This window comes from Marinobacter daqiaonensis, from assembly GCF_900115285.1.
Taxonomy (GTDB): Bacteria; Pseudomonadota; Gammaproteobacteria; order Pseudomonadales; family Oleiphilaceae; genus Marinobacter; species Marinobacter daqiaonensis.
Map to the genome: position 1 here is coordinate 114644 of NZ_FOYW01000001.1, position 57671 is coordinate 172314.

The following is a 57671-nucleotide window of genomic DNA, read 5'->3' on the forward strand; positions in this document are numbered from 1 at the left end:
CGACGGTGTGGTGTGTTCGGCCCAGGAAGCGCCCACCCTGAAACTCGAGCAGGGGGCGGATTTTCGTCTGGTGACGCCCGGGATCCGGCCTGCTTCTTCCGAGCATGGCGATCAGCAGCGGGTTATGACGCCGGCTGCCGCCATTGAGGCTGGTAGTGACTACCTGGTTGTTGGCCGGCCTATTACTCAGGCGGCTGATCCCTTGGCTGCCTTGCGTTCGATCGTTTCCGAGATTTCCTGAGCTCTAGGTGTTTGGCCTGGTAGTCTTCCAGAGTAGTGGCGGAGGTCGCAGGTCGATATCCTTTTCTGGGGGACGCCCCGCAAGTACATCCCTGTAGGGCTTGTCGAGCGCCGTCCCTGGCGCTCGACACCCCCAGAAAAGAATCTCAACCTGCGCCCTCCCAGACTTTGGGTGGTAACGTTTTGGTGCAATAATGTTCAATTACCTGAATTAAAAATAAGGCTTCAACTGAGCGATACTAAGCTCCTCGTTCTTTTTATCAGGCAATTCTCCAAGGCGTTATCTCTGAAGTTGCGCAAGGGCCAGGTCGATAACACTTTCCGGGAGCGTCGGCAGCCAGGGATGGCTGCCGTCGAGCCCTACAGGGATGTACTTGCGGGGCGTCTCCCGGAAAGTGTTATCGACCTGGCCCTTCAGGCTCCCAAGTTCACAGTCTACAAGACAAACACCAGATCAGCAGGCTACAAGGTCAACCTCAGAAATAAAAACAGAAGACACAAAAAAGCCGCGTCTGAACAAACAGAGGCGGCTTTCCGGAATTAGTGGCTCCCCGACCTGGGCTCGAACCAGGGACAAACGGATTAACAGTCCGTTGCTCTACCAACTGAGCTATCGGGGAACAGTCAGTCTTGACGAGGGCGGTATATTAAAGAGCCGTTACCGCCTCGTCAAGCCCTGCATTCCGACTTTCTCAGGTATCTGAAACACTGTTCAGAAAACCTCCAGAACCCGGTCAGGTTACCTTATTAAGCACCTTGCTCATGCGAGCCACTGCGTCTTTGAGGACCTCCATACCGGTGGCAAAGCTCAGTCGCATGTGACCGGGTGCACCGAAAGCGGAGCCCGGGACCAGGGCAACGCCGGCACCCTTGAGCAGCACTTCGGCCATTTCCACGTCATCGAACACACCGTCGGTGGCTTCAATGGCGCCCTGGAAGCTCGGGAACACATAGAAAGTGCCGTCTCCCTCCAGGCATTCCACGCCGGGGAGCTCGTTCAGTGCCTTGACCAGGTAGTCGTGACGCTCCTTGAATGCCTTGACCATCTCGCCAACACAGGCCTGGTCGCCTTCCAGTGCCGCCAGGGCGGCGGCCTGGGAGATGGAAGCCGGGTTGGAGGTGCTCTGGGACTGAATCTTCTTCATGGCCCCGATGACCGCGGCAGGGCCCGCAGCGTAGCCGATCCGCCAGCCAGTCATGGAGTAGGCCTTGGATACGCCGTTCAGCACGAAAGTGCGCTCGTACAGCTCGGGGGTCGCATTGAGAATGTTGCAGAACGGCTTGCCGGTCCACAGGATCGGCTCATACATGTCGTCGGTGGCGATCATGATGTCCGGGTACTTCTTCAGAACCTCGCCAATGGCCTGCAGCTCTTCCATGGAATAGGCCATGCCGCTCGGGTTCGAGGGGCTGTTGATCACGAACAGGCGCGTGCGCTCGGTGATGGCCTCTTCCAGCTGCTCGGGTGTGATCTTGAAACGGGTGTCGGCATTCGTCTCGATGATGACCGGGATACCCTCCGCCACCAGTACCATGTCCGGGTAGGAAACCCAGTAGGGCGCCGGAATAATCACCTCGTCGCCGGCGTTCAGTGTGGCAAGTGCGAGGTTGAAAAAGCTCTGCTTGCCTCCACTGGATACCAGTATCTGGCTCGCATCGTAGTCCAGGCCATTATCCCGCTTGAACTTGGCAATGATCGCCTTTTTCAGGGCCGGCGTACCGTCCACGGGCGTGTATTTGGTCTGGCCGTTGCGAATAGCCAGAATGGCCGCTTCCTTGATGTGATCAGGGGTATCGAAATCCGGTTCCCCGGCGCCCAGGCCAATGATGTCCTGACCGGCTGCCCGCAGTTCCGCGGCTTTGCTGGTCACGGCAAGGGTAGGGGATGGCTTGATGGCCTGTACACGGGTGGAAAGTTTAAAGTCCAAACTTGCGCTCCTTAAAGATGCGTCTGAGAGGGCTGCAGCCGTTTGGTCCGGATCAGGACCAAACCGACGGGGCTGTTTAACTACCGGATGTTATCATGCCAGTGTGTTAACGATAAGTTTCCCGCAAGAGTGGAGGTAAATCAGTGCCCAGCTTCAAAGTGGATTCCCCCTACCAGCCGGCCGGTGACCAGCCCAAGGCTATTGAAGGGCTGGTGGACGGCATCGAATCCGGCCTCGCTCACCAGACTCTGTTGGGGGTTACCGGTTCGGGCAAGACCTTCACCATTGCCAACGTTGTCGAGAGAATCCAGCGTCCCACCATCGTCATGGCCCATAACAAGACACTGGCGGCCCAGTTGTACGGGGAGTTCCGGGAATTCTTCCCGGACAACGCCGTCGAGTATTTTGTGTCCTACTACGATTATTACCAGCCGGAAGCCTACGTGCCGTCCTCAGATACATTTATCGAGAAGGACGCCTCCGTCAACGAGCACATCGAACAGATGCGCCTGTCCGCCACCAAGGCCCTGCTGGAGCGGGACGACGCCATTATCGTGGCCACGGTCTCGTCGATCTACGGTCTCGGTGATCCCCAGTCCTACCTCAAGATGATGCTTCACCTGGACCGGGGGGACCATGTTGACCAGAGGACCATCCTGCGGCGGCTTGCGGAGCTCCAGTACACCCGCAACGACATGGAGTTCCACCGGGCCAACTACCGTGTCCGGGGGGATGTCATCGACGTGTTCCCGGCGGAATCGGAAAAAGAAGCCGTCCGCATCGAGCTGTTCGATGACGAGGTGGAGAATCTCAGCTATTTCGACCCCCTCACGGGCGAGGTGCTGCGCCGGGTGCCCCGGGTGACCATCTACCCCAAGACCCACTACGTGACCCCCCGGGAAACGGTCCTGGGGGCCATCGAGAACATCAAGGTGGAACTGGAGCAGCGTCTCAAGCAGCTTCGGGACAATAACCGCCTGGTGGAAGCCCAGAGGCTGGAGGAACGCACCCGCTACGACATCGAGATGATGCTGGAGCTGGGCTATTGCAACGGTATCGAGAACTACAGCCGCTACCTGTCCGGGCGGGCGCCGGGGGAGGCGCCGCCCACGCTGTTCGATTATATCCCGCCCGATGCGCTGCTGGTGGTGGATGAATCCCACGTCACCATTCCCCAGATCGGCGCCATGTACAAGGGTGACCGTTCCCGCAAGGAAACCCTGGTGGAGTACGGCTTCCGGCTGCCGTCGGCCCTGGATAACCGGCCCATGCGGTTTGACGAATGGGAGCGGATCGCGCCCCAGATGATCTTCGTGTCGGCGACTCCGGCCAAATACGAGGAAGAGCACGCCGGCCAGGTGATCGAACAGGTTGTCCGGCCCACCGGTCTGCTGGACCCGGAAATCGAGGTGCGGCCGGCCTCCAGTCAGGTGGATGACCTGCTGGGCCAGATCCGCGAACGGGTGGCCATCAATGAGCGGGTTCTGGTGACGACGCTCACCAAGCGCATGGCCGAGGACCTGACCGACTTCCTCATGGAGCATGATGTGCGGGTGCGGTACCTGCACTCGGATATCGACACCGTTGAGCGGGTCGAGATTATCCGAGATCTGCGCCGGGGGGAGTTCGACGTTCTGGTGGGGATCAACCTGCTGCGGGAGGGACTGGATATGCCGGAGGTGTCCCTGGTGACCATTCTCGACGCCGACAAGGAAGGTTTCCTGCGGTCCGAACGTTCGCTGATCCAGACCATCGGCCGGGCGGCCCGTAACGTCCATGGCAAGGCCATTCTATATGGCGACAATATCACCGGATCCATGCAGCGGGCCATCGATGAGACCGAGCGGCGCCGGGCCAAGCAGATGGCCCACAACGAGGCCCACGGTATCACCCCCCAGGGACTCAACAAGAAAATCGCCGACATCATGGAAGGTGCCCACGGCGGTGGCCGGGGCCGTCGCAAGCCGGAACGTCCCGGCCAGCAGGCGGCCGAGGAAGCCGAGGAGTATCGCATCAAGGCGAAGGGCAAGTCGCCCGAGCAACTGCTCAAGGACATCACCCGGCTGGAGGACGAAATGTACAAGGCCGCCGCCGACCTGGACTTCGAGCACGCCGCCCGTCTGCGGGATGAGATCTCGGAGCTGAAAGAGGCCGCGGTTCGCCTTGGTTAGTCCTTGCATTCATGCGGCTTGCTTGCCACAGTCTCTGGAGTGCAGGGCCCCGTGACCGCAGCGGCAATGACGGGGCTGAACCGCTCGACCCAAGGTGGCGTGGATGAATAACCCGAAGCATACCCTCTTCTGGATGACCCTGTTCCTGGCGGTTGTTCTGACCGTCTGCGTGCTGATCTACCGGCCGCTTCAGACCGCCTTCATGGCCAACTGGGTGTTCAACCTGCTGATTGTCTGCGTGCTGGTGGTAGGCATCATCCTGACATACCGCCAGGTCCTGGTGCTGTTTCCGGAAAGACGCTGGATTGCCCAGTTTCGCACCGGGCACTCGGGGCTGTCGGTGCTGCAGGAGCCACGCCTTCTCAAACCCCTGGCCCGCCAGCTTGGCGAGGACGCCAAGCGGGACCAGTTCACCCTGTCCACCCTGTCACTTCGTACGGTCCTGGACGGCATCCACAGCCGGATGGACGAACAGCGGGAGATAACCCGCTACTTCATCAGCCTTCTGGTCTTCCTGGGGCTGCTGGGTACCTTCTGGGGGCTGCTGGGAACCATCAACGCCGTGGGTTCGGTGATCACCGGACTGGACATGGATCAGGCGGACTTTGGCCGGGTCTTCTCGGATCTCCAGTCGGGCCTGCTGGAACCGCTGGAAGGAATGGGCACGGCGTTCAGCTCTTCACTGCTGGGCCTTGGCGGTTCACTGATCCTCGGGTTTCTCGATATCCAGGCGGGCCATGCCCAGAACCGTTTCTACGACGAGCTCGAGGAGTGGCTGACCGGGGTGACCAACCTGGTGGATGCCGTGGACGGTGGCAGTCCAGCGCCCCAGGACGGCTCGGAACTGCAGCGGCTGGCGGTGGAGAACCAACGTCTCAGGGACCAGCTGGCGGACCGGGAGTAAGCCCATGATGGCACCTAGGAGCAGCCGCCCATGATCGGCTACCGCCGTCGCAACCGCAGTGCCATCAACATCTGGCCCGGCTTCGTGGATGCCCTGTCCGCGCTGCTGATGCTGGTGATATTCATGCTGCTGGTCTACGTGGTCAGCCAGCTCTACCTGTCCCAGACCCTATCGGACCGGGAAACCCAGCTTGCCCGCCTCAACAGTCAGCTGGACGAGATTTCCAGTCTGCTCGGACTGGAGCGGGACCGCACCGAGGCCCTGGAGCAGGAAATGCAGCGGGTGCAGAACCAGCTGGGGGCATCCCTTGACCTGACCGATGAACTGGAGGCGGACCTTGAGCAGGCGCGGGAGGAAGCCCGCAGCACCCAGAATGAAATTGACGCCCAGAGGCTCCTGATCGGAGATCTGGAGGCAACCGCGGAGCAGGCGGAACAGGCGCTTTCCGAGGAACAGCTGCTTTCCGCCGCCCAGCGGGCCATGCTCCAGCAGCTGTCAGACCGGATCGGTGCGCTCCAGAGTCAGTTGCGCCAGATTTCGGAGGCGCTGAGACTGCAGAAGTCGCTGACGGCGGAGAAGGAAGCGGAGCTGGCGGAGGTGGGACGCCGTCTGAACACTCTGCTGGCTGAAAGAGTCAGTAAACTCGAGCAGTATCAGTCGGAGTTCTTTGGCCGGTTGCGGGAGATCCTGCGGGACAACGAGAATATCCGGGTGGTCGGGGACCGGTTCCTGTTGCCGTCGGAACTGTTGTTTGCCTCGGCCTCGGACGAGCTCGGCCCTGCCGGGCAGCGGGAGCTGGACAAACTGGCTCGGGTCCTGCTCGATGTTGCCAGGAGGATTCCGGAGGACATCGACTGGATACTCCGCATCGACGGTCATACCGACCGCATTCCCATCAATACCCCGGAATTTCCATCCAACTGGGAGCTATCCACGGCACGGGCGGTGTCCGTGGTCCGCTATCTGGCAAGCCAGGGGGTCCCTGAAGATCGCATGGCCGCAGCGGGGTTCGGTGAGCATTTCCCGGTAGCCGAGGGCCTTTCCGAAGAAGCACTGCGCAAGAACCGGCGTATCGAGATCAAGCTGACCTCCCGGTAGTCGCGGCCTGAGCCCCCCTATCGAACCGGCCCCACAATGACGGCCGCCTGCAACGGCTGATTGCGTCCGTAACGGGACATCCGGTCGAACACCTTGCGGTCCACCGGTAGGTACTGCTTGTCGGCGATGGTGTCTCCCTCCTTGACGTCCACTTCCGGATCATGGAGGTAGACAAACTGGTCATCCACCGCGCATACCGTTACCCAGTGGGGGACCCGGCTGCGGTGCAGTTGCCACATACTGATCAGGATCACCGGAACGCTGCCGTGGCGCAGAGCCGTTTCGATCTCCGCCAGGGTGAGCGGGTCGTGGTGCAGCTCTATTCCGGCCTGACCGATGTCATGGAGGAAACCCTCGTGGACCAACTCCAGCACACGCTTCTTGTCCTCGCTGCGCACGGTTTCCCGGAACAGGGGGCCTTCCTGGCTGATGTATACGGTGGCATTGAAGCCGCGCTGCCAGGCCGCCAGGGCGAGACCGTGGGGTCCGCATCCGCCATGCCCCGCCAGCATGAAAATGGTCGTGGCTTCCCGCCAGATCCGCAGCTCCTCCAGGGTGGTCATGGGCTGGCCGTGGTTGACCGCCGCCATGGCCATAAGCAGCGATGCGGGGCCGCAGGTGAACTCGGTGGTCTGGGGATAGTAGGGCACCTCGGGATAGGGACGGGTGGGTTCATAGAACAGGATGCGGCGTTCGAACCGCAGCGCGTCGCCATGATCCTCATAGTAATCACGCAAGGTACCGAATTCCTTGTAGCCAAGGCGTCGATAGAGCGCAATGGCGCCGTGATTGTCGGCGCGAACCTCCAGTCGCATTATAATGCGGTCTGCGTCCGCCGCCTGTCGCTCTGATTCCCGGACCAGGTCTTCGCCAAGACCGCGCCCACGCATTTCCGGCGCCACCGCGATGGAGTAGATGCGCGCCAGTCTTGTATTGGCGTGCATCAACACCAGGCTGTAGCCCACCAGGACCCCGTTCTCCATGGCGAGGATGACCCGGTCCCGGGGCATGTCGATAAAACGGCGAAAACTTCGCCGGGAGATCCGGTCCTCGGAAAAACACCGGTTCTCCAGGGCTACCAGGGCGTTGGTATCGCTGAGGGTTGCATTGCGGAAGGTCAGTTCGGGCATAACGGGTTACAACCGGGTCGATTCGTGAGCGGCTATTATGGGTGAGTGAGCCCCGTCGCGATAGCCGGTGAGTCATGCGTAAAATCACGCACCAGCGGGGGATTGCCGGAGGCACGGTCCCGGACTACTGTACGCGATGTTCGGGTGACGTCAGAATCGACTGTTATCTTCCTTTTTTCCAGCATGAGGCCTTCATGTCACGTCTGTTACTTGTTGTTGACCACGCCCGGGACTGGGCGCCGTACTATCCCAGCGAGGATGTATTGACGTTTGACCAGTACCTGCAGTTTTCGGCTCCCGCCCACAGCCGTGTCCGGGTCATCAACCTGTGCCAGAGCGGCCGCTACCTGAGCCAGGGCTATTACTGTTCGCTGCTGGCGGAGGCACGGGGTCATCACGTTGTACCGTCGGTAATGACCCTGAACGATCTGGGCCGAAAGGGATTGTTCTCCCTTCAGCTGGAGGAACTGGATCCCTCCGTGATCCAGTGGCTGGATCAGGCCGCGGCCGAGGTTCGGGGCGACAGCAGGAACGGTCGCAGCGTCAAGGTTCGCACCTACTTCGGCCAGGCGGAGCAGCCGGAACTCAAACCGGTGGCCCGGGTCCTGTTCGAGCGTCTGCCCTGTCCGATTCTGGAAGTGGAATTCCGCCACCGCAAGGGCAAGGGGTGGCAGATAGAAACCATGAAGCCCGCTTCACCCTCGGACCTGGCCGAGAAGCAGCAGGATGTCTTCGCGGCGGCCCTCGACCGGTTCAGCAGCATTGTCTGGCGCAAGCCCCGGACCCGCCGCAGGTACCGGTTCGACCTGGCCATGCTGGTCAACCCTGAGGACCCGCTGCCGCCAAGCGATGAGGAGGCCCTGACCAAATTCGAAAAGGCGGGCCGGAAGCTGGGCATCAACGTGGAACGGATAACCCGCCGGGACTATATGCGATTGCCGGAGTACGACGGCCTTTTCATTCGTGAAACCACGGCGATCGATCATCACACCTATCGGTTTGCCCGCAAGGCGGAAGCGGAGGGCCTGGTGGTGATCGACGACCCGGTCTCGATCCTCCGTTGCACCAACAAGGTCTTTCTCGCCGACCTGCTGCGAACCAACAAGGTGCCCACGCCGAAGACCCTGATTCTGTCCCGGGACCAGAAAGATGCGGCGGCCAAGGTGATCGAGCATCTTGGCTTTCCGGTGGTGGTGAAGATTCCGGACGGCGCCTTCTCCAAGGGTGTTCTCAAGGCGAAGGATGAAAAAGAACTGGCGGAGGCCCTCAAGACCCTGTTCCGCCAGTCCGCCCTGGTGCTGGCCCAGGAATACTTTCCCACTGATTACGACTGGCGCATCGGTGTTCTGGGCGGGCGGGCCATCTACGCCTGCAAGTACTTCATGGTGAAAGGCCACTGGCAGATCTACCAGCACGGCGAAGCCAAGCAGGTGGAAAGTGGCGACTATGACACCCTGCCCACCTATGAAGTGCCCCGCAACGTGGTGCAGGCCGCCCTTAACGCCACCCGTCTTATTGGCGATGGCCTCTATGGGGTCGACATCAAGCAGGCGGGCAACCGGGTGGCAGTGATTGAAGTGAATGACAACCCCAGTATCGACTCCGATGTCGAGGACCGTTTCCTGGGGGGCGAGCTCTACACCCTGATCATGCAGGAATTTCTTTCCCGCATGGAGGCCAAGAGGCGCTGAACGTCGGGCCTTCAGTCCCGTGGCTGCCAGACCTTCACGCTGGCCAGCCCCGGGAGGCCGTCCATCCGCGACTGGATTTCGCCGGTGGCGGGCAGCGCCACAACGGCCTGGTCCAGGAAAAGCTCGACGTGGACTTCATTGTTCAGGTAGTGGAGGCGGAGGTGATGCGGTACCGCCTCCAGCTCCGGAACCTGCGTCCGCAGGTAATTCCGGATTTCCCCGCGGCCAGGAAGCTCCGGCGTCGTCGGTGTACCGGACTGGTCGTTCTCGGCATCGATATGAAAGTTGATGTCGCGGATATTCGGCAGTGTTGCCCGCATCCGCCGCAACACCTGCATGCCCACCTGGTGACCTTCCGATACGCTGATCTCCGCCTTTACCACCAGATGAATATCCACCAGGATATCGCTTCCCATCCGCCGGCTGCGAAGGTCGTGTACGTCACGCACCCCTTCTGTTCCGGCCGCGACCGCCTTGAGTCGCCGGATATCCTCCTGCGACAGACCCGTATCCACCAGCTCCCGGACACTGCTCCAGGTAAAGTTCCAGCCCACATGGGCAATGATCACGGCTATGACGATGGCCGCCACCGCATCCAGCCAGTGGAACCCGGCCATGGCGCCAGCAGCGCCGACCAATACCACAACGGAAGACAGGGCATCGGTACGGCTGTGCCAGGCATTGGCGACAATGAGGTCGGAGCGGATCTTCTCGCCGACACGGCGGGTATAGCGGAATATCCACTCCTTGCCCGCCACCGAGACAAGCGCCACCACTAACACGGGCCATCCCGGTGCCGTCAGGGTTTCCGTGCTGATCAGCCGCCAAAGATTGTCCCAGGCCAGTGCCCCACCGATGGCAATGAGGAAACTGCCCAGGATCATGGTGCCGAGGGTTTCGAAGCGCTGGTGGCCGTAGGGATGGTTCGAGTCAGGACCCTGTCGCGACAGTTTCATCACGATCAGGACCACAAGGTCCGACAGAACGTCTGTGAAAGAGTGGACTCCGTCCACGAACAGGGCCTGGGAATGAAACAGCAGGCCGCCAATGCATTTCAGGATGCCCAGAACCGCATCCAGAATCATGCCAATTACGGTAACCTTCGAGGCTTCGGTGAATTCCCGGTCGAGACGACTCTGATGAGTGGCTGACATGTAAAATCCTGTAAAAGGGTATTGCTTTTGTGGCGGGCGTCATGGATTTCGGCCCATCTTATGCACAAGACGGACATCCCGCCGAGCTCTTAATGCAGGATAAACCAATCCTGTTTTTTTTGTTTTTGAGTCTCTAATATCATGAAAAATATAGAGAATTTAACTGGTCAAAAAATAACCAATTCGCAGAGTGGGGCATGAGCCAAGGGATTGGCCGGTTTGAAGGGCAATTTTCAACAGGGTTATCCACAGAATCCGTGGAAAAGGTCACAACACCTTAACCATACAGTCATTTAGGTGTCATCCAGGGTAGCTACGGGCGTCTGTGGAAAACTTCCGCTATACTTTTGCCCCCGTTAAACGGCGCAAAATATTACCAGAAGTTTTATAAAGATCACGAACTTTATGGTACGCCTGCGCCAGGCTGTGGATTACTCCTTACCGGAACCTTTTTATGTATTCGTTGCTTCGCAGGATTCTGTTTGCCTTGCCACCGGAAACCGCCCACAGGGTCGCTCTCGCCGGACTGGATCTGGCCGCCGGTAGCGGCTTGCTCAAGGGATTGGTAGCACCACCGGCCGATCTGCCGGTTCGCGTCATGGGACTGGACTTTCCGAATCCTGTGGGACTGGCGGCCGGCCTGGATAAAAACGCGGATCACCTGCAGGGGCTGGGGGCGCTGGGTTTCGGCTTCATCGAGGTGGGTACGGTGACCCCCCAGCCGCAGCCCGGCAACCCCGCACCCCGCATGTTCCGTCTGCCGGAGCATGGAGCGATTATCAATCGCATGGGATTCAATAACGAGGGTCTCGACCATCTGATCGCCAGGGTGGCCAGCCGCCGCTATAACGGCGTGCTCGGCATCAATGTGGGAAAGAATAAGGTCACCCCGGCGGAGGAAGCGGAATCCGACTACCGCAAGGGCATCGCCGGTGTCTACGACTACGCGGACTACATTACGGTCAATGTCTCCTCGCCCAACACCCCGGGGCTGCGGGATCTCCAGTTCGGAGACTCCCTGAAGCGACTGCTGGATGCCATCAAGGAAGAGCAGGCGATCCAGCAGCGCCGAAGGGGGCGTTATGTTCCCCTGGCGGTGAAGATCGCACCGGATATGGATGACGCCGAAATCGGCTTTGTCGCCAGCGCACTCCGGGAGGCAGAGATAGATGGCGTCGTTGCTACCAATACCACCATAGCCCGCGAGCCGGTTGCCGGTCACCCTCATGCCGGGGAAGCAGGAGGGCTCAGCGGTGATCCGGTGCGTGAGCCGTCTCTCCGGGTTATCCGGGGTCTTTATCAGGTTCTGGGGGAGGACATTCCGATCATCGGCGTGGGCGGCATCAGCGATGGTCCAAGCGCGGCCGCAAAGATTGAAGCAGGGGCCCGGCTGGTGCAGGTGTATACGGGTTTCATCTACCGTGGTCCTGAACTGATTTCGGAGGCGGTGGAGGCGATCAGACACTGCCAGATGGAACGGCACTGAGATGGTGCCATGGTGATGCCGCCAGGGTGCTGTCCCCCAAAAAGAAAGGGCCCGCCAAGCGGGCCCGTGCGGGGAATAAACCCCGTGGCGATTGTTGTTTTGATTGCTTCGGGTCGGGTGGACCCGGCTCTGGGTTCCGGCGGTTGTTGAAGGGGAGCCGGTGCGCCCCTGTATCAAAGCCAGATTGTAAGTAGGTTTTCGTCCTGTCGACGATGCAGAGAAATTTTGTGTCCGCCTGAAAGCGGGTTTGTCCCTGGTGTTGCTGGATACGCCTGAAACTGACGTCCCGGAGACATTCTTTCAGCCCGGAGCACTCTCAACCCGGTGACGGGTTTGACGGTTAGGGCAGGCCGTCAGGTCGTTCCGTTGGCAGCAAGCCGGTGAATACCGGAAACGCCGGTCATGCCCTCCCAGTTGTCAGTGCGTCCTTCCCGCCACCCGTTAAGCCATTCCTGCCGTGCGTCTGGCTGGTCAATGGGGCAGCTGTCCTTGGATTTTCCGGACACTCCGGCCTGGTATCCCCGCTTGAATGCGCGAGCGTACATGTCTCTTTTCTGTCTTTTCATGCTGTTCCTCACCTACATGGATTTACAGAACAAGCGTGTACACGTGTGCCTTGGAAGACGAAAATGCCTGAAACAACAATCAGTCTGAAGACTGGCGGCAGTTCCCGTTCCACCAAGGGCAGTCAGGATCCTCTGGCGGGAATACCCCTCGGCATTCCCTTATGACGCGTCAATTACACCCTATGATGAATTAAGGGCTTGAGTACAGTATTAATTTCGTCTATGTGACCGGCCCTTTATGTTTATGTGAAATAACCCCCTGTCGGTTACCATGCGCTACCTTGAGAGAACCCCGGCGGTCACTGAGCCGCCATCCCCTTGTCGTCTACCCGGAGGTTTCCGTGCCAGTGCAACATGAGTTTTTTGTCACCTGTCCCAAAGGCATGGATAACCTGCTGCAGGACGAGCTCGTGTCGTTCGGGCTGGAGCCGCTGAAACTGGCCCCTGCCGGCGTCTGGGCGCGAGGGTCCCTCGCGGATGGCTACCGGGCCTGTCTGTGGTCCCGGCTGGCCAACCGTGTACTGCTGCACCTCGCTTCGGTCGATGCCACCAGCAACGAAACCCTCTATCAGGGCGTCCACGAAATACCCTGGGCCGAGCACCTGTCGGTGAATGGCCGGTTCCGGGTAATGTTCAGTGGAACCAACGAGCTGATCCGCAACACCCAGTACGGTGCCCAGAAGGTCAAGGACGGTATTGTCGACAGACTCCGGGGCAGCGGAACGGTACGCCCCAGTGTTGATGCGAAGGATCCCGACATTACCGTTTCAGCACGACTCCATCGCGGCCAGCTCGATATCGGAATCGACCTCAGTGGCGACAGCCTGCATATGCGGGGCTACCGGACCGAGAAGGGCATCGCACCCTTACGGGAGAACCTGGCAGCGGCCCTGCTGATGCGGGCGGGCTGGGCCGGGATCGCCGCCGCCGGTGGGGATTTTATCGATCCCATGTGCGGCTCCGGCACCCTGCTGATAGAGGCAGCCATGATGGCCATGGACCAGGCTCCCGGGCGCCTCCGTCAACGCTTCGGCTTCGAACGCTGGCTGGGGCATCAGCCGGACCTCTGGCTTGAACTGCGCCAGGAGGCCGAGCGCCGTGCCTGGGAGGGCAAGCAGGGCACAATCCCGCGCTTTGCCGGCTTCGACCAGGACAGTCGTGTGATTGCCACCGCCTGGCGCAATATCAGCCGTGCCGGACTTGAAGGGATAGTGCACGTGGAAGCACGGGCGGTGGAGGATTTCCACCGGGACGGACAGTGGGCGGAGCAGGGACTGGTTCTGGTGAATCCGCCCTATGGCGAGCGCCTGAGCGATCGCAAGCAGCTGGGCCCCGTCTATCAGGCCCTGGGACAGGCCGTCAAAGACAATCTCCAGGGCTGGCGGCTGGGGGTCTTTACCGGGGCACCGGAACTGGGCCACGCCATTGGTCTGCGCAGTTATCGCCAGTACAACTTCTCCGCGGGTAAGATTCCCGCCCAGCTACTGTTGTTCGAGGTATCGCCTGAGAATGAGGCGCGCTCCCGGGATGTGTCGGCCCCTGGCGAGGTCCGCCCCAGGATCAGTCACCCGGAACGGGCCCGCATGCTGGAGAATCGCCTGCGTAAAAACCTGAAGACCCTTGGGCAGTGGGCCAGGAAGCAGGATATCGAGTGTTATCGTCTTTATGATGCCGATATGCCGGAGTTCGCCCTGGCCATCGATGTTTACGGCGACTGGGTGCATATTCAGGAATATGCGGCACCCAAGTCGGTAGATGAAAAAAGTGCCCGGGAACGACTGGCCGAAGCCATGGCGGTCATTCCCGACGTTCTGGGCACACCCCCGGAACGGGTCATCTGCAAGCATCGCCAGCGCCAGAGCGGCACCCGTCAGTATGAGAAGGTGGCCGCCACCGGCGAGTTCCTGGAAGTGACCGAGTTGGGCAGCCGTCTGAAGGTGAATCTGCGGGACTACCTCGACACGGGTCTGTTCCTCGACCACCGGCCGGTGCGCCGCTGGATCCGGGACCACGCCAGGGGCAAGCGTTTCCTGAACCTGTTCTGTTATACAGGTGTGGCGACAGTGCAGGCCGTGGCCGGGGGGGCGAGCCGTTCGCTGAGCCTGGACATGTCCAAAACTTACGTGGACTGGGCCCGGGACAACCTGCGCCTGAATGGTGCAGACCTTACGAAGCACCGGGTCGAGCCCGCTGACTGCGTGGCCTGGCTGGCGGAGAAACCGTCCCCGGACCAGCGTTTCGACCTGATCTTCATGGATCCCCCCACCTTCTCGAACTCGGCCCGCATGCAGGGCGTGCTGGACATACAACGGGATCACAGCAAACTGATCTGGCAGGCCATGTCGCGGCTGACGGCCGACGGCCTGTTAATTTTCTCCAACAATTTCAGACGGTTCAAACTGGATGATGAGCTGACGGAACTCTTTGAGGTGGCGAACGTAACCCCCTCGACCCTGGACAGGGATTTTCAGCGCAATCCGAAGATCCACAAGTGCTGGCATATCCGCCACAAAGTGTGAATTATTCCAGGTCGTTGTCGGCGTCCTCCGGGCCATGCTCGGGGGGCTCCATCAACCCCTCCCTCTGGGCCAGGAGAAGCAGGGCATAAACTCCGTTTTCCGGTAACTGCGGCTCCAGCCCCTGCTCAAACATCAGTTCACGGCGATGGTCTTCCAGGGTGTCCCGGTCCATGCCGGGAATCAGGTCCTCCAGCGGCGCCAGCTCGAAGGGCACGTCCATGCCAACAGCGTCGAAGATCAGATCCACGAGGGTTTCGTCCGGATCCAGTCCGTCGGTGAACACCTGCTGGTCCGGCAGGTCCTCATGGAGGGCCCGGGCAAGCTCGATCAGTGGAACTCCCTGTTCCCTCAGATAGAGTAGTTCTTCCTCGTCCAGGTCCGCGTCCTCGGGCAGCCAGCTTTCATCCGGCTCGATCACTACGGTTTTCATACGGCCATCGGACAGGCTCCAGGCCATGGCAGTGGGGAAGAAGAGGTCGTCGGTCTGATAGAACTCGATATCTAGGAAACGGGGCATGCCCTGTTGCATACAGGCTCCTTTGTTTTTTCGATCAGCAGCTTTAAGTTCTCATGGATGCTCAAGTGCAAGGGCCGATGTTGGGTGGCCTCTTCCAGGACCGTCGAAAACAGGGATGTTTTCGTCGAGCTTACATGGAGGTATTCACAGTGTGTCCTGGAAGAGGCTACCCAATAGCGGTCCGACAGGGAAGCTCAAAGCTGGCTGAAAGCTTCTTCTGATCAAACGCCAGGGCTTGAACTTTGGTGCGCTGGCCCTGGAGCCGGCATGGTTTTCCGAGACACGCCGTGAATCCAGCCATGGAGGCCCTTCGAAAACCATTACGGCTTATTGCTCCTGCGTCGCGGTAAAAATCCAGGCCCGGCCGTCCATGGCCGGGCCGTGAAACGCCTTCGCGTTCCACCCCTGTTTTTGGAGGTTCCAGAAAACCATCCCGGCCCCAGTCCCTCGCGCATAGCAGGAGGCCTCAAATTGCCAGGAATGGCACGTAATGGCTCTGAACTAGGTGAAAGTCGCAGGGTATGCGCTTGCTTGCCAAGTAGAGGCCGTACCCCCTGACATGCGATACTCCAGCTATCCGAATTCCCGTAAGAGTCTCTGAAAATCTATGGCACATACCGGCTTTAACCAGAACCTGATCGACTTTCTCTCCAATTCTCCCACACCCTGGCACGCTACCCGTAACATGGCCAAAGCCCTCGACAAAGCAGGGTTCCAGGCGCTGGACGAGCGTGAGGAGTGGAACCTGAAGCAGGGGCAGGGCTATTACGCGATACGCAACGGGTCTTCCATTATCGCCTTCCGCACCGGCAAGCGTTCACCCCTGGAAGCCGGCGTCCGCATGGTCGGCGCTCATACCGACAGTCCCTGCCTGAAAGTGAAGCCCAATCCGGAGCTGAGGCGCAAAGGCTTTTTCCAGCTTGGCGTCGAAGTCTATGGCGGCGTGCTGCTGAACCCCTGGTTCGACCGGGACCTTTCCCTGGCCGGCCGGGTTACCGTGCTGGATGGCCAGGGCAGGGTGCGTGACTGCCTGGTGGACTTCCTGCGGCCGGTGGCCTTTATCCCCAGTCTGGCCATCCATCTGGACCGGGAGGCCAACGCCAATCGCTCCATCAACAACCAGACGGATCTGCCTCCGGTTCTGATGCAGGTTCCCGAGGACGACAAGACCGCCTTCAGCGACCTGATTCGCGAGCAACTGGGTAAAGAGTACCCGGACGTGGAAGTGAACAAGGTTCTTGGCTACGAGCTGAGCTTCTATGACGCCCAGCCAGCCAACCTTTCCGGGCTGCGGGATGAGTTCATCACGTCCGCACGGCTGGATAACCTGCTCAGTTGTTTCATTGGCCTGCGGTCGCTCATCGACAGCTCCGGTGGAGAGCCGGCGTTACTGGTCTGCAACGACCACGAGGAAGTGGGCAGCATGTCCGCCGAAGGCGCCCAGGGGCCGTTCCTGAGCTCGGTGCTGGACCGCTGGTGCGGGCCGGAAAACCGCAGTAGGGTAATCGCCCGTTCCATGATGGTTTCGGCAGACAACGCCCATGGCGTTCATCCCAACTTCAGCGACCGCCACGACGAGAATCACGGGCCACTGCTGAACCAGGGCCCGGTGATCAAGGTGAACCACAACCAGCGTTATGCCACCAACAGCCGGTCGGCCGCTCTTTACCGTCATATCAGCGACGAACTGGGCCTGCCGTACCAGACTTTCGTGGTGCGCAGTGACATGGGTTGCGGCAGCACCATCGGCCCCCTGACCGCAGCAAACCTGGGCGTTACCACCCTGGACATCGGGGTGCCGCAACTGGGTATGCATTCCATTCGGGAGCTTTGCGGTACCAGGGACGGATATACCCTGTACCAGGTCCTCACGGCTTTCATGCAGCGCCCCGACGTCGGCTGACGCCTTCTACGTCTGATCCCCGGTCGAGCCGCGGGATCAGGCATTAGTGCCGTATGCGGGAGGCCAGCTGGCTGACGTTTTCAGCCATGGACTGAAGCTCCGGCCCTTTCTCGCGATTTCTCTCCGCACTGTCGCGCATGGACCTGGTGGTTTCCGAAACCTCAGTGATATTTCGGTTGATGTCCTCACTGACGCTGGTCTGTTCCTCGGCGGCGGTGGCCACCTGAACCGTGGCGTCGTTGATGTGCTTCATGCGATCGCTGATCCTTGCCAGGGTCATGCGGACACCCTCAACGGCTTCCGCGGTTTCACCGGCCACGACTTCACTGGCCCTCATGAATTCGGTGGCATCGTTGGAGCCCCCGGTGATGGTCTCGATGATGTGATCAATCTTGACCGTCGCTTCCTGGGTCTTGGCCGCAAGACTTCGGACCTCATCCGCCACCACCGCAAAGCCGCGGCCCGCTTCACCGGCACGAGCCGCCTCAATGGCGGCATTGAGGGCAAGCAGATTGGTCTGGTCGGCGATTTCCCGGATAACTCCCATGACGTCGCCTACCTTCCGGCCATCGCTGGCCAGCCGCTCGACGGTGGTTGCGGAACTGCGGATCTGGTCGCTCAGGCGCTCCATGCTGGTGGTGGCCTGATGGATACGTTCGTCGGCCTCGCCGGTTTCGGCGGTGGCTTCCTGGGTCTGAGTGGATACCGAAGCCGCATGACTCGCCACTTCCTGGGCGGTCGCCGACATTTCATTCATGGCTGTGGCAATCTGTTCAATGCGGTCATGGGCCTGGTGCGAGTTATCCGCGACTGAACTGGCATTGGCCCGAACGGCCGAACTGGTGTTGTTGAGCTGGTCTGCGTAACGACTCATCGCTGAGCCGGTTTCCGACAGGAAGCGGTGGAGGCTGCGGGCTGCATCGGCCAGGCGGCCGAGCTCATCCTGGCGCCTGACAGTGGCCGGATCCGACAAGTCCCCCTCACTGAGTTTCTGAAGCTGGCTGGTAAGGGTCTGGGCTGGCCGTACGACGGAGCGCGAGATGACCCAGAAGCAGGCCAGGGTCCCAATCACAATCAACCCCAGCATCAACACGCCGATCAGGGTAGCTGTGCGGGTAACGGAGGCATTCAGGTTAGTGGCACGACGGGTCGCTTCCTGGCGTATGCTGGCAGATGCCTGTTCAATCAGGCTGGCCGGCTCCCTGTCGATCCCCTTGACGGCACGGTCTCCTGCCAGCGGGGCATAATCCGAGGCCTTAAAGGCCTCAAAGCCCTGGCGGTAAGCCGCTCCCATTTGCTGGTGGGCCTGGCGAAAACGGCTGAGAAGTTCCCGTGGCTCCCCTTGCGGCAGTTCTGAAATTAGCTGCTGCAGGGACTGCTGGATGGTTGCCTCCTGCTCACGGAACTGGCGCCAGTATTTCTCCCGCTGTTCGTCATCACTGCCCCGGATCAGGACGTTCTTCCATTCCTGGACCTGGGTTTTGAAGTGGCTCAGGATGTCCTGTGCCTGCAGCGCATGAATCATCTCCTCACTGGTCAGTGAGTTGTAATCCCGGCTGGCATCCAGTGAGTGCTTGAAATAGGCGAGAGCGGATAACGCCACCAGCAGGTTGGACACCAGCAGCACGGAAAGAACGCGGGCGAGAATACTTCTTGATAGCCAGGCCATGACTGTTGCTTTCTCCTCAGGAGTGTAAAAGCTTCTACGTTATTAACGGCGGCTTGTTCCCGAACTTGAAGCAATTCGCTCCCGAAGGCGTTCAGAGCTCACGTATCCAGAACGTCATCGGTTTGGCGGTTTCTTCCTGATCCCCCACATCCTTCCATGAGTAAGTGGTGCTGAGTTCCGGGACCTTGCGATACCCCCGGTTGTGCCAGAACGAAAAAGCTCTCCGGTGAGTCGGCATAAGTGGCCAGATAGCGGCGTTCATAGCCCATGTCGCCATCGTAGAGATAGGGAAACGCACGGAATACCTCGATGCGCAGGCGGGCCAGGTCATCCAGATAGGGCAGGACTTCCTGGCCGCTCAGTGCGGTGATGTGAACAGACATGACGGCAGCTCCAGTGCGTGAGGCGACGGTTTTTGAATTTTGCCGATTCGTACCTTACGGTCAAGTAACAGGATTTTCCACGATCACCCACTGCAGGGAGAATCAGGAATGCCCGAACTTCCGGATGTCGAAGTCTTCAAACGGTATATCGATGCCACGGCGCTGCATCAGACCATCCAGCGGGTCACGGCTCCGGCGCCAAAGGTTCTCGATGATATGAGCATCAGCCAGCTGGGCCGTGCCGTTGCCGGCCGGAGCTTTACGGACAGCCTGCGCTGGGGCAAGTATCTCTTTCTGGCGATGGATACCGGCCAGTGGCTGGCACTGCACTTCGGAATGACCAGCTTTCCCCGCTATTGCCGGGAAGACCACGGGGACGACGGTGAGGATGCCCCTTTCGACGCGGTCCGTTTCTTCTTCGACAATGGCTATATGCTGGCTTTCAACTCCCGGCGAAAACTTGGACGTATCAGGCTGGTCGATGATCCCGGGGATTTTGCTCGCGAGCAGAACCTGGGACCGGATGCCCTCGACATGGGCGAGGACGAGTTTGTGGAAATGGCTGGAAAAGCCCGGGGCAGCCTGAAATCCCTGTTGATGAACCAGAAGCACCTCAGTGGCCTCGGTAACGAAACCAGTGACGAGATCCTGTTCCAGGGGCGATGGCACCCGAAGACCGGGGTACAGGCTCTGGATGGTGACCAGCGCAGGCAGTTGTATAGAATCATGCGGAAAGTGCTGAAGGCAGATCTCGAGGCCGGTGCCGACCAGGAAAAAATGCCGGACTGGTTCCTTTTGCCCCGCCGGCACGACGGTGAACCCTGTCCCCGTTGCCAGGGGCCGATACGCAGGATCAGCGCCAGCGGTCGGTCGGCTTATATCTGTCCCGCCTGTCAGCCTGGACCCTGAGCGGCTGGCGGGATTCGGTAGCGTCGGGATAATCGTTCCTGTGCCCTGTTGATCTTTCCCCTTGTGTGGCAGCGCAGCGTTGATGACAATAGGGGCCATTGATACATCGCCACTGGGGTGACCTTCTCTTGCGTGCCGGCCTTTGCCCCTACTGTGGCGTTCACCAGCGTATCTGCGTTTGCGATGTCTGCGGACCGATTGAGGATGCGCCACCACTCTGGGCTCTGCAGCACCCAACCGAAGTCAGCCGAAGCAAGGGAACCTTGCGATTGGCACAGGCCTGCCTGCCCTCGATGAAAGTGCTGGTGGGGGAATCCGGGAGCTGTTTTGAGCCATTGGCGAGCAGGGGAGTTGGAGGCCTCGGCCTGGTCTTTCCCCATCCGGGCAGCGAGCCGCTGGAGAGTGCGGATACCACAGGCGTAAGGGAGTGGGTGGTGCTGGATGGAACCTGGCGCAAGGCGCGCCGGATGTTTCTGAGCAACCCCTGGCTGCAACGGCTGCCGGCGTTCCATTTCCGGCACCCGCCCGCGTCGGGCTACCACATCCGCAAAGCTCCCCGGGCAGACAGCCTGGCGACTGCCGAGGCGCTGGCCTATCTGCTGGCGGTGGTGCGTCCCGGACTCGACCTGGGGCCGCTGGAACGTGCCATGGCGGCGCTGGTAAGCCGCCAGCTGGCGGTCATGCCGACACAGGTGCGCGGCCGTTACGGGGTGAGCAGGAGATTCGACGAACCTGGCGATGAACCATAAAAAAAGCCGCCAACCCTGAAACAGGTGGCGGCTTTTTCGGAATATGGCTCCCCGAGCTGGGCTCGAACCAGCGACAAACGGATTAACAGTCCGTTGCTCTACCAACTGAGCTATCGGGGATTGGCGTCGAGATGGCGCGCATATTAAGGTCTTTGATGGGTGGGGTCAAGGCCCTGAAAACACAGGAATCAAATATTTCCAATGCCTGAAACCGCAGTTGCTGTCGATAGCTCCCGGGCCAGCTCAGGCCCGGTCCGGACCGGTGATTACCAGCCACCTCCGTGGCTGAGAAACGGCCACGCCCAGTCCATCTGGCCCAGCCTGTTCCGCCGTGTCTCCCTGACCGAGCCGACCGTTGAGCCCATTCCCACGCCGGACAGGGATCAACTCTGGCTTGACTGGTACCGTCAGGGCAGTGACCGGGTAGCGGTCATCTGCCATGGCCTGGAGGGGCACAGTCGTCGTCCCTACGTGCTGGGGCTGGCCAGGGCGCTGCTGGCGGAAGGCTGGGACGTTCTGGCATGGAACTTCCGTTCCTGTGGTGGTGTCATGAACCGTCAGCCCCGGTTCTACCACAGCGGAGCGACGGATGACCTGTCCGTGGTGATCAACCATGCCCTGTGCCGGGGCTATCGGGCGCTGGCGATCAATGGTTTCAGCATGGGGGGCAATCTGACCCTGCAGTACCTGGGGGAGCAGGGCGAACGGGTGGACAGCCGCATCGTGGGGGCGACCGCCTTTTCCGTGCCCTGCGACCTGGCGGGCAGCGCCGATGTGCTGGCCATGCCCGGCCGGCGCATTTATATGTCACGGTTCCTTAGGGATCTGGAGCCGAAAATGGCGGAAAAGGCCCGTCGTTTCCCGGACCTGATCAGCATGGAAGGCTATGGGGACATTCGCAGCTTTCATGAGTTCGATGGCCGCTACACCGCGCCTCTTCATGGCTTTGCCAGCGCCGAGGATTACTGGCGAAGGAGCTCATCCCTGTTCCGGCTGAGGGATATCCGGGTGCCGGCACTGGTGGTCAACGCCGCCGATGACCCCTTTCTCTCCGCTGACTGCTTCCCCCGGAGTCCAGCGGTTCTCGGCAATCACACAACTTTCGAAGTGCCCCGCCATGGCGGCCACGTCGGTTTTGTCCAGCATCGACGGGATGGCTGGTACTGGTCCGAGCGAAGGGCCGCCGGCTTTCTGCGGGTGCTGGTGAGCTGAGGGGCCGGGGTCAGTCAGCAACAGCGGCGGTTTTCGCTTCGTCCAGCAATGGCTCAAGGTGGGGCCAGATATTGTCCAGCAGTTGTGGCTGGGCTTCGGCGGTGGGGTGGATGCCATCTCCCTGCATCATCCGCTCCCGGTTGTAGATACCTTCCAGGAAGAAGGGGACCAGGGCAGTGCCGTACTGATCCGACAGTTCCGGGTACATATCGGCAAACCGGCGGGTGTAGCGGGCGCCATAATTGGGGGGGATCTGCATCCCCACCAGCAACACCCTGGCGCCGGCATCCTGGGACGCCTCAATCATGGCCGCCAGGTTGTCCCGGATCACCGAGGGCTGGAAACCGCGAAGACCGTCGTTGCCCCCCAGTTCCAGGATGACCACGTCCGGCTGGTGTTTCTCGAGCAGTTCCGGCAGTCGGCGTGCGCCCCCGTCGGTGGTTTCACCGCTGATACTGGCATTGACCACCTTCCACGACTGCTCCCGCTGCTCTTCCAGCCGGCCTCGGAGCCGGTTTACCCAGGCCGTCTCGGTTTCCACACCGTAGGCGGCACTGAGACTGTCTCCCATAACCAGTATAGTGTTGGCCAAACCCGGCCTTGGCATCGCCAGGCTGAGAGCTGCCGCCAACCAGAACAGGAGAACCATTGATCCCGGACGGCGGAATACCGTACCAATAGGCATCACAGACATTTATCATCCTCTTTTGTGACTCGCACACCATGAGAGAGACACATTCCGATTCAGTTCCCGGGAGAAGCCGTGACAGATCCAGCAAGTGGTCCAGAGAATGTTTCCGAACCGATCCTGAAGGTGAGCAATCTGACCCAGCGGGTCAACCTGGGTAATGATACGCTGACCATCCTGCAAGGGGTCAGCCTTGAAATCAAGCGGGGTGAGTCGGTGGCAATCGTCGGCCGTTCCGGCTCCGGGAAAACCACCCTTCTGGGCCTGTTGGCAGGGCTCGATACCCCCAGTGACGGCGAGGTGATGCTGGAAGGCAACCCCGTCAGTCGTCTGAGCGAGGATGAAAGGGCGGCCCTGCGGGCGCGGCGGGTGGGCTTCGTGTTCCAGTCTTTCCAGTTGCTGCCGTCCCTGACTGCCCTGGAGAACGTCATGCTACCCCTGGAACTTGGTGATTACCCTGACGCCGGGCGCCGTGCAAAGGAGCTCCTCGAAAGGGTGGGTCTGGGGGACCGGCTCAGGCATACCCCCAGGCAACTGTCCGGCGGCGAGCAGCAGAGGGTGGCCATCGCCCGGGCATTTGCCTCGGAGCCGGTGATCCTGTTTGCCGACGAGCCCACCGGTAACCTCGACAATCAGACCGGTCAGGAAATACAGGATCTTCTCATGGCCCTTAACCAGGAGCAGGGAACCACTCTGGTGATGGTGACCCACGACGAAACCCTCGCCGCCCGCTGCGAGCGCCGCCTGACCCTAGAGTCCGGCCGGCTCGGTAAAGAGCAGGAGGCCGCAGCCTGATGTCCGCCAGCAAAAAACTCGGATCGGTGGCCCGGGACTGGCGCGAACGGGACGTCAAGGTGGTGCTCAGTGCGCTGGTGATTGCCGTGGCAACGGTTGCCATCATTGCCCTGTTCGCCAATCAGTTGCAACGGACGCTGGTCACCTCCGCCAGTTCCTTTCTGGCCGCCGACCGGCAGCTGGAGGCGGAGCACGGCAAACCCATCCCCCAGGCATGGCGTGATGAGGCCGAGTCCCGCGGCCTGCGCACCGCCCGCATGGTGGAATTCTCCACCATGCTCAGCCACGGTGAGCAGTTCCAGCTGGTCTCCATCAAGGCGGTCAGCGATGCTTATCCTTTGAGGGGGCAGGTGGAGTTCCAGTCTGCCCTTGAGGGCGAACGGGAGATTCTGGAACACGGTCCGCGACAGGGGGAGGTCTGGCTGAATCCCCGGCTCATGCGCCTGCTGGAACTGGATGTGGGGGACACGGTTGAGGTTGGCACGCTGACACTGAGGATTTCCGGGGTGCTGGTACGTGAGCCGGACGGAGGTTTCAACCTCGCGGGCCTGGCGCCCCGGGTAATGATGCACGCTGATGACGTGGCCGCCACCGACGTTATCCAGGAAGGCAGCCGGGTGGAGTACATCAGCCTCTTTGCCGGTGAAGAGGAGGCCCTGGAGAACTTTTACCGGTGGCTGAAGCCTCGCCTGGAACCCTCCCACGAATGGGAAAGCATACGGGATGGGGAGGCCCTGTCGGAATCCCTGCAGCGGGCCGAGCGGTTTCTGCTGCTGGGAGGCAGTATCGCCGTATTACTGGCGGCAGTGGCAGTGGCGGTGGCCAGTCGCCAGTATGCGGTGGGCCAGCGGGATACGGTGGCGTTACTGAAAACCCTCGGGCTTTCCAGTACCCGGATCGGCCGCATGTACCTGTGGCGCCTGTCCATCTGGGGCCTGGTGGGCATGGCGGGGGGGCTGCTGGTGGCGCTGCCGGTGTTTGCCTTCCTGAACAGTCTGGTGGCCGAGGTGCTGGAGCGGGAGGTGCCGTTCTCGGTGGAAGTGGGTGCGCTGGCGCCAGCGCTGGCCACGGCCATTATTTCACTGTTCGCCTTTGCCTATCCGCCGATCCGGCGGCTACGGCATGTGCCTGCCATGCGGGTATTGCGGAGCCAGCCCGGAGAGGCTGATTCCCGGGCCTGGACCGACATCGTCATTGCCGTTGTGGCTATCTTCGGGCTGGTCTGGCTGTATGCGAGGGAAGTGGTGCTGGTGGTCGCCCTGATTGGTGGCCTGGCGGCCCTGCTCGCCACCCTGGCCCTGATCGGCTGGCTGATGGTGATCGCCCTGCGCCGGGTGAGCGGTGGTGGCAATGCCTGGCGGCTGGCACTGGTGGGACTTTACCGCCATCGCCGCGCCAGCCTCTCCCAGATCGCTGTCTTTGCCATGACGCTGATGCTCGCCAGCACGCTGATCCTGGTCCGTTCCTCATTGCTGGCGGACTGGCAGGCGCAGCTTCCGGAGCAGACCCCGAATCATTTTCTTATCAACATCGCCCCCAAGACTGTGGATGAAGTGGAAGGCTTCTGGGAGCAGAGGGGTCAGAGCCTGGATGCCCTCTATCCGATGGTGCGGGGCCGCCTGACCGAGATCAACGGCAAGCCGGTGCGCCAGGTGGTCAGCAAGGACGACAGCGTGAACGCCCTCAACCGGGAGTTGAATCTGACCTGGATGGAGGCTCTGCCCCAGGATAATCGCATCGTCGAAGGGAAGTGGTTTGAAGAGGATCAGACCGAGGGCGTCTCCGTGGAGGCGGAGCTGGCAGCGGAACTGGGGCTGGAAGTCGGCGACAGACTGGGTTTCACCATTGGCTCGGAAACCATCACAGAGCCGGTCACCAGTATCCGAACCGTGCAGTGGGAGAGCATGAAGCCGAACTTCTACATGGCCTTTCCACCGGGCGGCGCCCTGGAAGGGCTGCCGGCCACCTGGATCACCAGCTTCTATCTGCCTGAGGACCGCAAATCCGCGCTCAATGACTTCACCCGGCAGTTCCCCACCGTATCGGTGCTCGAGGTGGACCATATCATCGAGCGTATTCAGGAGATCGTGCGCCAGGTAACCCAGGCCATTGAGGCCATTCTGGCGTTGATTCTTGCCGCCTCTCTGGTGGTGATGGCCGCGGTCGTCAGTGCCACCCTGAAGGACCGGCAGCGTGAAGGCGCGCTGTTGCGCACCCTTGGTGGACGCCGCTCATTGCTGGTTCGCAGTACCATGCTTGAGTTCGGCGTGGCGGGTGTGCTGGCGGGATTACTGGGAGTGGCCGCCGCCGAGGCAGCGGTGTGGGCATTGCAATACCGGATGTTCGGGGGGGAATTCCGCTGGCACTGGGAGGTGGTGCTGCCGATTCCCCTGATCAGTGGCGTGATTCTGGCCCTGCTGGGCCGCTGGCAGCTGAGGCCGGTGTTGAGCGTCAGCCCGATGCTGTTGCTCAGGCGCCTGGAGTAGGGTGGCCCCCCATAAGGGATCTGGCTCAGCGGTACTGGTCGAGGATGTCGTCCAGCTCTCCGCTGGCCTTCATGTCCGCGAGTTCGTCATTGAACATTTCCGCAAAATCCTGCCATTCCGGGCGCAGCATGAGGCGATAGCCATACTGGCTGATCGCCTTGTCGCTGTGCTTGAACTCCCCCTTCCAGTTGTTCTGGCGGATAATCCACTGGCCGACGGTCAGGTCAGCCACCGCGGCGTCGAAGTTGGGGCCATGGAGCAGGTACCTGAACATGTCGCGGTCATGCCGTACTTCGTAGCGCTCGACAGTGCCATTCTCAAACAGCGGTTCGAGCTGCGGGTAATGATAGCCCAGGGGGGTGACGAGGGTAATGCCACCCAGTCTGTCGAGTTCCCCGAAGCGGAAATCGGAATCGGCCCGGCTGAAAAATACCTCCCGGATGGGAACAATGGGGTCGGTAAAAAGAAAACGGCCGGGTTCCTCGGTCCATTCCCGGGCACGGGGCGTGGCGTCGATCAGGCCCCTCAGCAGCAGATCATCGACCCGCTTGCGCGGCACTTCATGGGGCTCCACCGTGTAACCTGTGCGGTCGGCTATCCGGCTGACCACATCGTAGACGATGCCCCCGTAGCTGCCATCCTCCTCAATGATGAGATAGGGTGGATAGCCATTTGTGGAGACATTGAGGCGCAGCAGGTGTTGCTTGCCATCAAGCGGCCTTGCCTCATCATCCTCGCTGGACGACACCTGAGTCGCGATGCTGGCTGGGGCAACGCTGGCCATCAGCAGGGCAATGAAGGCCCCTGTCAGCAGATTCCCGTTTGGATAAGCCATAGGTCCTATACCCTGATCAGCCAGGCTTCGCGGTCAGCTACGGCATTCGCTGCCCCAGGGTTCGGGCGGAATGTCTTCGTGCGAAGCCTGTTGTTTTTTTAGCCAGTGCACTATCAGGCAATCGCTTCCTTATGCTCCAGCACACCGCTCCCAGCGCTGGCCTGACGACACTGACGTCGTATTTTTCTGCGATTGTTCGCTGTTTCGCTCTGCCATTCAAGCGCGAGGGTTAAACCGTGGCTGTTATCCCCAGGCTTTTTTCAGTATTGCCTCTACATCTTTAAAGGAGGCCTCCCGAGGATTGAACATGATGGCGCCGTCGTCAAGGGCTTTGTGTGCGATCTGATCCAGCTGGTCTTCGGTTACCTTGTTGGTTTCCCGCAGCGTGCGCGGCAATTCGCAGCGGTGGTGCAGCTCATCCCGGAGGTGACGGATCGCGGAAATGGTCGCTTCAGGTCTGCGGGAGGCCGGGGTGGTGGCCCAGACCTGGGGGCCCTCCAGGTAAAGCAGCAGATCCGAGAGTGGCTCACGAATCTGCTCCAGGTTGTATTCGAGTACAAAGGGCAGGTATATGCTCATGCACAGGCCGTGGGGCAAATGGCACAGTGCGCCGGTGGCGTGGCCCAGGGCATGGACCAGCCCCACCATGGAATTGGAGAAGGCGATGCCGGCCATGGTGGAGGCTTCGGCCAGATCCAGGCGACCCTGCCCGTCATCCGGGTTGTCCATCACCTTCAGCAGGGCACCGGAGATTTTCTTCACCGCCGCGGTGGCATAGGCGTCACTGAGGGGGTTCTTGCCCAGGCAGGTATAGGCCTCGGTGGCATGGGTGAGGGCGTCCATGGCAGTGGCTGCGGTGATATGCAGTGGCAGGGTCCGCGTCATGCGGGGGTCGATGATGGCGGCGTTGGGCAACAGGAACGAGGAAGTGAACGGCAGCTTGACGGAGCGCTCCCGGTCTGCGATGACCGCTACGGAGGTCACCTCCGAGCCCGTGCCGGCCGTCGTGGGAATCACGAAAAACGGTTTCAGGGGTCTGCTGAGTACGCCGGCGCCGCTGTAGGCGGCAACGTCGTCGCCGCCTTCGGATACCAGGATGTTGACCGCCTTGGCGGTGTCGATGGAAGACCCCCCGCCGACCGCAATCAGCGCATCGCACTCTTGCTGGCGATAGAGGTTGGCAATATCCCTGACGACCGTGGTGGAGGAATCCGCCGGCACCTCGTCGTAGATGGCCGCGATCACGAGATTGCTTTCCTCGCAGGCAGTAATGACCGGGTCCAGGAGCCCTGCCGCCCGAACGCCCTGATCGGTCACAATCATGGGCCGGGTGGAGGCGATGCTCGTCAGTTCGTAGGGCAGATGCTCAAGGGCAGCGTCGCCGGAGATCACCTTGACCGGGCAGTAGAATTCGTAATAGCGGCTCATGTTGGGCTCACCTCCTTTGTCAGGTCCCGAATCATGCCGGTGGCGACCCGGCGGTAGATATTGATCGCGCCAGGGACTTTCTCGAATAGTCCCAGATCCGCCGGATATTCCTTGACGGCCCGGCTGGCCACAAGCCGCGGCAATATGATGGCCTCCAGGCGGTTGAGGATGCGGGTCATGCGCACGGCCAGCCCGATATCACCGTCCACCAGCATCCGGTCATTGGCAAAGGCCTCGGCGGTTTTTTCCTGAAACGACAGCACCAGGAAGGCGTGGGCGATATGTTTGAAGCGGATTGAAAGATCCACGTTCGCTGGCGGGGAACTTCCCAGGTAGCGAAGACGACCCTCCCCGACATGCTCCACGACCAGACTGGGGCCCGCGGGCAGCACCGTCATTTCGAATACGAATCCAACCGGCAACAGGCGGGCCTCGTCAAGAACCTTCTTGTCGGTCCGGGATATGGCATCCAGGGCGTGGCCCATCACCTGGAACATGGTCTGCACGTAACGGCGTCGTGCCGTAAGCGCGGCGGAACGGCTGAGTTTTCTGAGCATCGGACGAACCTGCGTGGGAAGCATTCTCCTGTTTTAGAGTTATTGCTCTAACAAGTCAATGCCGGGTTGAGGTGAGGATCAACAAATAACTGACGTTCCCGGAAAGCGGGCGGAACAGGCTTCCCGCCGCGCTCTCCGGTACTCAATACTATCGCTGGTTAAGCTGCGACAGCTTGCGCTGTGCTTCCTCGCCAAGCTGGCCGCCGGCCTGGGCGACTTGCTGGTAATAACCGGCCGCCCGGTCACGGTTGCCCTCAGAGACCGCGATGTCGCCCAGGCGCAGATAGGCGATGCCGGTGGGCACAACCTCCGCGGAGGCTTCGAGATCGGCCCTGGCCGCGTCCACCCGACCCGCATCCAGGTGATTGAGCCCGCGCAGCAGGCGGTAGCTGAACATTTCAGGATAGAGCTCCACCGCCCGGTCGAAATTCTCCCGGGCCTTCTCCGGATTGTCCAGTGCCTCGTGTAGCTGCCCACGGGTGGCGTGGAAGGCGGCTTCGTTGGGGGCCATCTTCAGGGCCTGGTTCACCTTGGACAGGGCGGCCTGGTAGTCCTTGTTGTTGGCCAGCTGTATCGCTTCGTTATGGAGCTCATAGGCGGGCTGCAGACGCTTGGCTTCCGCGATTTTGCGCTGGTAGACTTCGCGACCCCTGTAGCCCTCCGCGCCGTATTTTTCTGCCAGCCTCCGGTTGGCTTCAACCCGCTTCTGGGACGGGGGATGGGTGGCGAACAGGCCCTTGAGAAAGCCGGGGTTCTGGCCTTCCGACAGCTTCAGGAAAAGCTCCTGCAGCTCCACCGCCGCCTCGGGGTCATATCCCGCTTCAACCATGTACTCGATGCCATAGCGGTCGGCCTCCAGTTCATTGCTCTGGCTGTACTGCGCCAGCGCCAGCTGGCTGCCAACGGCGGCACCTCCCATGAGCAGTCCGGCCCATTCATTGTCGGACAGAGCCATGCCCAGGCCGGCAACACCAGCACTCAGCAACATGCCTTGCTGCATCCGCTGCACACTGTGGCGGGCGGCGGCGTGAACGATCTCGTGACCCAGTACCGAGGCCAGCTGGGCCTCATCTTCCAGCTCGACGAGCAGGCCGCGATTGATGGCGATTTTGCCGGCGGGAAGGGCCCAGGCATTAGGGATGCTGCTGTTCAGAACGGCAAACTCGTAGGGGAGATCGGGGCGGTCGCTCACCGCAGCCAGCTTGTTGCCCACTTCCTGGACATAATCCGTCAGTTCCGGGTCAAGGTAGAAACGGCCTCCCTGGGTCTGGATCGTGGGCCGGTAGTTCTCCTCCCCCATCTGTTGTTCCTGGCCTTCACCGATCAGGGACAACTGGGATTCTCCGGTGACCGGGTTCGTCGCGCAGCCACTTGCCAGAACGACTGACAGCAGAAGGGCAGCGGGGCCCGCCATTCTGGCTTTCAGGGAAATCAGCATATTCACGTCGAGGCTCCTATCCTTATGGAAGTGTTACTCTGTCAGGAAGCATAGCGGAAACCCGGCCCCGGCACAGGTGTCTGTGTGCAGGGGGCTTGCGGAATGGGGTATTATCCCGCCGCGTTTTTCGAAAACCACAGGACTGCTATGACCGATAAAGTACTTGTGGACCGGGTTGCCCGGTTCATCAACATCCTGAACCAGGCCCGGGATCTGGGCCTGGCCGTGGCCGATGCGGACAGCGGCCAGCTCACCCTGTGCCTGCCGTACAGTGAGAAAATCATCGGCAACCCGGAGACACGGGTCATTCATGGCGGGGCCATCACCACATTGATGGACACCACCTCCGGCTCGGTCATGATATGCGCCCTGGACGAGTTCGAGTTGTGCCCGACCCTGGATCTGCGGGTGGATTACATGCGACCGGCGGAGCCCGACAAGGCTGTGTACGCCCGCGCAGAAATCCGCAAGATGACCCGGAACATCGTCTTCACCCGTTGTGAAGCCTATCAGGAGGGCGGCGAGGTGATTGCCACCTGTGTCGGCACCTTCATGCGCATCGGCAGGGAAGCCACGCCCAAGGCCTACCGCGACATGATCATGGGGACAGAGCAATGACCACCTCCGATATTCTCCGCCATACCCAGGAAAGCGGCGACTTCACCCGGCTGCTTGAGAGCATCCCCTACGCAGGTTATATCGGGCTGCAATGCGACCGTTTTGGCGATGACATCATCTTCCGGCTTCCCAGGAAGGATTCCAACCTGGGCAACCCTATGCTGCCGGCGATTCACGGGGGGGTGATCGGGGGCTTCATGGAGGTGTCCGCCGCCATATATCTGATGATGTCCCAGGATACCTTCCGGCTGCCTAAAATCGTGGACTTCTCCCTGGATTACCTGCGGGCGGGACTGGACCGGGAGACCTACGCCGAATGCCACCTGACCCGCCAGGGCAACCGTGTGGCGAACGTCATGATAAGTGCCTGGCAGAAATCCCGCCGCGAACCCATCGCCACGGCCCGGGCCCACTTCCTGCTGGATCAGTAATGTCCCCGCATTGACACCGGAGCAAGGGGACTTGAAAAGCACCGGATGATCCCCAGATTGACTCCACGTAACAAACGCCCGCACCGGCGCCCGGATTTCCGGGGGCCGGTGGACCACATCTTGTGAGAGCCATACAGCAGGAGATACCGCACCATGACGGTTGAAACCCGGAAAGAAACCCTTGGTTTTCAGACCGAAGTGAAGCAACTGCTTCACCTGATGATCCACTCCCTCTATTCCAACAAGGAAATCTTCCTCAGGGAGCTGATTTCCAATGCCTCCGACGCCGAGGACAAGCTCCGTTTTGCCGCCCTGAAGGATGACTCGCTGTACGAGAACGATCCGGAGCTCAGAATCCGTCTCGATTACGATACCGAGGCTGGCACCGTCAGCATTACCGACAACGGCATTGGCATGAGTCGCGATGATGTGATCGAGAACCTTGGTACCATCGCCAAATCCGGCACCGCGGAATTTCTCAAGCAGCTGTCCGGCGACGAGAAGAAGGACAGCAAGCTGATCGGCCAGTTCGGGGTGGGTTTCTACTCGGCGTTTATTGTCGCGGACCGGGTCGAGGTCTTCACCCGCCGCGCCGGTGCGCCCAGGGAAGAGGGCGTGCATTGGGAGTCCGCCGCCGACGGCGAGTTCACCATCGAGAACCTGCCGCTGGAAGAACGCGGAACCCGCATTGTGCTGCACCTGAAGAAGGAAGAGCAGGAGTTCGCGGACGGCTGGCGCCTGCGCAGCCTGGTGAAGAAGTATTCCGATCATATCTCTTTCCCGGTGGAAATGAAGGCCGAGGGGGAAAAAGAGGGCGAGAAGGGCGACTACGAGACCGTCAACGACGCCACCGCCCTGTGGACCCTGCCACGTGCCGAAATCAAGGACGAGGAATACAAGGAGTTCTACAAGCACATTGCCCACGATTTCGAGGATCCCCTGACCTGGTCCCACAACAAGGTCGAGGGCAAGCTGGACTACACCAGCCTGCTCTATATCCCCAAGCGTGCGCCTTTCGACCTGTATAACCGGGAAGCGCCCCGCGGCCTCAAGCTGTATGTGCAGCGGGTGTTCATCATGGACGACGCGGAGCAGTTCCTGCCCCTGTACCTCCGTTTCGCCAAGGGCGTCATTGATTCCAACGACCTGTCCCTGAACGTGTCCCGGGAAATCCTGCAGAACGACAGCACCGTGGAGTCCATCCGCACCGCCATGACCAAGCGGGTCCTGGACATGCTCTCCAAGCTGTCGAAGAAGCAGCCGGAAGATTACCAGGGGTTCTGGAACGAGTTCGGCACCGTTCTCAAGGAAGGGCCGGCGGAAGACTTCAGCAACCGCGAGAAGATTGCCGGCCTGCTGCGTTTCGCCTCCACCCACACCGGTGAGAGCGCCCAGAACGTCTCCCTGGACGACTACATCAGTCGCATGAAGGACGGCCAGAACAAGATCTACTACATCACCGCCGACAGCTTCACCGCCGCCAAGAGCAGCCCGCACCTGGAAGTGTTCCGAAAGAAGGGCATCGAGGTGCTGATCCTCTCCGACCGTATCGACGAGTGGATGATGGGGTACCTCAGCGAATACGATGGCAAGAAGTTCCAGGACGTGGCCCGCGGTGACCTGGACCTGGGTGAAGTAGAAACGGAAGAGGACAAAAAGCACCAGGAAGAGGCGGCGAAAGAGCACAAGGACCTGATTGAGCGGATCCAGAAGGCACTCGACGACCGGGTCCAGGAAGTGCGGGTCACCAATCGCCTGACCGACTCACCGGCGTGCCTGGTAACCGGGCAGTTCGACATGGGCGCCCAGATGAAGAAGATCATGGAAGCCGCCGGCCAGAAGGTGCCGGACAGCAAGCCCATCTTCGAAGTCAACGTGGATCACCCGCTGGTTCAGCGCCTTGGGAGCGAGCAGAGCGAAGACCGCTTCAAGGAACTGTCCGCTGTCCTGCTGGACCAGGCCACCCTGGCCAGTGGCGAGCAGCTCAGGGACCCCGGCGCCTATGTCAGTCGCCTGAACCGTCTGCTGCTTGAGCTGGCCAACTAACCGGCCCATGCAGGAGATTATCGTCGACATCGCAATCAGCCCTGATGAGTGGATCAAGCTCTACCAGGGCACGGCGACCGACGTGCACGCCAGGGCCCGGGACGGGCGCTCCGTCCGCTTCCCGGCCCGTATCCTCTCCCGTTTCTACCTCCGCGACGGCATCCGCGGCTCCTTCCGAATCCTGTTCGACGAGCAGGGCAGATTCAAGAACGTCGAACGGCTCTAACGGTTTAAAAACGAGCCAAAGATTGCTGTTACTGTCTGGAGTACAACTCCGAAGCGGGAAGACGTGGTCCGGGATTCTTTCCCAGGACCGTCGAATGCCAGGGATGGCATTCGTTGAGCCCTACATGGACGTACTCGCCGGGCGTGTCCTGGGAAAGGGTGCCGGAGTGCGTCTCTGCACGGAACATGAAACTCATGCTCCATAGACAACCTGTACCCCGCAACAAAACTGAATTAGACTCGCGCCTCGTTCAATAACTGATCACTCACCGGGAGCTCCCATGCGAATCACCCTGGCCCCCATGGAAGGCCTGGTCGACGCCCCCATCCGCGAAACCCTCACCGGGGTCGGCGGCATCGACCGCTGCGTGACGGAATTCATTCGCGTGACCCACGGCATGCTCCCGCCACGGATTTTCCACAAGTACGCCCCTGAGCTGGACCACCAGTGCCGCACCCGGGCGGGTGTGCCTGTGGCCGTTCAGTTGCTGGGCTCCGATCCGGAAATGATGGGACATCACGGCGCCCGGGCCGTGGAGCTTGGAGCGACCCAGGTGGATATCAATTTTGGCTGCCCCGCCAAGACCGTCAACAAGCATAAGGGCGGTTGCGTGCTGATGCGGGAGCCGGAACTGATGCACGAGATTGCCGCCGCCGTCCGCCGTGCCGTTCCGGAACAGGTTCCGGTGACCGCCAAGATGCGCCTGGGCTACGATGATCGTTCCATGGGAGTGGCCTGTGGCCAGGCACTGGCTGACGCCGGCGTTGCCGAACTCGTCATTCACGCCCGCAGCAAGGTGGACGGCTATCGGCCGCCGGCGTACTGGGAGGAAATTGCCCGGGTGAGGGAAGCGCTGGCGATTCCGGTGATCGCCAACGGTGAGATCTGGACGGTGGACCAATACTGGCGTTGCCGGGAAATTTCCGGCTGCGAAGAGGTCATGATCGGCCGCGGTCTCATTGCCCGTCCGGATCTGGCCCGACGGATCAAGGCCAGCCAGAGGAATCAGGCCGTCGCCGAGATGACCTGGCCCGAGGCTGTCTCCCTGGTGGAAGATTACGCCGCGGCACTCCAGACACGGCTTGAGGATCGCTACGTGACCGGCCGCATCAAGCAGTGGATGAACTACCTGCGCCTGGGGTTTCCCGAGGCCGAGCAATGCTGGCCCAGGGCCCGGAAAATCCGGGAGGTCGGGCCGATGCTGCGTTCACTCCGGGAATCGGCGGAGGTCCTGGAGGTGGCGTGACCTCTGCCGTGGGATAATCCGGTGGAGACATACCGCAGGGCTGCCAGCAGGCAGCAGGACCGGTGTTTTCCTGCCCGTTTTCAAACCGGTGTGAGGGGCTCCAGGTTCTTTCGGTTGGCGAGAAACTGGGGCCGCGGCTTGTTACCGCAGAATGGTTCTACCAGCGTGTTGCGGACGCTGTTGTACACGAAGAACAGGTTGCTCCGTGGCCAGCAGGACATGTTCGCATTGGAGCCGTGCAGGGTGTTGCACTCGAACATGATCAGCGAACCGGCGGGTCCCTTGGGTGCCTCGATACCATGGTTGTCCATCAGCTCCGTCAGGCTCGCCTCATCCGGCACGCCGAGGTTCTGGCTCTTCAGGGATTCCTTGTAGTTGTCCTCCGGCGTACGGCCGACACAGGGAACGAATTTGTTCTGGGAGCCGGGCACCAGCATCAACGGGCCGTTGAACTCATCGTTGTCCGTCATCACGATCGAGCAGCTCAGGCAGCGCATGGCAGGCATGCCATCCTCACTGTGCCAGGTCTCGAAATCGGAGTGCCAGTTGAATCCCTTGCCCTTGAAGCCGGGCTTGTAATTGATCCGGGACTGATGGATGTAGACATCGCTGTTAAGCAGTTGCTGAACCATTGCCAGGAGGCGTGGATCCCGGGTCAGGCGGTCGAACCTTTCCGAAAACTCGTGAATTCCGAAAATGGAGCGGATTTCCTCTTTTCCAGGTTCCAGGATGGCCCCTTCACTGGCCTTGACGTTTTCGTCCTTTTCGTAATCCTGGAGCTCCTCGATGAATTTCTCCATCTCCTCCTTCTGAAAGAAAGATTCGAAAAAGAGGAATCCACGTTCGTCAAAATCCCGGACCTGCTCACGGGTGAGGGGACCCTTATCCCATTCACTCTCGGGGGTGTGCACAACGGGGTCCAACCGGCCGAACATGTCGACCTTGCGCTCAAGTCGGGTTGGAAACAGATCTTTCGGGCATTTCATGGCCTGCTCTCCCAAGCCTCGTCCAAACGAGGAAACTGGATGAATGGATTGGCGTGGGCCCACCCTAGTCGCTGACCCCACCCCCTGCCACGTCATAGGTTAAAACCCCAGAGTTTTTCGCTGACACCGATCCGCTGCCCCTGGACTTGATTCCTGGCAAATAGGGTCCAAGGTTAAAGGTGACGTCCTGATTGTCTGACGAGACGACGTCGTGCGCAGGAAAGCGACCCTGGCAGTTCTTTCCGGTTCATGTTCAGGCAGAGCGATCTGCGGAATTTACCGATATGTTTGCAAGGGGTACCCATGGCAACGCGATCCAGTGAACCAACATCCCGTTCGTCCAGCTCCAACACGGCCTCCCAAGGGCGCAAAGTCTACCTTATCGATGGCGCCCGAACGCCGTTCCTGAAGGCCCGAGGCCAACCCGGGCCGTTTTCCCCGGTTGATCTGGCGGTGCAGTGCGGCCGACCTCTGCTACTTCGTCAGCCCCTTCCCCAGGACGCCTTTGACGAAGTGATTCTTGGCTGTGTGAATGTGGTGGCCACGGAAATGAACCCGGCCCGTGTCGCCGCTTTGCGCCTGGGTCTCAGTGAGAAGACCACGGCTTTCACGGTCCAGATCAATTGTGGCTCCGGGATGCAATCCATCGATACCGCCTACAAATACATCCGCGATGGCAGCAGTGAGCTGATTCTGGCCGGTGGCACGGAGGCCCTGAGTCACGCGCCAATGGTGCTCAAGCGGGAGGCGGTGGACTGGATGGCCGGCATGAGCAAGGCCTCGTCACCCCAGGACTACGCCCGGCAGGTGACCAGCTTCAGCCCACGGGAATTCATGCCGGAAATAAGCCTTGAGAAAGGTCTCACCGATCCTATCGTCGGGCTCAGCATGGGCCAGACGGCAGAAGTCATAGCGCAGCAGTTCGGCATTACCCGTGAGCGCGCCGATGAATACGCCGAATCCAGTCATCGCCGCCTCGCCAGGGCTCAGGAAGAAGGGTGGCTGGACGGAGAAGTTGTGCCTTCCATCAGCCCCGACGGCAAACTGTATAAAAAGGACGACGGCGTGCGTCCGGATACCACCACCGACGCACTGGGCAAACTGAAGCCGGTCTTCGAGCCCCCCTACGGCCAGGTGACTGCGGGTAACAGCTCCCAGGTAACCGACGGAGCCTCCTGGATGATCCTGGCCTCCGAAGAGGCGGTCAAGAAATACGGGCTCACTCCCAAAGCGGTGATTATTGACAGTGAGTGGTCCGCCCTCGACCCCAAGATCATGGGCCTGGGTCCGGTACTCAGCGCCACGAAGATCCTTCAGCGCCAGAAAGCCGGCCTGAACGACATCGATCTGTGGGAACTCAATGAAGCCTTTGCCGCACAGGTTCTTGCCTGCAGAGAAGCCTGGAAGGATGCCGAGTTCTGCAAAGTGGCCCTGGGCCTGGACGAGCCCATGGGCGAGCTGGAAATGGAGCGACTCAATATTGACGGTGGTGCGGTCGCCATCGGGCATCCCGTGGGCACCAGCGGCAACCGTATCGTGCTGCACCTTATGAATGCGCTACACCGCAAGAAGCTGAAGCGTGGCATCGCCACGGAGTGTATCGGCGGGGGGCAGGCAGGCGCCCTGTTGATCGAGGCGGTATGACTGGACCGGCAGACACTCCGGAAACTTCTTACAGATGCGGGAGGCAATAATGACGGATCCGATACTGCAGACGCTGAGTGCCCGGGAAATGGAGCTGGGCGCTTTCAGTGCGGACAAGTCCGCGGAAGAAACGCAACGGTGGCGCCACTGGCGCCTGAGCCGGGACCATAAAGATGTCGCCTGGCTGCTGTTCGACATGGCGGACAGCAACACCAACGTGCTGTCGGGGGACGTTCTTGAAGAGCTCAACGAGGCCCTCGACGACCTTGAGGAGAAGCCACCCCGGGGCCTTGCCATAAGGTCCAGGAAGTCTGCGGGTTTCTGCATGGGCGCTGATATCTCCCAGTTTTCGAAGCTGACCTCCGAGGAGGAGGTGAAAGAGCAGCTGGGGCGGGCCCATGACGTGGTTGATCGCCTGGAGTCACTCCCCTTCAGGACCGTGGCGGTACTTCATGGAACAACGCTCGGTGGCGGCCTTGAGCTGGCACTGTGCTGCGATTACCGGCTGGCTGTGCCGGGCACCAAGGTTGGCTTTCCTGAGATTCAGCTTGGCCTTCACCCCGGCCTTGGCGGGACCGTGCGCCTGACTGAACTGGCTGATCCGATCGAAGCCATGACCATGATGCTGACCGGCAAGATGACTCCGGACAAGAAGGCCCGCAAACTGGGCATCGTGGACGCTCTCGTGGAGGAGCGGCATGTGGCGGCGGCAGTCGAAGCCGCCATCAAGGGCGACATCGATCAGAGCAACAGTGGCCTGCGGGGCAAGGTGCTGACCACATCGCCGGCGAGACAGCTGGAGGCCCGCCAGATGCGCTCGAAGAGCGCGAAGAAGGCGCCACCGGAACATTATCCGGCTCCCGATGCCCTGATCGATCTCTGGGAAAAGCACGGGGGTGACCGGGACGAAATGAAAAAGGCGGAACTGGAGTCCTTTGCCCGCCTGCTCATGACCGATACCGCCCGCAATCTGATCCGCGTGTTTTTCCTGCGGGACAAGATGAAGCGTCTTACCAAGACCAAAGCGGATCCCGTGAAGCACGTGCATGTGGTTGGCGCAGGCGAAATGGGAGGTGACATTGCCGGCTGGTGCGCCTATCAGGGCCTCACCGTGAGCCTGTTCGACATGGAGCCGGACAAGGTGGCGGAGGCCGTGGGCAAGCTTTCCGCCCTGTGTAAAAAGAAGCATCGCTCGGAGGCGGAAACCCGGGACATCCTGGACCGCCTGACACCGGATCTGGCGAATGATGGCGTCGAGCGGGCAGACCTGGTCATCGAGGCGGTGCCGGAAAAGGTCGACATCAAGCAGAAAGTCTACGAGGAGGCGGAACCCCGCCTCAGGAAGGGCGCCATTCTGGCCACCAATACCTCAAGTATTCCCCTGGAAACCCTGCGGGAGAAACTCAAGGACCCGACACGGCTGGTGGGGCTGCATTTCTTCAATCCGGTGGCCAGCATGCCGCTGGTGGAGGTGGTCAGTCACGACAAGCTGAAGCGGGACGTTCTGGACCGCGCGAAAGCCTTCACTGGGCAGATCGACCGGTTGCCCGCGCCCCTGACCACCGCCCCCGGCTTCCTGGTCAACCGGGCGCTGACGCCCTACCTGATGGAAGCGATGGTGATGCTGGACGAGGGTGTGCCGGCCGAAGCCATTGACGAGGTGGCTGAGAACTTCGGCATGCCCATGGGCCCCGTGGAGCTGGCTGACCAGGTGGGCCTCGATATCTGCCTGAGTGTGGGCGACATGCTGCGGGACCGCCTCGATACCGACATGCCGGCGGCGCCGGACTGGCTTCGTGAGAAGGTGGATGATGGCAACCTCGGCAAGAAAACCGGTGAGGGGCTGTACGAGTGGAAAAACGGCAAGCCCGAGAAGAAGGACAAGTTCGATTCAGCTCCGGAGGACGCCCTCGACAGGCTTCTGTTGCCCATGCTCAATGCCTGCATGGCCTGTCTTCGGGAAGAGGTGATCGACGACGAGGAGCTGGCGGATGCCGCGATGATCTTTGGCACCGGTTTCGCTCCCTTCCGTGGCGGACCCATGAACTACGCCCGCAACCGCGGCTTCGATGATGTCCGGCAACAACTGGAGTCGCTGCAAAAGCAGTATGGCAAGCGCTTTGCGCCGGATCCCGGATGGAGTGAAGAGGGTAGGTCACGGGCTGAGGAAGAGACCGGCGCGAAGGACCAGGGCAGGAAAAAGGAGGGATCCGCCTCCGAATAGGACCGTCGTCCCCGGCCCAAAGGCATGGATTGCCTGGCCGCAGTACTGCGAGCGGGTATAATCAGCGCTCATTGTGATCAAAGGGAGTTTGTTATGAGAGCGCTGGTTGCGTTGCTGATCGGGGTCAGCCTGATCGTCTCGGCTTCGATTCTCCGGGATGGGCTGACCGGCCTGAAGACCGGAGACCGTTACGTAACGGTCAAGGGCGTGGCGGAGCAGGACGTGGATGCGGATCTGGCCCTCTGGCCCATCCGGTTTGCGGCCAGCGGGAATACCCTTGAGGCGGCAAGGGAGTCCGCCAGTCGTAGCCGCGAGTCCGTCATGGCCTTCCTCAAACTTCAGGCCATTCCGGACGATGCCGTGGAACTCCAGCGACTGGAGGTCATGGATACCCGGGCCAACCCCTACCAGTCCGAGCACACGACTCCGAAAGTCATCATCAGCCAGACCCTGATGGTGCGCACCGACCAGGTGGAGCGTATTCGCCAGGCCGCCCGGAACGTCAGCGACCTGGTGGATTCCGGTGTGCTGCTGCAATCCGATTACGGTCCCACCGGCCCCACCTATCTGTTTACCCGACTCAACGATATCAAACCCCGGATGATCCAGGAGGCCACGGCGGCAGCCCTGGAGTCCGCCCGGCAATTTGCCAGGGACGCCGATGCCACCCTGGGCGGCCTGCGCCGTGCCAACCAGGGCGTGTTCCAGATACTGGCCCGGGACCAGGCGCCGGGAATCACGGCAGAGCAGCAACCTTTCAAGACCGTGCGGGTGGTTTCCACCTTCGACTATTACCTGGAGTAGCCCGGAAATGGCCTGCGGTACCGGGCGTCATTGCGACCGTGCCGGGAGCCGGGAAGTCGGTTACTCATGGTGGGACGGGAACACCCGCTCCAGAGTGGCACGCATGCGGCGGACATGACTGCCGTACCAGAAGACCCGCCCACACTCGGGGCAGCACAGGAAAGGTCCTTCCCGGTTCCGCGATTCTTCCGGAACCCGGTTGGCAATCTCCGTGGCCGTCACTTCGTGGAGGGGGGCATTACACAGCAGGCAACGGGTAAAAAGGTGATTTTCTTTCATTTCGATAGGGCAGGCCTCGGCCACTTCCCGCAGCTGGCTCAGGGGTGAGCCGGATTCCAGCAGGACCGACCGCCTGGGCCTGAGAAAGGTCACCAGGTGCCGGTCCCGGGTAAGGAGTATGCGGCTTTCCCTGTCTGACAGCTCCACCAGATCGTGGTCGTCAATGGTTGCGCTGTAGCGGGTGTCGTAGCCCAGTGCCCGCAGCCAGCGCGCAAGCCGACCCAGCATGGCGTCGGCGGCGAACCGCGTTTCGGAGTGGGGACCCGGCATGGTGGACCGACTCAGTTGCCGTCCCCGGTGTTATCATTCTGTGAGGGCTCGTCGAGAGCCTCTTCAGCCCGTTTCCAGCTTTCCGCCAGTTCCTCGTAGGCATTGGTAAAGCCTCGCCTGGCTTCCTCCCAGGCACTGGCGGAACTGGATTCCAGCTGATCGAGCCAGCCTTCCGCCCGGGCACGCTGTTGCCGGAGGGACTCGAGGGTTTTGCGGGCCCGTTCCCGGGTGGCATCGCTCATGGTGTCCCAGTCCCGTGAAAGCTCCTCCTCGAGGGTGGCAATGCGCTGGTCGATGTGGTCCAGGGTGCGATTGATGGCTGCTTCTGCTTCGTCCTTCTGCTCCGCACCGTATGACTTCAGGGCCTTGCCCAGCTCGGCGGTTTCCTGCTTTACTTCCTCCATTGAGGTATCGGAGTCCTTCGCCTGGACAACGCTGGTTCCGGTCAAGGCAAAAGCCAGAGCCAGTGACAGGCCCGTTTTCTGGATGTCCATCGTTTCTTCTCCCGTTGCGAATCATAGCAATAGCATAGGGAATCAAGCCCGCACGTGCCATGACATGGCAGAAAGATCCAGCTACAAGGAGCCCGTCCCTTTATGGGCCAGCCCGAAAAAAGCAGCGCACTCGCTCCAGCCGTGATGCAGTTTGACGCAGCCCTCGCGGATTTTGCCCGGGCCCGTCGCATCGACCCGAAAGCCTCCAGCCTGAGCCTCCTGGAGCGCGCCCGTATTCTGATGACCCTTCCTGGCGGTTTTGATGCGCTGTACCGTCGCGTGAAGGGGCTGGAATCCGCCGGCATCTTCGGCACCAGTGACTGGGCCCAGCCGGCCATACTGCAGCCGGCACTGGCCAAAAAGTCACTTCGGGAGGCCAGTGCGGTCACCACCGTGGTGGAGGCGATCAGTGAAATCCGCCTGCTGGCCGTGACCCGGGGCGACTATTTCCATCCCGGCATTTCCTCGGAACAGGCCAGGCACTTCCTGACCCAGGTACTCGCGCTGAACCTGGACCTGCAGTCCGGCCAGCTCACCGAAGCCGACCGGGAGCGACCCAAGGAACTCGGGGTTATCGTTCAGCAGCTCTACCACTACCTTATTGCGCACCTGGGCTATGAGAGCCTGCTGGACAGCCTAGTGGCGGAAGTCTGGCGGCTCCTGGAGCAGGGGCCGGTTCAGGTGGACAGCATCTGCGACATGATCGGACAGATCGCCAGGTGTCTGTACGATCCCACCCTGAGGGCCTCAGGCACCGACGATGCCACCCGTCTTGTCCGGGCCCTGTTCGCGCCAAGCCCCGGCTGCGTCGAGGACCCCGGTCTGGAGGTGTACAGGCAGCGGCTGGCCGGGATGGGCAAGAACGAACTGGGCGAGGAAGCCATCCATTTTGCCCGCAGCATGCACGATACCGGTCTGGCATCCCCCTACCATGCCGAGATGCTCCGCTACCTCCGCGCCAGTGGCCGGGATTATCTGATTCCCGAGGTGCTGGGTCTCACCATGACCGGGGTTGATGACTTCTACTGCTATAACCAGTTGATTCTCACGCTGATCGACGAGGCGGTTTTCCCGGAGACCTGCCAGGCAGTCCACGGCCTGACCCTGATGCTGGAAAGGGGCTCCCTGTTCACGCCCCCATTGGCGCAGGCTCTCTGGCGGCAGATCAAACTGGTCCTGTCGCCGGAAACCGACGCTTCCCTGCGGGAGGTCTTCGGCAGCGCACTTCCGCCACGGGTGTTCCTTCTGGCCGGCGTGATAAACCTGCTCGGTCAGCCTCTGGGTGTGGGGCAGGGGAACAATCCCAGTTGCCAGTCGGCCATCGGTCTCTCCATGTGGGCGGCCAACGAGGCGGACTACCTGCTTCAGGTCCTGGCCTGGGCGGCCCGGGACAACGAGGTTCTGGGCCGCTTTGAGGGCTGGGAGGTCTCTTCCAAGGACCTGGAGCTGGGACTGGTGAAAGAACCGCCGGTGGATGTGGACCCTGTATCGCTGATTCTGATTCCCCACCTGGACCGTATATACGCGGAGATGTGGCGCCGGTGCGAGGACCGCAGTGACGATGCCCATCGCTGGATCAACCCGGAGTTCTATGGCTGGTGGGTCAACCACGGCTTCAGGGTGGTGGCGGACGTGGAGACCGGCGAGGTAACCGACTACGAAGGATTCCTGCGGTATTTCTACGCCAGTTATCATCCGTTTTATAATGGCAATATGCCGCTTATCCACCCTCAACCTGCCGGCATTGCTGTAACCGACAGCGCCGCCCGCTACGTTGGCCGCCATGCCATCACTATCCAGCGGGTGGCGTTGAGTCCCAGCCACGAGATGCGGGTCTACTTTTTCAACCCCAACAACGACAGTGGCCAAGACTGGGGGCAGGACATTCTCTGCTCGACGCGGGGCCATGGCGAGATCCGGGGCGAGGCGTCCCTTCCCATTGCCGAGTTTGCCTCACGCCTTTACGCCTTCCATTACGACACGCTGGAGTTGGGAGACCTGGAGGCGGTGCCCCAGGACGAGATCGATCAGGTGATGGAGCTGGGCTGGAACAGCTGGGCTGCGCCGGCGGAATCGACGGCGTAGTACCCCTGACCCCCGCAACCTCCGGGTGTGTTATAACTCAGGCCCGGGATGCGGCCTCAGCCCTGCCGGTCCAGCGCCAGTGCCAGCAGTTCGGCGCTATGCATGGCGGTGCGGCCGGTGCCACGCCGGATCTGCTCGCGGCAGCTGAAGCCATCCGACACGATAAAGGTTTCCTCGTCGGTGCTGCGGACCACCGGATACAGGGCCGACTCCGCAATACGCTGGGACGCCTCGTATTTGTCCTCTTCGAAGCCAAAACCGCCGGCCATGCCACAACAGCCGTTGTCCGGCGTACTTACCTCCAGCCCCAGTCCATCCAGCAGGCGGCGGGTTCCGTCGAGCCCATCGAAGGCACTCTGGTGACAATGGCCGTGAACCATCACCCGGCCTTCAAGTTGGGGTGCCGGTGACCAGGCCAGTCGGTCCCGGGAGGCCAGGAAGTCTGCCAGCAGCCAACTGTTTCCGGCCAGGTAACGGGCCCGGTCATCGTCCGGTAAAAGGTTGACCAGTTCATCCCGGAACACACTCATGCACGAGGGTTCCAGCCCCACCACCGGCAAGCCCTCGTCGATAGCCGGTTGCAGTGTGGCGAGGGTCTGCTCCAGGCGTTGGCGGGCACGGTCCAGCAGGCCGTAGTCATACAGCGGCCGGCCACAGCAGACCGGCCGACCGGGCAGCCTGACGTTGAAGCCGGCGGCCTCGAGAACCTGCCGGGCCGCGCGGGCGGCGCCGGCGTCAAGGTAGTTATTGAACGTGTCCGGCCAGAGAACCACGGCTGGTCGGCCCGGATGCTCTTGCCCTTCGCTTTTGTAGCTGCGGGTGAACGGGCGCGGTGAGAAGCGGGGGAGGGCGCGCTCCGGGGCAATGCCCGCGAGCCTGTGAACCAGTGTATTCACGCCTGGGAGGGCGGCGAGGCCGTTGAATACCGTCGGGGCCATGCCGGCGAGCCGCGACCATTCGTGAATCCGGCCCATGGTCCAGGCCTGGCGGGGGCGCCGATGGTGCTCGTAGTAGTGGGCCATGAACTCGGCCTTGTAGGTGGCCATGTCCACCTGCACCGGGCACTCGTGCTTGCAGGCCTTGCAGCCCAGGCAGAAATCCAGGGCCTCGTGGACCGTGTCGTTGTCCCACCCGACTGCCATCGGATCGCCCTCAAGCATCTCGAACAGCAGCCGGGCCCGGCCACGGGTGCTGTGTTTTTCTTCCATGGTTCCCCGGTAACTGGGGCACATGGTGCCGCCCTGGTGGCTGCGACACTTGCCCACACCCACGCAGCGCCCTGCGGCGGCAGCGAAACTGCCCTCATCCTTGTGGAAGCTGAAATGCAGGGGCTGCGGATCCACCGGGTCATGGTCGGGCCCGGTGCGCAGATTCTCGTCCAGACGGTACGGGTCGATCAGCTTGTGGGGGTTGAGCCGGTTGCCGGGATCCCAGATCGCCTTGAACTCCCTGAAGGCAGACATCAGCTCGTCGCTGAACATGCGGGGCCATAGCTCCGCCCGGGCCTGGCCGTCGCCATGTTCGCCAGATAGGGAGCCGCCGTAACGCACCACCAGATCCGCCGCGTCCTCGGTGAATCGACGCCATTTGGCCACGCCCTCTGTGGAGCTCAGGTCAAAGGTGGTGCGCCCGTGAATGCAGCCCTCGCCAAAGTGACCGTAAAGAGAGGACCGATAGCCATAACGGTCCAGCAGTTTGAGATAGTCACGCAGGTAGTTGCCCACCTGTTCCGGGTCCACGGCGGCATCCTCCCAGCCGGGGTAGGTTTCCGCCTCCCCCGGCAGGGCATTGGTTGCCGCCGCGCCGCTCTTGCGGACCGACCATACCAGGCTCGCCTCGGCGGGGTCGGTATACAGCCGCGTGTCGACACAGTGCTCCCCGAGTTGCCTGATGGCATCCCTGGCCTTCTCCTGTGCTTCCTCTTCGGTGTCTCCGCCATACTCCGCAAGCAGCCAGCCCTCGCCGTCCGGAAGGCCCTCCAGGGCCTTGATGCCCATTCCTTTCTTGCGCATGTCCGAGACGATCTGGTCATCGATGCCTTCCAGGGCCAGGGGGCCCGTGGCCAGTACGCCGGGTGCCCGGTCCCCTGCCTGGCAGATATCCTCGTAGCCAAGCACCACGAGGGTGCGGTGGGGCGGGCTTGGTATCAGCTTTGCCTGTGCCGAAAGGGTAATGGCGCAGGTGCCTTCGGTGCCAATCAGGGCGGCGGCCACGTTGAACCCGTTTTCAGGCAGCAGGGCGTCCAGGTTGTAGCCGGAAACCCGCCGGCGGATATCCGGGAAGTCGTTGCGAATGGCCTCGTCGTAGCGATCCCTCAGGTTGCGAAGGGCCGAGTAGATCTCGCTGCGGCGTCCGCCGGCCTGAATGATCCGTTCCAGTTCCCTCTCCGATGTGGGCCCGACCGTCAGGCGCAGACCGTCATAGGTGAGCACCTCCAGGGACTCAATATTGTCCACGGTCTTGCCCGACGTGACGGAATGGGCGCCGCAGGAGTTATTGCCGATCATGCCGCCCAGAGTGCAGTGGGTGTGTGTTGAGGGGTCAGGTCCGAAAGTCAGGCCATGCTTTTCGGCGGCATTGCGGAGAGTGTCGCAGACCACGCCCGGCTCCACCGACGCCAGACGTTTCTCCGGGTCCAGTGAGGTTACCCGATTCAGGTACCGGGAAGTGTCAAGCACGATGGCGGCATTGCAGGTCTGACCGGCAAGACTGGTGCCGGCGCCACGCATGAGGATCGGCGCGTCGAATTCACGGGCGATGGCAACCGCGGTTTCGATGTCGTCCGCTGAGCGGGGAATCACAACGCCTACCGGTACCTGACGGTAGTTGGAGGCATCGGTGGCGTAGAGGGCCCGGTTGCCAGGATCGAAGTACACCTCACCCTGGAGGCGATCTCGCAGCTTCTGGTCGAGCTTCTCCAGGGCGTCACCGGCAGGCAGTGCCTTTGTGTCCACTTCAGGACTCATTGAACTCTCCCTTGGCTGACGGCAGAACAATACGGGACGCTGCTGTCCCTTAACCTGTGTTGAGGGGCGCCAGGCACATCAACTCGCAAGGGACTCACGCATCATATTCAGCAGCCCCCCCTTGAGAAGCATGGTGACCTGGCGGTCGCTCAGCGTGTGGGTGAGCCTGTAGCGGTCACCGGTACGGCTGTTCCTGGCGGTGATCTCGTCACCGGACTCCAGTGCCTTGTGCAGGTCCTCCAGAACCAGTTCGTCCTCCTGCTCGATCGTGTCATAGTCCTCCGGGTCATCGAAGCTCAGCGGCAACACGCCAAAGTTGCAAAGGTTCTCCCAGTGTATACGGGCATAGCTCTTGGCAATGACTGCCCGCACGCCCAGGTAGCGGGGGGTGAGGGCAGCGTGTTCGCGACTGGAGCCCTGGCCGTAATTGTCACCACCCACCAGCATCGACCCCTTGTCCCGGTATTTCTTTGCCCGCTCGGGGTAGGAAGGATCGATGCGGGTGAGGGTGAATTCACTGATGGCCGGTATATTACTGCGGTAGGGGAGGATGTCTGACCCTGCCGGCAGGATCTCGTCGGTGGAAACGTCATCACCCATCTTCAGCAAAACCGGTACCTCCAGGGAGTCCGGAAGCCCCTCGAACTGTGGCAGCGAGCTGATGTTGGGCCCTTTCTCCACCATCGCCAGTTCCGGATATTTCGCGGGCGGGCGAATGTTGCGGTCCTCCACGTAGAAGGTTCGGCTCTCGTCGAACCTGGGGTAGTCCATATCCAGGTCCCGGGGATCGGTGATCACACCGGTCAGGGCCGAGGCGGTGGCGGTCTCCGGGCTGCACAGACAGACCTTGTCTTCTTCCGTGCCGGAGCGGCCGGGAAAGTTACGGGGCACGGTACGCAGGCTGATCTGGTCCGTTGCCGGGGCCTGGCCCATGCCGATGCAGCCATTGCAGCCGGTCTGGTGGAGGCGCGCGCCCGCCTTGAGCAGGTCGTTCAGGTGTCCCAGTTCGGTGAGATTCTCCAGGATCTGGCGGGAGGTGGGGTTGACGTCAAAAGAGATCCGGTCATGGACCTGACGCCCCCTGACCATCATCGCGGGCACTGCGAAGTCCCTCAGCCCGGGATTCGCGGACGAGCCGATGTAGGCCTGGTATATAGGCTCGCCTGCCACTTCCCGCACGGGAACGACCTTTCCCGGACTGCTCGGCAGGGCGATCAGGGGTTCCAGCCTGCCGAGGTCGATTTCGTCATGCTCGTCGTAGCTGGCGCCGGAATCCGCCTCCAGTTTCTCGAAGTCGTCCTCCCGCTCCTGCTTCCTGAGAAACTGGCGCACCATGTCGTCGGCGGGAAAGACCGTGGTGGTGTGACCCATTTCCTGTCCCATGTTGGCAATGACATGGCGGTCCATGGCGGACAGCCCCTTGAGGCCCGGCCCATAATACTCGATGATTTTCCCCGAACCGCCGTTCACGCCGTGACGACGGAGCATCTCCAGGATCACATCCTTGGCGCTTACCCAGTCCGGCAGTCGGCCGGTAACCTTTACCCCCATTACCTTCGGCATTTTCAGGTAGAAGGGTTTGCCACACATTGCCATGGCCACCGCCATGCCGCCGGCACCCATTGCCAGCATACCCAGGGAGCCCGCCGCGCAGGTATGGCTGTCGGAACCGATCATGGTCTTGCCGGGTTTGCCGAAGCGCTCCATGTGCACCGGATGGCTGACCCCGGATCCGGCCGGACTGTACCATACGCCGAACCGTTCGCAGGCGCTGCGCAGGAACAGGTGATCGTCCGGGTTACGGTTGTCGGTCTGGAGCAGATTGTGATCGACGTACTGGGCGGACAATTCGGTCTCGACCTGATCCAGGCCCATGGCTTCCAGCTCGAGCATCACCAGGGTTCCGGTTGCGTCCTGGGTAAGGGTCTGATCGATCCTGAGGCCTATTTCCTCCCCGGCTTCCATCTTTCCGGAAACCAGGTGTGACTCAATCAGTTTCTGCGCCACGTTGCGGGGGTTGCTCTTGCTCTGTTTCGCCATTGGAACTTCTCCATGTGCTAGCCAGATATCGGGCAATCGTTGATTCGAATATGTCGTTTCTATCAAAAGATATGTGTACCGGGTCGGCCCGATACAACCCCGGTGATTGGCCGATGGAGGCTTCAGGGCCGCCAGCGGGGTGGTCAGACATCGGCGGCAGCGGGTGGGTCCAGTCCGAGCTCTTTGCTGAACAGCACGTTGCCAAGGCTCAGCACGATGCGCTCCACCGAAGCGCCTTCTTCCTGAGGCTCGTCGCCCGATGTCTGCTGATCAAGTACATCTTTGAGCAGATCGAGCAGGCGGACCACCAGATCCACAGCGGCGAAATGTTCCGGGGGATCGACCAGTGACTCACGGGCATAGGTCATGGCCCGAGTGACGACGGCGGCCTGAAGCGGATCCAGACCCTCGGTATCGAGCTGCCGGCAGGCATTGAAATGTGCCTCCCTTTCCAGTCGCAGTGCCTCCCTGCAGAGTTCCCGTGACTGCTCGGGCGAGTCCTCGTGGCGGACCAGGGAAGCCAGCCTGAATTCGATGGTACCTTCCTGGCACTGTTTCTCGTGCTCATTCCGGACCGCATCCCGCGCCTGTGGCAGGAACTTGCGTACTGCGTTCTCACGGGCCCGGTCCAGACTCTCCTTCTCCGCCGTGGTGATCAGGGCGGACATCACCTGCACGCAATGAATCAGGTACTCCCACAAGGGGGCGGGGATGGCTTCCGGTCGGGGCGGCAGGGCCCGGCAGAGGGTCACGAACTCGAAGTAGAGGCTGGTCACTTCCTCTTCCGGGAACCCCGATTCCCGGACGATTCTCGCCAGCCCGATCCGCTCCATATCCGCCACAAGGCGGGGGGCGAGCAGCAGGATGTAGCTTTGTGCACCTGGAGACAACAGCATCTCGATAACGAAAACCTCCGGATCTGAAAGCCGGCCATGACACGTTCCGGGCCCTGTATCCAGTCTAGACTCTCTGTCGCCACCCCGCCTGCCGGTGGCGGATTCCGGTGGACGGTTATTTCACCGTGATCCGGTTGGTGACATCGTCCATGTCGCTGTATTCCCGCATCAGGTCTTCCGCCCGCTGGCGCTGGGCGGTGGTTTCCACGAAGCCCTCCAGCACGATGCCTCCATCGTTGACCGTGATGTCAATGGCGGAACCGGCCAGGTCCTCCGCTTCAAGCAGGACAGCCTTCAGGCGGACCTCCTCCGCGGTACCCTGCTGTGTCTCGTAGGCCGAGGGCTCCCCGCCAAAGCCGGCGCAGCCGCCGGTCAGCACCAGGCACAGCCAGAGCGCCAGGGAGCGTCCGTCAACCTTCGTCACTGTCGGGATCATCATCGTCTTCCAGTTCATCATTGATGGCCTCCAGAGAACGACTCGCCAGCCCCTCGCAATACCCGATTTCCTCCCCGGTGCCCAGGTCCAGCAGGGGCAAAAGGGCCGCCACCGGGGCCGCCACGGCGGCCAGGACAACACTGCCGCCCACACGCAGGGCGAGATTGTCAGATTGTATTCCGGGCTCAGGCTCACTCAGGGAGCCTCCGATGTGAAACGGGGTGCGCCCTGAAAACACGCTGACGTCCTTGGGGTGTGCCGTAAGGGTAAGGTCCAGCAGTTCGTTGTTGAGGTTCACGGTGCCGGTTCCGGTGAAAGTGGTATCGGCGGTATCGATGGCAAGGGTGTCGATGATGGCGACACCGTCCCGGGCCTGCAGATCGATATAGGCGCAATCGATCGGGATGGGGTCACGGGACCGCAGCCAGCTCAGGAACGCCTGGCCGGCATCGAGGCCGGCCAGTTCGACCAGCAGGGCATCCATCTTGCCCTGGCTCATCAACACCACCATTCCACCGTCCGCCGAGGCGAAGAATTCGGCGATGGAGGAGCCGGTAATCCAGAACTTGCCCTGGCCGCCAACAATGCCGACGGCGTCATCGGTCAGGGTCCAGTTGCCAAGCACCTCGCTGAGATTGACGGCCTGCACCTCCACACCCAGTGTGCCCTCGGGCGGGTCCTGCCTGGCATCCAGGCTGAGATTGAAATCCACCTGACCTTTGCCGACCCCGAAGCGGACCGGCTTGAAATGTCCCTGGCCGTCGGCAAGCTCGAATTCGATCTCCACGTCGCTCAGGGGAATGTCAGCCGCCCGCACGTTCTTTCCCCGGTACCGGACATCGGCGGACAGGTCCTGCCAGGCGGATGTCACCAGGGGCTGGTCCGGCAGCAAATCCCCGTCATCGTCCTCGGGCGTGCTCTTTGCAGGGTGGGGCTCTGCCCCCACCAGCACGCCAAGATCCGCCAGATCCATGGTCTCGGAGCGCAGGTCCGCACTCAGGTGAGGAGGCCGTGGACCGGTATCGAGACCGAGTTGGCCGCTCAGGTCACTGTCGCCCACTTCGCCCTCGATATCGGTGACCATCCACCGCTGGTCGGCGTAATCCAGATTTCCGGACAGGGAGTAGGGGGGCAGGTCCGGCAGCGGTATCCCCAGCAGCCGGGTAAGCCGGTGGGGGTTCGGGCCTTCGAGCTCGAGCCTGAGGCTCAACCCCTTCAGGGCCAGTGGCTGCAGGATGCTGCCGTCCACATGAATGCGGCTGTCCACGACGTTCATCACCAGATCAAGGCTATAGGGCCGTTCCGGCTTGCGGGCATCCAGCAGACGATCGCCACGGAATGTCAGTGAAAAGGGGGAGCCATCGTATTGCCCGTCACCATCAATGTGGAAGGCCTGGTCATTGGCATCCAGTCCGCGGGTTCGCAGATCGAGTGTCATGTCTGTATCCGTTTCCGCATCGGTAAATCTCAGCGTGGACGGCTGCAGGACTAGCCGGTCGATGGAAGGCAGCGCCAGGTCCTCCTGCTGGGCAGCGGTGAGAGATTCGGTGATCTCCACATGAACATCCCCCGAGAGGATGCCAAGCCGGTCCTCGATGGCGCTGAAAGTGTCACCGAAACGGCTCAGGTTGATGTTGTCGAATTCCGCGTCGATGGAACCGGTGGCGGGCTCGTTGGCGGCGGCCAGTTCCAGGGAGCTTGCCCAGCTGCCGCCGGCGACGTCAAAGTCCAGGGGTTCTATCTCGAGCCTGCCGGAATCAAGACCGGCATCGAGCCGCAGATTCCGCAGCTCCGGCGCGCCCGGGAGCACCAGCGTCTGTGCCCGCAGGTTCAGCTGGCCGTCGATGCTTCGCAACGCGGCCAGGGGAGACTGGTCCCCGGCGCCGTCGCCCGGTGACGATCCGGGGGACGTGTCATCTCCCATGAATTGGGCGAGTTCAATGCGACCGGCCTGAAGATCAGCATTGACCGTGGGCGGGCTCCCAATGCGATAGTGCACCTCACCGTCGAGTTCGGTGACGCCGACATTGCCCTCCAGGGAGGTGACGGACCACTGTTCTCCGTCGCGGTTGATGCGCCCTGAGAGCCGGAACTCCGGCAGGGGGGGCAACGTTGTGCCCGCCAGGGCTTCCAGGTCCTGTCCGTCGCTGCCATCCAACACAAGGTTGCCGGAGATGCTTGCGGGGGTCATCAGTGAACCCAGGGAGGTGTCGGCCCAGGCATACAGTTCACCGCTGCGCGCCTGCGCCTGTAACCGGTAATCCGAAAGGTCACCCGCCAGGTCGGTGAGGGGACCGCCCTCGACGGTCATCTCCAGGTCCCTGCCCCGGAATTCCCCGTTGGCCGAGAAGGCCGGGCGGGGCGGTTCGCCAGCTTTTTCCAGCTTGAGTTCCAGGTCACTCTCCGGCCCTGCGTGCTGTTCCGTTGTCCGGTAGTGGGCGGTGGCGACACCGAGGTCCAGGTGTTTCAGAAGGGTCTCAGGGCTCAGGGAAGGAGCCTGCTGGATCTGATCGAGGCCCAGATCGAGTTCGACGTCAAGGACCTGTCCGGGCCCCGTGCCGAGGCCAAGGGCGTGCAGGTCCGCTTGCTGAAGGTCGAGCTGGACCTCTGCGGTGATGAAATCCTCATTGCTGGTGAGGTCGGCGCTGGCTTCTCCCCGGCCCCCGGCCACCTGGAAATCCAGGGTTTCCAGGGTGAGCTGGTGCTGGCCCGGAAGCAGCCTGATCTCCACCTTTGTGAAGGTGGCGGGCTCCAGGATGAGTTCATCGATCGACAGATGAATGTCACCCGCCAGATCCGGCAGTACCGGTATGGCAATGCCGGGGGGCCCCCCTTCCGGGGATTCAGGCAGGGCCGTGAGCATTTCGGTGATGTTGATGGAGGGTGAATGCAGCTCTCCCCTCAGGGTAACCGGAGCCGTTCCGGTATCCACGCCCAGGTTGCCGTCGATCCGCACGTCTCCCACCCGGGCCTGGATCTCACGTAAGTGCCATTGGCTATCCTCGAATCCCGGATCCATGGTGGCTGAAAGTTCAGCGGGTATCACCAGGCGCTCCCCACTCATCCCGAGGTCGGCTTCGGCGTTCAGGGAGACCCTGTCTCCCGATGTGGTCAGTGAGGCGATCGACAGGACCTGGGGCTGATCCGTTCCCGGCGCGGCGTAGCGAATTTCCGCGTCGTAAATATTGAGTCTTTGAATGGAAACGGGTGGCCCCGCCTGATCTTCCTCAGGCTGACCGGAACCCTCGGTCGCACTGGTACCCTTGTCGGGGGTTCCGCCTGGCTTCGTCATCGCGGGCAGGACCCAGTTTCCGGGTTTTTCGGCGCGGCTTTCGAGATTGACTGTGGGTCCTCTAACCACCACGTTCTCCAGCGCCAGCTCGCCCTGGAGCAGGCTGGTGAGCGAGGGTTCCAGCTTGAGGCTGTCAATGGCTACCATCTCCGGAGTCCTTGCCCAGCTGGCATTGGCAAGGGTCATCTCCCCGATATCCAGATGAGGGCGCGGCAGCAGGCTTACCGAAATGTCACCGGTGATCTCCATTTCGCGACCGGTCATGGCTTCCACGCGATCGGTGATCGGACCCTTCAGGAAATTCCACGACATCAGTTCGATCGCAAGGATCGCGACGACCAGCAGCACGAGCAGGGCTGCAAGCGTCCACTTCAGAATCCTGAACAGGGTTGAGGACGGAGCGCTGTTACTTTTACCCATGCGTAATATGGGCCCGTAGCAAAGGGAGGGGATTGCCTGGCATCAGTACGCCAAAAACGAGGGGGCCGCTGAGTCGGCACGTGGTTTTCGGCTTCATCATGATTAGCCTCATCGATGCAGAAAAAAGAGGATCGGGCGGATAACAGATCTCGCCTGTTGCACGAACGCGGACTGAACTGTGCTGGTACCTCTTTCAACATAGTCAAAGGGGATGGCGGTTGCTAGTGTCCCGGCCGGTTAATTCGCTGACCTACTGAGCCCCTGAAAGCCTTGAGAGCAAGGCGCGGTGTCGAAGGTTTGGTGGTTCCAAATCGAGGCGCCGCAACACAGCTCTCAAGGCTTTCAGGGGCTCCCGGAGGGCTTGCCGCTGGCGACTCTGGACCTGTGTTGTCAGCCCTTGATGTGGAACCACCACACCTGCGGACTGACGCCTTGGCCAGAGTCGCCAGCGGCAAGCAATAGGTCAGCGAATTAACCGGCGGGGACACTAGTGTCCGGGCGATCCGATCAGGCTATGGCGCGTACATGGCGATGAAGGTGGACAACGATTTTTCCCAGCCTGAGGGACATCAAACCAATGAACATGATCAGACATACGGCCCTGTTGCTACTGGGCATTCTTGTGATCACGACAGTGGAGGCGAGGACCATGAATTCGCTCTCGGATCTGCAATGGCAAAACCGGATCATCCTGGTGGGTAACCCGGAAAGCAAAGGCGAAGCCATCGAAGCGCTGAACCGATTCCGGGACGGCATTGAGGAGCGGGACATTGCCTGGTTCGTGGTGGACGAAGAAAGTGTTGAATCGAACATCAACGGACTTACTGCGGCCCTGTCAGAAAGTGTCCGTGCCAGGCTGAATGAGGGCCAGACGGAGGTAATTCTGATCGGCAAGGATGGCGGGGTGAAAGACCGGGGCCGTCAGCTTGACATGGACCATCTGTTTTCACTGATCGACAGCATGCCCATGAGAATCCGCGAGATGAAGCAGCAGAAAGACTGACCGGGAGGGCGCCCGGCCGCTCCCGGCCTTACCGGCGCCCGTCATCAGAGGGTCTGTCTGGCCTTGCTTGCCAGTATCAGCATCCAGACACCGGTAAAAACGAAATCGACGCCCAGCAGAAGGCCCAGCACCCAGGGGTAGGCTTCTGTCAGCTGGAACAGGATCAGCAGGCCGAGTGCCAGCGAGAGCAGTCCTCCTGCAAGGGTCCAGCCCCAGCCGATTGCCGGTTTTACCTGGAACGCGAAAACCGTCTTGAGGATGCCGGCGATCAGCAGGAACGCGGCCACAAGGGACGTCAGCGTGATAACCCCGGCAAGGGGGTAGAACAGCATGAGCAGCCCGATGATCAGGGCCAGTACTGCCAGCCCGACGTTCAGGAAGAAGCCGCCCCAGCGTGGAATGGAAAACGACTGCACGGCCTGGGCCACGCCCGCGATCACAAACAGTACGCCAATGAAGATCTCCAGAGAGAGCGTGGCAACCCAGGGAAAGGCAATCGCGGCGATGCCCAGTATCAGGAACACGATGCCCAACCCCATGAACCAGCGGGTATGGTCCCTGATGTCGTCGATCAGGTTGCTCTCGATTTTCACCTCATAATGTCTGGTTTCCATTTCTGGCTCCTTGACTGATAGCGAGACGAGTGGCTCGTGGTCGTGTCCCGTTACAGACCGCTATGGCGTCGGACTCCGCGAATTCAACCGGGCGCGAAATTTTCCAGGGTGACCTGCGGCCCGCTGCAGCGGCTTACAGCATTGCCTCTCCGTTTGTCAGCATGGAGCCGAGCAATCCCACACCATAAGCGACCCCCGCCGCCAGCGCCCCCACCAGCAGCATCTCCAGACCCGCCCGCCATGCCGGCAGATTGGCCACCAGGCCGCGGCCGGCGCCGACCATAAAGAGCGTGACTAGGGTCATGGCTGCCGCCAGCGGGAACCGATAACCGTCGGGGACTGGAACGAGATAGGCCACCAGGGGGACAATGCCGGGGGTCACAAAGCCCACAAACGTGGCCAGGCCATGGCGCATTGCCGGGGCCCGTCGGCTTCCGGACTCCCTGTCCGACGGGGTGCGCTCAGCAAGATAGTCACTGGTGGCCATTGAGAATCCGTCTGCCAGCAGCGAGGCAAAGCCCAGTATCAGCACCACGGTATTGGAAAGACCGGCCCCGGCCACGCCGGCTACTATGGCGAACGTGGTGATCAGGCCATCATTGGCACCGTAGATGAAATCCGGCAGGAAGCGCCGGATAACCGTTTTCCGGCTTCGGCTGGGCGAATTATCCGACATGGACCACCTCTCCTGCGAGAGGAATTCCCTGAAGGGGAACCCCGTAACGCGATACGGATTCAGGACTCACTGTCACCGGCCTCCGGGGGTTGCTGCGGCTTGACTGTGTCGTAAATCCGGAACGCGAAGATGGTGTAGAGCGCTCCGAAGAGTGAGACCAGGGCGTTGAGTATTCCGCCAATAAACCAGTAAGCCAGAGTGTCGGGACTGACCATGAACTCCAGCAGGGCGTATGGCAGGTACAGGACAAACGTGATCAGAACAAAACCCCCCGCCAGGTGCCACATATGCTCCCGGGTCAGTTGCCAGCTCTGTTTGATGGCGTTGAAGGGGTCATAGCCGTCCAGCAGCAGTTCGAATTCCGCGAAGGCGTACCGTGCCGCGAGGATAATGCCCGGCACGATCAGCAGAAAAAGCCCGAACATCACGGCGGCGCCCACCAGCACGGTCACGAACAGGTAGCGTGACCAGTTCGCCATGGCCAGTCTCCAGGCGGTCCTGTTATCGATGGATTCGCGCCTGAGCACCGAGGCGATATAGAACACCAGCCCGCCAGCGTAGACAGGGTAGATCAGCAAAGCCACGATCATCAGGATCAGTTGATCCGACATGGCCAGTTCGTCGCCGATGAAGAAGTGCTGGTAGAACGTGGCAAACAGCTCGAAGGGTATGATGATCGGCAGAATTATCGCCGCGATCGGGTAGAAATGCTGCCTGAAGAAGATGACACTGTCCGATATGAGAGTCCTGAACATCCGGGTTCCTATTGTCTGTCGGTGTATCGGTAGGTTTATATCAGTAAATACGCACGATTGACGTTACTCTGCGAAAAAACGGATCAGTTCCCCCGTCACCGGGACCGGCGCCTCTTCCGGCAGAAAGTGGCCGCAGTCCAGGGCCCGGCCTTCAACCTGGCCGGCATACTGTCGCCAGACCCCGAGCACGTCATAGGTTCGGTTCACAAAACCCTGGCTGCCCCATAACACCAGCAAGGGACACCGGACCGGATTCTCCAGGTCCTGTTCGTCGTGCTCCAGATCCACGGTGGCGGCAGCGCGATAATCCTCGCAGGTGGCGTGGATGGTTTCCGGTCTCCGGAAGCAGCGCTGGTATTCGGCTACCGCGTTTTCGTCGAAGTGTGCGCCGGGGGCGCTCCATCGCCGGAGTTTTTCCGACAGGTAGTAATCGGGGTCGGAACCGATCATTCGCTCCGGCAGGCCATCCGGCTGGATCAGGAAAAACCAGTGGTAGTAACCGGTGGCGAAATGCTCGTCGGTGGTCCTGAACATGTGAAGCGTGGGCACAATGTCCATCACACAGGCCTTCCGGATCCTCTCGGGATAGTCCAGCGCCAGCCGGTGGGTGACCCGCGCGCCCCGGTCGTGCCCCGCCACGAAGAATCGGTCATGGCCGAGATCCGTCATGAGCTCGGCCATGTCCCGGGCCATGGCCCGTTTGGAGTACGGGGCATGGTCCGGGGTACTCACAGGCACGGAACTGTCGCCATATCCGCGCAGAT

At 61.2% G+C, this 57671-nt stretch carries 47 protein-coding genes and 2 tRNA genes (2 of these 49 running past the window's edge); 23 read left to right on the forward strand and 26 right to left on the reverse strand.

Annotated features, from left to right (window positions below; genetic code table 11):
* Positions 1–241: the end of an orotidine-5'-phosphate decarboxylase gene (gene pyrF / locus BM346_RS00505; protein ID WP_092008370.1), read on the forward strand. It extends 464 nt beyond the left edge of the window; only the last 241 of its 705 coding nucleotides appear in the window; the start codon falls outside the window, past its left edge; the stop codon is at positions 239–241.
* A 543-nt stretch (positions 242–784) separates the two neighbouring features.
* Here pyrF and BM346_RS00515 read toward each other — a convergent pair.
* Together BM346_RS00515 and BM346_RS00520 are read right to left on the reverse strand one after the other, a co-directional pair.
* Positions 785–860 (reverse strand) — tRNA-Asn (locus BM346_RS00515).
* A gap of 114 nt (positions 861–974) precedes the next feature.
* Positions 975–2168 (reverse strand): pyridoxal phosphate-dependent aminotransferase, encoded by a 1194-nt coding sequence (locus BM346_RS00520; protein WP_092008372.1) that lies wholly within the window; start codon positions 2166–2168, stop codon positions 975–977.
* Positions 2169–2311: 143 nt separating this feature from the next.
* Between BM346_RS00520 and uvrB the strand changes: the two genes are divergently transcribed.
* From uvrB to BM346_RS00535, 3 genes are all read left to right on the forward strand, one after another.
* Positions 2312–4339 carry an excinuclease ABC subunit UvrB gene (gene uvrB / locus BM346_RS00525; protein WP_092008373.1) on the forward strand — a complete coding sequence of 676 codons (2028 nt, stop codon included), beginning with the start codon at positions 2312–2314 and terminating at the stop codon, positions 4337–4339.
* Between the two features lie 103 nt (positions 4340–4442).
* Positions 4443–5243, forward strand: a complete 801-nt coding sequence (locus BM346_RS00530) for a hypothetical protein (protein ID WP_227662971.1) — start codon at positions 4443–4445, stop codon at positions 5241–5243.
* Between the two features lie 30 nt (positions 5244–5273).
* Positions 5274–6341, forward strand: a complete 1068-nt coding sequence (locus BM346_RS00535; protein WP_092008374.1) for a peptidoglycan -binding protein — start codon at positions 5274–5276, stop codon at positions 6339–6341.
* A gap of 17 nt (positions 6342–6358) precedes the next feature.
* Here the strand turns inward: BM346_RS00535 and BM346_RS00540 are convergent, their stop codons facing one another.
* Positions 6359–7471, reverse strand: a complete 1113-nt coding sequence (locus BM346_RS00540) for a GNAT family N-acetyltransferase/peptidase C39 family protein (protein ID WP_092008375.1) — start codon at positions 7469–7471, stop codon at positions 6359–6361.
* 194 nt (positions 7472–7665) lie between these two features.
* Here BM346_RS00540 and BM346_RS00545 point away from each other — a divergent pair, with 194 nt between their 5' ends.
* Entirely contained in the window at positions 7666–9162 is a 1497-nt protein-coding gene (locus tag BM346_RS00545; RefSeq protein WP_092008376.1) for a RimK family protein, read from the forward strand.
* Between the two features lie 11 nt (positions 9163–9173).
* Here the strand turns inward: BM346_RS00545 and BM346_RS00550 are convergent, their stop codons facing one another.
* A complete protein-coding gene (locus BM346_RS00550; RefSeq protein ID WP_092008377.1) occupies positions 9174–10316 on the reverse strand; it encodes a cation diffusion facilitator family transporter in 1143 nt (380 codons plus the stop codon).
* Positions 10317–10770: 454 nt separating this feature from the next.
* On the opposite strand from BM346_RS00550, the gene BM346_RS00555 reads away from it, so the two are divergent.
* Positions 10771–11802: a quinone-dependent dihydroorotate dehydrogenase gene (locus BM346_RS00555; RefSeq protein WP_092008378.1), complete on the forward strand. Its 1032-nt coding sequence runs from the start codon at positions 10771–10773 to the stop codon at positions 11800–11802.
* Positions 11803–12155: 353 nt separating this feature from the next.
* Here the strand turns inward: BM346_RS00555 and rmf are convergent, their stop codons facing one another.
* Positions 12156–12368: a ribosome modulation factor gene (gene rmf / locus BM346_RS00560; protein ID WP_092008379.1), complete on the reverse strand. Its 213-nt coding sequence runs from the start codon at positions 12366–12368 to the stop codon at positions 12156–12158.
* Between the two features lie 341 nt (positions 12369–12709).
* Here rmf and rlmKL point away from each other — a divergent pair, with 341 nt between their 5' ends.
* Complete coding sequence (gene rlmKL, locus BM346_RS00565) at positions 12710–14887, forward strand: bifunctional 23S rRNA (guanine(2069)-N(7))-methyltransferase RlmK/23S rRNA (guanine(2445)-N(2))-methyltransferase RlmL (RefSeq protein ID WP_092008380.1); 2178 nt, start codon at positions 12710–12712, stop codon at positions 14885–14887.
* Between the two features lies 1 nt (position 14888).
* Here rlmKL and BM346_RS00570 read toward each other — a convergent pair whose 3' ends face one another.
* Positions 14889–15416: a hypothetical protein gene (locus BM346_RS00570; protein ID WP_227662970.1), complete on the reverse strand. Its 528-nt coding sequence runs from the start codon at positions 15414–15416 to the stop codon at positions 14889–14891.
* A 595-nt stretch (positions 15417–16011) separates the two neighbouring features.
* On the opposite strand from BM346_RS00570, the gene BM346_RS00575 reads away from it, so the two are divergent.
* Complete coding sequence (locus BM346_RS00575; RefSeq protein WP_092008381.1) at positions 16012–17307, forward strand: M18 family aminopeptidase; 1296 nt, start codon at positions 16012–16014, stop codon at positions 17305–17307.
* 43 nt (positions 17308–17350) lie between these two features.
* Here BM346_RS00575 and BM346_RS00580 read toward each other — a convergent pair whose 3' ends face one another.
* Positions 17351–18976 (reverse strand): methyl-accepting chemotaxis protein, encoded by a 1626-nt coding sequence (locus BM346_RS00580; RefSeq protein ID WP_092008382.1) that lies wholly within the window; start codon positions 18974–18976, stop codon positions 17351–17353.
* Positions 18977–19074: 98 nt separating this feature from the next.
* Positions 19075–19359, reverse strand: a complete 285-nt coding sequence (locus BM346_RS00585) for a hypothetical protein (RefSeq protein ID WP_406812903.1) — start codon at positions 19357–19359, stop codon at positions 19075–19077.
* 108 nt (positions 19360–19467) lie between these two features.
* On the opposite strand from BM346_RS00585, the gene BM346_RS00590 reads away from it, so the two are divergent.
* Both BM346_RS00590 and BM346_RS00595 read left to right on the forward strand, forming a co-directional pair.
* Positions 19468–20268 (forward strand): Fpg/Nei family DNA glycosylase, encoded by an 801-nt coding sequence (locus BM346_RS00590; RefSeq protein ID WP_092008383.1) that lies wholly within the window; start codon positions 19468–19470, stop codon positions 20266–20268.
* Positions 20269–20396: 128 nt separating this feature from the next.
* The gene (locus BM346_RS00595) at positions 20397–21017 is read left to right on the forward strand and encodes a tRNA-uridine aminocarboxypropyltransferase (RefSeq protein ID WP_167812663.1); all 621 of its coding nucleotides are present in this window, start codon (positions 20397–20399) and stop codon (positions 21015–21017) included.
* 44 nt (positions 21018–21061) lie between these two features.
* Here BM346_RS00595 and BM346_RS00600 read toward each other — a convergent pair.
* Positions 21062–21137: transfer RNA gene (locus BM346_RS00600), tRNA-Asn, on the reverse strand.
* Positions 21138–21218: 81 nt separating this feature from the next.
* Between BM346_RS00600 and BM346_RS00605 the strand changes: the two genes are divergently transcribed.
* The gene (locus BM346_RS00605; protein ID WP_092008385.1) at positions 21219–22229 is read left to right on the forward strand and encodes a YheT family hydrolase; all 1011 of its coding nucleotides are present in this window, start codon (positions 21219–21221) and stop codon (positions 22227–22229) included.
* Positions 22230–22239: 10 nt separating this feature from the next.
* Here BM346_RS00605 and BM346_RS00610 read toward each other — a convergent pair whose 3' ends face one another.
* Positions 22240–22878 carry an arylesterase gene (locus tag BM346_RS00610; RefSeq protein ID WP_092013128.1) on the reverse strand — a complete coding sequence of 213 codons (639 nt, stop codon included), beginning with the start codon at positions 22876–22878 and terminating at the stop codon, positions 22240–22242.
* A 114-nt stretch (positions 22879–22992) separates the two neighbouring features.
* Here BM346_RS00610 and BM346_RS00615 point away from each other — a divergent pair, with 114 nt between their 5' ends.
* Positions 22993–23712 (forward strand): ABC transporter ATP-binding protein, encoded by a 720-nt coding sequence (locus BM346_RS00615; protein WP_228704300.1) that lies wholly within the window; start codon positions 22993–22995, stop codon positions 23710–23712.
* Positions 23712–26198, forward strand: a complete 2487-nt coding sequence (locus BM346_RS00620) for an ABC transporter permease (protein WP_092008386.1) — start codon at positions 23712–23714, stop codon at positions 26196–26198. The genes BM346_RS00615 and BM346_RS00620 overlap by 1 nt, the downstream gene beginning before the upstream one ends.
* 25 nt (positions 26199–26223) lie before the next feature.
* Here BM346_RS00620 and BM346_RS00625 read toward each other — a convergent pair whose 3' ends face one another.
* The 4 genes from BM346_RS00625 to BM346_RS00640 all read right to left on the reverse strand — a co-directional run bounded on the left by BM346_RS00625 (position 26224) and on the right by BM346_RS00640 (position 30456).
* Complete coding sequence (locus BM346_RS00625; RefSeq protein WP_092008387.1) at positions 26224–27033, reverse strand: substrate-binding periplasmic protein; 810 nt, start codon at positions 27031–27033, stop codon at positions 26224–26226.
* Positions 27034–27276: 243 nt separating this feature from the next.
* Entirely contained in the window at positions 27277–28461 is a 1185-nt protein-coding gene (locus tag BM346_RS00630; RefSeq protein WP_092008388.1) for an iron-containing alcohol dehydrogenase, read from the reverse strand.
* The gene (locus BM346_RS00635) at positions 28458–29018 is read right to left on the reverse strand and encodes an SCP2 sterol-binding domain-containing protein (protein ID WP_092008389.1); all 561 of its coding nucleotides are present in this window, start codon (positions 29016–29018) and stop codon (positions 28458–28460) included. Before BM346_RS00635 ends, BM346_RS00630 begins: the two co-directional genes overlap by 4 nt.
* 148 nt (positions 29019–29166) lie before the next feature.
* Positions 29167–30456 (reverse strand): M48 family metalloprotease, encoded by a 1290-nt coding sequence (locus BM346_RS00640; protein WP_092008390.1) that lies wholly within the window; start codon positions 30454–30456, stop codon positions 29167–29169.
* Positions 30457–30603: 147 nt separating this feature from the next.
* Here BM346_RS00640 and BM346_RS00645 point away from each other — a divergent pair, with 147 nt between their 5' ends.
* The 5 genes from BM346_RS00645 (at position 30604) to BM346_RS00665 (ending at position 35023) form a co-directional block, all read left to right on the forward strand.
* Positions 30604–31074 carry a PaaI family thioesterase gene (locus tag BM346_RS00645; protein ID WP_092008391.1) on the forward strand — a complete coding sequence of 157 codons (471 nt, stop codon included), beginning with the start codon at positions 30604–30606 and terminating at the stop codon, positions 31072–31074.
* On the forward strand, positions 31071–31505 hold the full coding sequence (locus tag BM346_RS00650) for a PaaI family thioesterase (protein WP_092008392.1): 435 nt from the start codon (positions 31071–31073) through the stop codon (positions 31503–31505). Before BM346_RS00645 ends, BM346_RS00650 begins: the two co-directional genes overlap by 4 nt.
* A gap of 153 nt (positions 31506–31658) precedes the next feature.
* On the forward strand, positions 31659–33551 hold the full coding sequence (htpG, locus tag BM346_RS00655) for a molecular chaperone HtpG (protein ID WP_092008393.1): 1893 nt from the start codon (positions 31659–31661) through the stop codon (positions 33549–33551).
* Positions 33552–33558: 7 nt separating this feature from the next.
* Complete coding sequence (locus BM346_RS00660) at positions 33559–33777, forward strand: DUF2835 domain-containing protein (RefSeq protein ID WP_092008394.1); 219 nt, start codon at positions 33559–33561, stop codon at positions 33775–33777.
* A 280-nt stretch (positions 33778–34057) separates the two neighbouring features.
* On the forward strand, positions 34058–35023 hold the full coding sequence (locus tag BM346_RS00665) for a tRNA dihydrouridine synthase (RefSeq protein WP_092008395.1): 966 nt from the start codon (positions 34058–34060) through the stop codon (positions 35021–35023).
* An 80-nt stretch (positions 35024–35103) separates the two neighbouring features.
* Here the strand turns inward: BM346_RS00665 and thpD are convergent, their stop codons facing one another.
* The gene (gene thpD, locus BM346_RS00670) at positions 35104–36009 is read right to left on the reverse strand and encodes an ectoine hydroxylase (RefSeq protein WP_092008396.1); all 906 of its coding nucleotides are present in this window, start codon (positions 36007–36009) and stop codon (positions 35104–35106) included.
* Positions 36010–36312: 303 nt separating this feature from the next.
* Here thpD and BM346_RS00675 point away from each other — a divergent pair, with 303 nt between their 5' ends.
* From BM346_RS00675 to BM346_RS00685, 3 genes are all read left to right on the forward strand, one after another.
* Positions 36313–37653, forward strand: a complete 1341-nt coding sequence (locus BM346_RS00675; RefSeq protein WP_092008397.1) for an acetyl-CoA C-acetyltransferase — start codon at positions 36313–36315, stop codon at positions 37651–37653.
* A 49-nt stretch (positions 37654–37702) separates the two neighbouring features.
* Positions 37703–39877, forward strand: coding sequence for a 3-hydroxyacyl-CoA dehydrogenase NAD-binding domain-containing protein (locus BM346_RS00680; RefSeq protein ID WP_092013134.1), 2175 nt, complete (start codon positions 37703–37705; stop codon positions 39875–39877).
* A 93-nt stretch (positions 39878–39970) separates the two neighbouring features.
* A complete protein-coding gene (locus BM346_RS00685) occupies positions 39971–40681 on the forward strand; it encodes an SIMPL domain-containing protein (protein WP_092008398.1) in 711 nt (236 codons plus the stop codon).
* Positions 40682–40741: 60 nt separating this feature from the next.
* On the opposite strand, the gene BM346_RS00690 is transcribed toward BM346_RS00685, so the two are convergent.
* Both BM346_RS00690 and BM346_RS00695 read right to left on the reverse strand, forming a co-directional pair.
* On the reverse strand, positions 40742–41230 hold the full coding sequence (locus tag BM346_RS00690) for a Mut7-C RNAse domain-containing protein (protein ID WP_092008399.1): 489 nt from the start codon (positions 41228–41230) through the stop codon (positions 40742–40744).
* Positions 41231–41241: 11 nt separating this feature from the next.
* Positions 41242–41724, reverse strand: a complete 483-nt coding sequence (locus tag BM346_RS00695; protein ID WP_092008400.1) for a sll1863 family stress response protein — start codon at positions 41722–41724, stop codon at positions 41242–41244.
* Positions 41725–41826: 102 nt separating this feature from the next.
* Between BM346_RS00695 and BM346_RS00700 the strand changes: the two genes are divergently transcribed.
* On the forward strand, positions 41827–43809 hold the full coding sequence (locus BM346_RS00700) for a hypothetical protein (protein ID WP_092008401.1): 1983 nt from the start codon (positions 41827–41829) through the stop codon (positions 43807–43809).
* Positions 43810–43865: 56 nt separating this feature from the next.
* Here the strand turns inward: BM346_RS00700 and BM346_RS00705 are convergent, their stop codons facing one another.
* From BM346_RS00705 to BM346_RS00725, 5 genes are all read right to left on the reverse strand, one after another.
* Positions 43866–46775, reverse strand: coding sequence for an FAD-binding and (Fe-S)-binding domain-containing protein (locus BM346_RS00705; RefSeq protein WP_092008402.1), 2910 nt, complete (start codon positions 46773–46775; stop codon positions 43866–43868).
* 78 nt (positions 46776–46853) lie between these two features.
* On the reverse strand, positions 46854–48815 hold the full coding sequence (locus BM346_RS00710; RefSeq protein ID WP_092008403.1) for an aconitate hydratase: 1962 nt from the start codon (positions 48813–48815) through the stop codon (positions 46854–46856).
* 143 nt (positions 48816–48958) lie between these two features.
* A complete protein-coding gene (locus BM346_RS00715) occupies positions 48959–49711 on the reverse strand; it encodes a hypothetical protein (protein ID WP_092008404.1) in 753 nt (250 codons plus the stop codon).
* 115 nt (positions 49712–49826) lie between these two features.
* Entirely contained in the window at positions 49827–50168 is a 342-nt protein-coding gene (locus BM346_RS00720) for a BON domain-containing protein (protein ID WP_092008405.1), read from the reverse strand.
* On the reverse strand, positions 50122–53859 hold the full coding sequence (locus BM346_RS00725) for an AsmA family protein (RefSeq protein WP_092008406.1): 3738 nt from the start codon (positions 53857–53859) through the stop codon (positions 50122–50124). Before BM346_RS00725 ends, BM346_RS00720 begins: the two co-directional genes overlap by 47 nt.
* Positions 53860–54436: 577 nt before the next feature.
* On the opposite strand from BM346_RS00725, the gene BM346_RS00730 reads away from it, so the two are divergent.
* Positions 54437–54862: a DUF4174 domain-containing protein gene (locus tag BM346_RS00730; RefSeq protein ID WP_092008407.1), complete on the forward strand. Its 426-nt coding sequence runs from the start codon at positions 54437–54439 to the stop codon at positions 54860–54862.
* A gap of 44 nt (positions 54863–54906) precedes the next feature.
* On the opposite strand, the gene BM346_RS00735 is transcribed toward BM346_RS00730, so the two are convergent.
* The 4 genes from BM346_RS00735 to BM346_RS00750 all read right to left on the reverse strand — a co-directional run.
* Entirely contained in the window at positions 54907–55476 is a 570-nt protein-coding gene (locus tag BM346_RS00735; protein WP_092008408.1) for an HdeD family acid-resistance protein, read from the reverse strand.
* Between the two features lie 133 nt (positions 55477–55609).
* On the reverse strand, positions 55610–56152 hold the full coding sequence (locus BM346_RS00740; protein WP_092008409.1) for a VIT1/CCC1 transporter family protein: 543 nt from the start codon (positions 56150–56152) through the stop codon (positions 55610–55612).
* 59 nt (positions 56153–56211) lie between these two features.
* Positions 56212–56907 carry a hypothetical protein gene (locus BM346_RS00745; RefSeq protein ID WP_092008410.1) on the reverse strand — a complete coding sequence of 232 codons (696 nt, stop codon included), beginning with the start codon at positions 56905–56907 and terminating at the stop codon, positions 56212–56214.
* 63 nt (positions 56908–56970) lie between these two features.
* Positions 56971–57671, reverse strand: the 3' portion of a protein-coding gene (locus BM346_RS00750) for an alpha/beta fold hydrolase (protein ID WP_092008411.1). It continues 178 nt past the right edge of the window; the window shows 701 of its 879 coding nt (coding positions 179–879); the start codon falls outside the window, past its right edge — the gene reads right to left on this strand; it ends in the stop codon at positions 56971–56973.

Excerpts from the sequence above, each read along its gene's own strand:
- BM346_RS00530 (WP_227662971.1), top strand. The coding sequence starts at position 4,443 with ATGAATAACCCGAAGCATACCCTCTTCTGGATGACCCTGTTCCTGGCG.
- BM346_RS00535 (WP_092008374.1), top strand. The coding sequence starts at position 5,274 with ATGATCGGCTACCGCCGTCGCAACCGCAGTGCCATCAACATCTGGCCC.
- BM346_RS00540 (WP_092008375.1), bottom strand. The coding sequence starts at position 7,471 with ATGCCCGAACTGACCTTCCGCAATGCAACCCTCAGCGATACCAACGCC.
- BM346_RS00545 (WP_092008376.1), top strand. The coding sequence starts at position 7,666 with ATGTCACGTCTGTTACTTGTTGTTGACCACGCCCGGGACTGGGCGCCG.
- BM346_RS00550 (WP_092008377.1), bottom strand. The coding sequence starts at position 10,316 with ATGTCAGCCACTCATCAGAGTCGTCTCGACCGGGAATTCACCGAAGCC.
- BM346_RS00555 (WP_092008378.1), top strand. The coding sequence starts at position 10,771 with ATGTATTCGTTGCTTCGCAGGATTCTGTTTGCCTTGCCACCGGAAACC.
- rmf (WP_092008379.1), bottom strand. The coding sequence starts at position 12,368 with ATGAAAAGACAGAAAAGAGACATGTACGCTCGCGCATTCAAGCGGGGA.
- BM346_RS00570 (WP_227662970.1), bottom strand. The coding sequence starts at position 15,416 with ATGCAACAGGGCATGCCCCGTTTCCTAGATATCGAGTTCTATCAGACC.
- BM346_RS00575 (WP_092008381.1), top strand. The coding sequence starts at position 16,012 with ATGGCACATACCGGCTTTAACCAGAACCTGATCGACTTTCTCTCCAAT.
- BM346_RS00580 (WP_092008382.1), bottom strand. The coding sequence starts at position 18,976 with ATGGCCTGGCTATCAAGAAGTATTCTCGCCCGCGTTCTTTCCGTGCTG.
- BM346_RS00585 (WP_406812903.1), bottom strand. The coding sequence starts at position 19,359 with ATGTCTGTTCACATCACCGCACTGAGCGGCCAGGAAGTCCTGCCCTAT.
- BM346_RS00590 (WP_092008383.1), top strand. The coding sequence starts at position 19,468 with ATGCCCGAACTTCCGGATGTCGAAGTCTTCAAACGGTATATCGATGCC.
- BM346_RS00605 (WP_092008385.1), top strand. The coding sequence starts at position 21,219 with ATGCCTGAAACCGCAGTTGCTGTCGATAGCTCCCGGGCCAGCTCAGGC.
- BM346_RS00610 (WP_092013128.1), bottom strand. The coding sequence starts at position 22,878 with ATGGTTCTCCTGTTCTGGTTGGCGGCAGCTCTCAGCCTGGCGATGCCA.
- BM346_RS00620 (WP_092008386.1), top strand. The coding sequence starts at position 23,712 with ATGTCCGCCAGCAAAAAACTCGGATCGGTGGCCCGGGACTGGCGCGAA.
- BM346_RS00625 (WP_092008387.1), bottom strand. The coding sequence starts at position 27,033 with ATGGCTTATCCAAACGGGAATCTGCTGACAGGGGCCTTCATTGCCCTG.
- BM346_RS00630 (WP_092008388.1), bottom strand. The coding sequence starts at position 28,461 with ATGAGCCGCTATTACGAATTCTACTGCCCGGTCAAGGTGATCTCCGGC.
- BM346_RS00635 (WP_092008389.1), bottom strand. The coding sequence starts at position 29,018 with ATGCTCAGAAAACTCAGCCGTTCCGCCGCGCTTACGGCACGACGCCGT.
- BM346_RS00640 (WP_092008390.1), bottom strand. The coding sequence starts at position 30,456 with ATGCTGATTTCCCTGAAAGCCAGAATGGCGGGCCCCGCTGCCCTTCTG.
- BM346_RS00645 (WP_092008391.1), top strand. The coding sequence starts at position 30,604 with ATGACCGATAAAGTACTTGTGGACCGGGTTGCCCGGTTCATCAACATC.
- BM346_RS00650 (WP_092008392.1), top strand. The coding sequence starts at position 31,071 with ATGACCACCTCCGATATTCTCCGCCATACCCAGGAAAGCGGCGACTTC.
- htpG (WP_092008393.1), top strand. The coding sequence starts at position 31,659 with ATGACGGTTGAAACCCGGAAAGAAACCCTTGGTTTTCAGACCGAAGTG.
- BM346_RS00660 (WP_092008394.1), top strand. The coding sequence starts at position 33,559 with ATGCAGGAGATTATCGTCGACATCGCAATCAGCCCTGATGAGTGGATC.
- BM346_RS00665 (WP_092008395.1), top strand. The coding sequence starts at position 34,058 with ATGCGAATCACCCTGGCCCCCATGGAAGGCCTGGTCGACGCCCCCATC.
- thpD (WP_092008396.1), bottom strand. The coding sequence starts at position 36,009 with ATGAAATGCCCGAAAGATCTGTTTCCAACCCGACTTGAGCGCAAGGTC.
- BM346_RS00675 (WP_092008397.1), top strand. The coding sequence starts at position 36,313 with ATGGCAACGCGATCCAGTGAACCAACATCCCGTTCGTCCAGCTCCAAC.
- BM346_RS00680 (WP_092013134.1), top strand. The coding sequence starts at position 37,703 with ATGACGGATCCGATACTGCAGACGCTGAGTGCCCGGGAAATGGAGCTG.
- BM346_RS00685 (WP_092008398.1), top strand. The coding sequence starts at position 39,971 with ATGAGAGCGCTGGTTGCGTTGCTGATCGGGGTCAGCCTGATCGTCTCG.
- BM346_RS00690 (WP_092008399.1), bottom strand. The coding sequence starts at position 41,230 with ATGCCGGGTCCCCACTCCGAAACGCGGTTCGCCGCCGACGCCATGCTG.
- BM346_RS00695 (WP_092008400.1), bottom strand. The coding sequence starts at position 41,724 with ATGGACATCCAGAAAACGGGCCTGTCACTGGCTCTGGCTTTTGCCTTG.
- BM346_RS00700 (WP_092008401.1), top strand. The coding sequence starts at position 41,827 with ATGGGCCAGCCCGAAAAAAGCAGCGCACTCGCTCCAGCCGTGATGCAG.
- BM346_RS00705 (WP_092008402.1), bottom strand. The coding sequence starts at position 46,775 with ATGAGTCCTGAAGTGGACACAAAGGCACTGCCTGCCGGTGACGCCCTG.
- BM346_RS00710 (WP_092008403.1), bottom strand. The coding sequence starts at position 48,815 with ATGGCGAAACAGAGCAAGAGCAACCCCCGCAACGTGGCGCAGAAACTG.
- BM346_RS00715 (WP_092008404.1), bottom strand. The coding sequence starts at position 49,711 with ATGCTGTTGTCTCCAGGTGCACAAAGCTACATCCTGCTGCTCGCCCCC.
- BM346_RS00720 (WP_092008405.1), bottom strand. The coding sequence starts at position 50,168 with ATGATGAACTGGAAGACGATGATGATCCCGACAGTGACGAAGGTTGAC.
- BM346_RS00725 (WP_092008406.1), bottom strand. The coding sequence starts at position 53,859 with ATGGGTAAAAGTAACAGCGCTCCGTCCTCAACCCTGTTCAGGATTCTG.
- BM346_RS00730 (WP_092008407.1), top strand. The coding sequence starts at position 54,437 with ATGAACATGATCAGACATACGGCCCTGTTGCTACTGGGCATTCTTGTG.
- BM346_RS00735 (WP_092008408.1), bottom strand. The coding sequence starts at position 55,476 with ATGGAAACCAGACATTATGAGGTGAAAATCGAGAGCAACCTGATCGAC.
- BM346_RS00740 (WP_092008409.1), bottom strand. The coding sequence starts at position 56,152 with ATGTCGGATAATTCGCCCAGCCGAAGCCGGAAAACGGTTATCCGGCGC.
- BM346_RS00745 (WP_092008410.1), bottom strand. The coding sequence starts at position 56,907 with ATGTTCAGGACTCTCATATCGGACAGTGTCATCTTCTTCAGGCAGCAT.